The following is a 43,195-nucleotide window of genomic DNA, read 5'->3' on the forward strand; positions in this document are numbered from 1 at the left end:
AGATCAGCCGGGTACCCCAGAAGAAATAACAGTAGTGGGATACGAAAATCTGAAGGAAGTTAATGCGGAATATGGTGAAGATTGGAGCCAGGTCTTAGAACGCCTTCCGAAGCAGCTCACGCTGAAATTAAGTAACGGGGAAACGAGAGACGTGGATGTAACATGGCCGTCATACCTGAACACATATCGTCCGGGAGAAGTAAAAATATATGGAAGATATGACCTGCCGGAAGATGTAAGGGGAGATAAACCGGAAGTTTCACTCACGATTATCGTAGCAGAAAAGCCGGAGGTGCCGGAGATCATCACGGCAGTGGGATACAAAGCAATCGACTCTGTAACTGTAAAATATGGGGAAAGCCGAACTGGTATTTTAGAGGCGCTTCCAAATACGATCACATTGCTGCTGAGCAACGAGAAAAGCATTGATGTGAATGTTGAGGATTGGATGACCTCGAAAGTGAATACATGGGCAGCAGGTACATATTACGCTGAGGCACAGTACGAACTTCCGGAGAATGTTACAGGAGATAAGCCGGAAGTAAAGGCTGAGGTCATTGTAGAGGAAAAGAAAACTTCGGACATGACACTGGATCAGCAGGATTACTACTATGACGAAAATCCGGTCATTACTTTAAAAAATATGAATTTCCCGGAAAAAGTGACAGTGACATATCTCGGCGATTATTCTGATAAAGAATATACAGATGGAGTGGAGTACCGTTATGATAAGGAGAATGGAACGATTACTCTGTTTACACAGCAGATCTTAAAGAGAGACAGCGGAAGCTTATCTTCAGCTGAGAGGGTAGATCTGGAAGTAAATGCAGGAGATCATTCAAAGTATATTACAGTAAGTTATAAAGCGAGCAAATCCGTATATGCTTATCCGACTGCATATGAAGATATCGAGACTGGCGCAACAGTAAAAGCAGAAGTGATCGGTCTTGAAAAAGCAGATTATGATGCGCTGAAGCTGTATGCAGATGATCAGGAACTTACAGGAATTGAAGTGACAGAAGAGCGTGTGGATGGTGAAATGTGCACATATATCAATATTCCGTATGCTGCTGTCAAAGACCAGCTGGATGAAAATGGCTCTGTTGCCCTGACAGGAAAGGTTCCTGGAGCAAAGGCATTTACACTTACTTTATCCTACAAGCAGGAAACAGAAGCAAAAACATTAAATGCTGAAATTCCGGAGACAGACGATGGTACGAAGTATGGTTATCCGATTTATCCGTACGATGAGTACAGCAGCATAAAGATCAATATCAATGACAGTGAGCTGACCCTTGACAAGATTAAAAATGAACTTCAGATCGATATGCAGAGCGAAGGGGAAGAGCGTTTTACAGTGCCGTCACCGATCGACAAGGAGACAGATTCTTCTAAGTATGGATATTGGAGTGTGCAGAAAACAGCAGATGGTTTTAGAGTCCTTCTCCCGACAGATCAGTCAGAGGGAACGTTAAAATGGCAGATCAAGCCGGGAACAGATTATGACCGGTATGTGACAACGATCTATCTGAAACTTCCAGGGTATACAGAGACAGAACTGCATGTTGTACTGATGCCGTAAGTAGGGGAACAATAACAAAAAAGAGGGCTATTATGATAAAAAAGATAAAAGAGCTGACGTGCAAAGCACTTGTACTTTCTATGCTTGCATCTACAGTACTTCCGGGATTCTCCGGAAGTGCTTACGGTGCATACGGGGAAAAAGCTGCAGCTGATTCCGAGAAAACAGAGTATGTACTGTCAGAAATTGAAAGCCTGCTGAAGGGCAGTGCACCGTACGATATACTGATCAAGTGTACATATTCCGATGATGGTACGGGGCTTTCCAGAAAGGAAAAGGCAAACAAAGCACAGAGGGAGCTACTGGAACTACTGGAACAGAAAACAAAGGATCAGTCTGTGACGGAGTATCAATCCTATTACATTGTAAATGCGGTTCATGCGATCATCACATCGAAGGAATTGATAAAGCAGATCGCAGAACTTCCGAATGTGGAAAAGATCACACCGAACAATAAAATTGAATTGGTCGAGCCGGTCGAAGATGACGAGGAACCTGAAACGGCATCATATTCAGTTCGGAATTCAATTTTTGAACCGGATGAAAAGAACATTGAATGGGGAGTATCTATGGTCCACGCGGATAAAGTGTGGGACGATTTCCATATCAATGGAGAAGGCGTTACCGTAGGAATCATCGATACCGGTGTTAATTACAATCTTCCAGCAATTCAAAAGGCGTTTAAAGGTTATGATGAATCGACGGGAAAGATCGATAACCGCTACTATAAGGATTTTATAGACGATCTCCCGGAACCGGAGGCATCTTCTGTCAACGATCATGGAACGCATGTAGCCGGAACGATCTGCGGACGTGAAGGCGACAACCTGAACCAGATCGGTGTAGCGCCCGGGGCCAAATATATCAGTGCGAGAGCTTTGAATGATGAAGGCGGAGAAGTCGCGAATCTTCTGGAAGCAGCAGAGTGGATGCTGGAGCAAAAGCCGGACGTTATCAATAACTCCTGGGGGGGAGACAATGATGACGATGACTGGTTTTCTGAGATCACAGAAGCATGGATCGAAGAAGGAATCGTTCCGGTATTTGCTGCCGGAAACCAGTCTTCTGGAGATCCGGCACCCGGATCGATCGCAAACCCGGGAAATCTTCTGGAGGTACTTTCTGTAGGTGCTGTGGACAGAAATAAGAATCTTGGAAAGTTTTCCCTGGTGGGACCGTCGGCGTTTGATGAGACAGGAAAAATTATTAAACCGGAGATTGTAGCACCTGGTGTACAGGTCAGAAGTGTGGATGCAACAGGAAATTATGTAAGCTGGAATGGTACAAGTATGGCAACACCGCATGTGACTGGTGTAGTTGCACTTCTGAAACAGGCTGCTCCGGGACTTTCTGTCCGGGAAATCAAAAATGTGATCACGGAGACTGCAGAGCCGCTGACAGATCGGAAATATCAGGAAACACCCAATATGGGGTATGGATATGGTCTGATCAATGCATATGATGCAGTTGCACGTTTGAAGGGAAAGACGATCGGTTCTATTTCTGGAACAGTAAAGAAGCTGGGTACGGATACAGGAGCCAGCAGTGCAGAGTTCATTGGCGATGATTCTGGATATCTGGGAAGAGATGTCGAAGTGTCTGTAAAGGTAAAAGAGGATGTTTCTATTAAGAAGGCAGCCCTGTATTATCAGATTGGACAAGACGGTGATGAGATAGAAATTTCCCTGAAACTGACAGACGGAGAACAGAATGATGGAATCTATGGAGCAGTTCTGGACGCAGATATCCTGGAAGAAGGAGAATTGAATCTCAGAGCTGAGATTACGGATTATGCGGATAATATCACAAAAATCGAAAAGACGATGCAGATTCTTCCCGGCATTAAAGTTCCGTGGAAACAGGATTTTGAGGAAGATATGCAGGGATTTCTGATCGAAGGAAACTGGAAGTTATCCCATCGCGAGTCAGCAGCTGAACCGGAAATGCCGGATGATGGAAATACATATATTGGAATTGACGGCGGACAGAGTACGTTTGAAAAGCGTGTGGACAGCTATTTATATCTTCCGCCGGTTGACCTTTCTGATATGAATGAGGGGGATCCGGTATTCCTCTCAGCAGATATGTATGTGGGATTTACGGGAATCAGCCTTTCTGAGATCCAGGCATCTTATACAGGAGATGAGGATGACTGGGAAGTTGTCTATAATCTGACAAAACGACCGGATATTACGGAACGGAAATGGGAGCACAATACATATTCCCTTTCTAAATATGCTGGAAATTCCAAACCGTTATTGTTGAGATTTTATTTCTTTGGACATGATGCGGACAGTGGTGTGGGCTGGTATCTGGATAATCTGGAACTTGACACCGCTGGAAGTGAGATTCCGGAGAAAGTTACCGGACTGAAAGCTGTGGTAGATCAGAAGGGACTTTGCATAAGCTTTGTAAAAGTAGAAGAACCGGATGTAGAGAATTACCGGATCGAGCGAAGAAGCGCAGACAGCGAATTTGAAGAAGTCGCAATGCTGGACAAAGATGCAAAAGAAGAATTCATCAATAACGGAGTAGATAAAACTCACTACCGGATCCTCTGGTATGATGATACCGCAGAGGCAGGAGAAACATATTGGTATCGTGTCCAGGCTGTCGATCTTGGTGGGCAGGAAGGGCCATGGTCAGATGAGATAAAAGTGAAGGTATCATCATATGAAACATCTGTATCATATGAGTTTGATGAGAATGACGGGGGATTTACCTACGAGATCCTTTCTGGGGAAGCAGATGACTGGGAATGGAGCCATCCGGAAAGACCGGACGATGAATACATGGATTTCATTCTAAAACAGGTATGGGAAAACCTGGAAAAGAACGGCTCCGGAATGTGGGGAACCACAGCGAATGGACTCCTTTCCAAAAAGCAGGATTCCTGCCTGCTTATGCCGGAATTTGAGGTTTCTGAAGGGGATTATTTCTATTTTGATTCTCTTACCACGGAAAGTATTGTGGGTTCCAACCGCATGACGGTGGAAATCAGGGAAGCTGATACGGATGAGTGGTTTACTTTGTTTACAAGAGAAGAGGTGCAGAAAAAAGAGCAGCAGCATGAATGGCAGACACTTTCAAAGAATCTGTCAAAGTATGCAGGCAAAACTGTACAGGTAAGATTCCGCGTGTCAACAGGCACAGATCTTGTTTCTTCTTACGATCTTGGCTGGTTTATTGACAACATTTTTGTGAGCAAAGCGCGTTCAGAATTTTCAGGAAGCAAAGCGTCAAAGTTGATTGCAACAGGTGGAAATGCTGTAAGAAAATATAATACGGCAACCAGATCAAATGCAATCAGAAAAAAAACTGCTGTTTTCGGTGGACAGGAAAATATCTCTGTGCAGGGAGAAGTGACAGAAATTCCGCTGAAGGCAAAAGTGACAGTACTGGAGACAGGAAAGTATACATATGCCAGTGAGATCGATGGAACTTATCATCTGGATCATGCGGTAAATGTGGAGAAACCATATACACTGGAAGTTTCGGCATATGGGTTTGAAACTCAGAGGATCTCTGTAGATCTGAATCAGGATCCGCATCCAAATATTGACTTTGTTCTCAAAGAAGCACCAAAGGCAGTCATTAATGGTATTGTTGAGGATGAAGCAGGAAATCCGTTGGAAAACGCAAAAGTCCGCGTCCTGGAAAATGACAGTATTCCGCTCTTTGAGACGGATAAAAATGGATCCTATACCGGAAATGGTGTATATGCCGGAAACTGTACACTTCGTGTGTTTAAAACAGGCTATATTCCGCAGGAAGTGAAGGTAACCTTGACTGAAGGTGAAAATCAGGTGGATCCAGTACGCTTAAAAGAAATCGGAGACTTTGCCGAAGAAGAAGCGGATTACGGTTTTGTAGTGGAAGAAACCGAAGGAAGCTATCAAACTGTACACTTTACAAGTGGAATGAAAGGCGCAGCTGTATGGTTCCAGTCACCGCATAAAGGAGGAATTCTAAAGAGTGCTGATATTTTCCTCGTTAATAATAATTATTATGGTGGGGATCATGTGGAGATTGGGGTTCTTGGATATGATAAGCAGGGACGTTTAAGAGAACTTGCACCGTTCAGAGAATATGAAAATCTTGTTCCGAATGAATGGAATAAGATTGATCTGACAGAATATTGGATCCAGAGGGATGAACCGGTTTATATTGCAGTTCAGTATGAAAAGGAACTGGCTTCCTGCATGGGTGTATTTTATGACGTAAAAGCATCAGATAAGGCGAAAGAAAGATCGTTTGTCTATGATGGGGCTTTTACAAAGACAACGGCACTTTCTGTTCCGGGAGCTTATGCGATGAAAGCATCCTGGTATTATCCGAGGAATGCAGAGAAAAATCCAGAATCCAGTGTAGATGGAGGAAACTCTGGTGGGGATACAGGAAATGTTAAACCGACGGATGAAGAAGAGTTTGTATTTGATCCGGAAACCCAGACGATCACAGAGTACAAGGGGGAGAAAACTTCTGTTGTTGTACCAGCTGAGATTAAGGGTGTTCCGGTGAAGAGAATCGGAAATGAGGCATTTAAAGGAGACGGAAAGGATGCTGATAAGCGGCTCCGTACTGTTCGAATTTCTGAGGGAATCGAAGAAATCGGTAAGGATGCCTTTAAAAATAATAATCTTCAGAAAATCTATCTTCCGGATAGCCTGAATGTTCTGGAAGAGGGGGCATTTAAATATCAGTGGAAGACAGGTATGGATGACGATTCTTTGACAGTACGTCTGCCGGAGAACATTCATATTGTAGAGAAATCCGTATTTGAAAGTGCAGGAAGCCCGCTTAAAGTAGAAATGCCCGGAGTTCTAACAATCAGGACAGGAGCGTTTGCAGGAAATAAGTCAGTGGAAGTACAGGCGGATGTTCTGGAAGAGATTGAAGATGGAGCATTCGGAAATACCTCCAGTGTACAGTTTGAATATGCAAAGGTGTATACAGGAGAAAACTCCGTGCTTGAATCAAAAGATGGACAGTATCTGATCAATCCGGCAGTCGTGGAACTGAATATGATCAATGCTAAGGATAAGGAGGATGTCATTAAAATCGGATTAAAGTATGGAACAGAAAATCCATATGGAATGACAAGAAATTATCCGGCATCTGATTTCTATAGAATCGGGCAGACGGTCACAGTAAATGCACCTTCGTTCAGAGATAACGGAAAAGTATATGTAAGTAAAGACAAATCGCAGACGTTAACTCTGAAAGAGAAAAATACGCTTGACTTTTACTATTATCTTCTTGAAGCACAGATCAGAATGCCGGTTCTGGAAGGAGATAAGGAAACGGTTGGATTTGTACTTCCGGGTGCTGAGGTGCAGGTGACAGCAGGAGGCTACACCGGAAAAACAGTGGCAGATGAAGCAGGATACTTTTATCTGGAACTTCCGGCAATAAAAGAGGGCGATACGCTCTCCTTCACAGTCAATGGACAGGAAGCAGGAAGTACAGCCGCAGAGAAGGCCGGAAATGGTCGCTTCGTTGTAAAAGATCATGTTCTTCTTCGGTATGTCGGCGCGGATGAGAATGTAGAGATCCCGAACTCAATTGGAAACAGCGGAGCAATCACAAAGATTGGCGATTTTGCCTTTTTCGGTAAAAAAATTAATAAAGTAACTCTGCCGGATCAGGTTGAGACTGTTGGTGCCGGTGCATTTATGGGAACAGGACTTCAGGAATTTGGTTGGAATTTAAATGATATCAACAAGGCAGGTTTAAGGATCATTGAGGAGGATGCATTTAAAGATAACGAACTTTCTTCTGTGAAGTTCCCTGAATTAATGCATGCGGTGAGAACTGGTGCGTTTGAAAATAATCAGATCAAAACTCTGGAACTTGGAAAATACACTGGACATATCGGTGACCGCGCATTCAAGAACAACCAGCTGAAGAATCTTATTCTGACAGGCAAGACAGAAGAGATCGGAAAAGAAGCATTTATGAACAATCAGCTGGAAACTCTGGAATTTGCGGCGAGAGTAGCAGGAGCGGAAGAGACATTTGAACTTCCGGAATACAGCTTTGCTGGAAATCGTCTGAGTGAAATTACTCTTCCAGAACTTGTGTCAGGAGTAGAAGAGAGTGCTTTTGCAGATAATGAGGGAGGAAAAGTAACACTCAGGACAGATGTTGAAAGCATTCAGCCGACAAAGACATATGATGTTTTGAGAAGCGATGGAACAAGGCTGACATTGGATCCAGAAACAGACAAACCAGAAACAGACAAACCAGGAACAGACAAACCAGGAACAGACAAACCAGGAACAGACAAACCAGGAACAGATGATCCGGGGCCAGATAAACCAGATCCCGGAAATGGAGGCAATACTGGAGGCGGCGGACATTCCGGCAGCAGAGGAAACAGCTATTCCAGACAAAGTGCAAAATCGGCAGTTCCAGCTGGATATACCGGAGCAGTGCAGACGATACACGGATACATCCTTCCGGCAGGTGTGATGGAAGGAACGTGGCGAAAAGAAAGTGGAACACCATACTGGAACTTATTGGATCAGTTCGGTAATCAGTGTGTTGGAGGCTGGAGACTTGTATATCTGTCTGCGGCATCTGCAAATGGTCAGACAATGCCGTATGGATGGTTCTGGTTTGATGGAAATGGAAGAATGGCAACAGGCTGGATGACAGATGCGTCAGGAAATACATTTTATTTGAATACAGAACAAAATTCCTTAGAGGGCATGATGATAACTGGCTGGCAGAAAATCGGAGAAAACTGGTATTACTTTAAGACAGAGTTTGGTCCGGATATGGGAAAACTTTTGAAGAATACAGTGACTCCGGATGGCTATACAGTGACCTCTGATGGACGATGGAACGGTATGCCGGCAGTGCATTAAGTATTGAAAGACTTCGTGAGCCATAAAACTTATGGCGCGCGGAGTCTTTTTAGTATTGACAAATCCGTATGTTTACAATATAATCCTATTAACATATATGAAAGGTAGGTAATAACTCATGGCAAATATATATACATCCGCAGACCAGCTGATCGGAAAGACTCCGCTCTTAGAGCTCACACAGATTGAAAAATCCGAGGGACTTAACGCGAAGATCATTGCGAAGCTGGAATATTTCAATCCGGCCGGATCGGTAAAGGACAGGATCGCGAAGGCGATGATCGATGACGCTGAGGCGAAGGGAATCTTAAAGGCTGGTTCTACGATCATCGAGCCGACTTCCGGAAACACAGGAATCGGTCTTGCGTCGGTCGCGGCTGCCCGCGGTTACCGGATCATTATCGTTATGCCTGAGACCATGAGCGTGGAGAGACGCCAGCTTATGAAAGCCTACGGCGCGGAACTTGTGCTCACGGAGGGCGCAAAGGGAATGAAAGGCGCGATCGCAAAGGCGGAGGAGCTCGCAAAGGAGATTCCGGGAAGCTTTATTCCGGGACAGTTTGTAAACCCGGCGAATCCGGAAGTTCATGAGAGAACAACCGGACCGGAGATCTGGGAAGATACGGACGGCAAGGTTGATATTTTTGTCGCTGGTGTCGGCACCGGCGGAACCATCACCGGAACCGGAAGATATTTAAAGAAACAGAACCCGAATGTGAAGGTCGTTGCGGTGGAACCGGCAAGCTCTCCGGTATTGAGCCAGGGCAAGGCAGGATCCCACAAGATCCAGGGAATCGGGGCCGGATTTGTTCCGGATGTTCTTGACACGAAGATCTATGATGAGGTTATTGCAGTAGAGAATGATGACGCGTTCGCGGCAGGAAAGTTAGTTGGAAAGAAGGAAGGAGTCCTCGTGGGAATTTCCTCCGGTGCGGCGATATGGGCAGCAATCGAACTTGCGAAGAGACCGGAAAATGCAGGAAAGACGATCGTGGCACTGCTTCCGGATACCGGCGACAGATACCTTTCCACACCGTTATTCGCGGACTAGTACGTTAAAAAATTGTATCATGGATGAAGAAAAGACTGCAGGATTATGCGAAAAGGCGCGCGATCCCGCAGTTTTTTGCGTTGCCATGCATCTGTAAAGAGTTACCGGCGGCAGGTTCTGCAGGTGACTGAAAATAAGGAGAAATACTTTGGCACATGCCAGGCGGATATCGCTAAGAAGGTTGTGACAGGTTGAAAGCCGGAGACAGTGGGGGAGGCCGGAATGTCGTATCCGTGCGGACCAAAAGAATCATACTTGTAAAGTAAAGAAAATATAAAATAGTAATAATTACTATTATTGACTTTTGAGAAGAGATGTGGTAGAATACAGACATGAGGAAAACAACGGATGACCGTTGAAAAAAAGTACGGATAAACAGAAGAAAAGAAAGGCAGACTGAATACGGGAATGCCGAAAATAAAAATTAAGATCTGAAAGGAGACCAGTTTTATGAGCAAATACGCAGGAACAAAAACAGAGAAAAACCTTGAGGCCGCTTTCGCCGGAGAATCCCAGGCAAGAAACAAATATACCTACTTTGCATCCGTAGCAAAGAAAGAGGGATATGAGCAGATCTCCGCATTATTCTTAAAGACTGCTGACAACGAGAAAGAGCACGCAAAAATGTGGTTCAAGGAATTAGAAGGGATTGGCGATACCGCAGCAAACCTTGCGGCAGCAGCAGACGGCGAAAACTACGAGTGGACCGATATGTATGATGAGTTCGCAAAGACCGCTGATGAGGAAGGTTTCCATGCACTGGCAGCAAAATTCCGTATGGTCGGCGAGATCGAGAAACATCACGAAGAGCGTTATCGTGCTCTCCTGAAAAATGTAGAGACAGCTTCCGTATTCGAGAAGAGCGAAGTAAAGGTATGGGAGTGCCGCAACTGCGGACATATCGTGATCGGAACAAAAGCACCGCAGGTATGTCCGGTCTGCAATCACCCGCAGAGCTATTTTGAGGTTCACGCAGAGAACTATTAAAAGTACGGACCAGTTGAAAATAAAAGTCGAAAAAAAAGTGGCCTTCATCCCAGAATCGGGATGAAGACCATTTTTTTTCGTTGGGGAATTCCCATGGAATTTTTGCCTTCAAGTCAATGTCATCTTACGGTCAGCGCAGTAAATGCACAGGCTTGCTGAATAGTTACATCATTTTTATAACTTCTATTTCTGGTAAGCAGCCCGCTCTCCGCCGATATATTTGAGTCTCGTTCTCGCGCATACGACATGGGCGGAGCCGATGGACTGGATCTTCGTGCGGACCGGAACGGCAACATGGCGAAGGTGCATGCCGATCAGGGTATCGCCAATATCGATCCCAGCGTGTGCCTGGATGTATTCCACGGCGCACGGAGATTCAAAACCGTTCCATGCGGCGGTGGAGAAGGAACCGCCGGCCTTTAACTGCGGTTTTACATTCACCATCTCAAGGCCATATTTCTCAGCACATTCATCCTCGACGATCAGAGCGCGGTTTAAGTGCTCACAGCACTGGGCGGCGAGGTAGAGACCGTGTTTCTTTGTCACATGGGAAAGGGAGGTAAAGACAGCCTGTCCGACTTCGCTGCTGGAGTAGCAGCCGATTGCGTGGGCAGCGATCTCGCTGGATGAGCAGCCCACCACCAGGATCTGCCCCGGTTTCATTGCGGCGGTATTGATCAGCTCCTCGGCGATCGCTTTTGTCTGTTCATAAATTAAGTCAAGGTCCACATCGACGGATGTGGCGATATCTGTTGCGCTCATAGTATTTTCCTCTTTTTGCAGAATGCCCGGAGACTGAAAATACTCCGGGCGGCATATGGTTTCATGGTTAAACGGATCCAGCGGTGCATGCCGCTGTCATGAGGAACGTGTGAACTGGAAATTACTCGAAATGATATTTATCGAGCAGCTCATGTTTCATATCCCAAAGAGGCTTGGAGAGATCCACATGGACCTCATGCGGGTTTACGAGACGTTTTGTCTCATCCCACAAGGTATTCAGTTCCTCTTTACAGTACTTCTGGATGTCCATGACCTTCGGGGAGTGGTAAATACACTCGCCGTCCTTAAATACCTGGACCGGAAGTTCCCGCATCGTGTAGGTTCCCGGAGCGAGAAGTGTCTTTTTCCAGGTCGCGATCGGGTCAAAGAGCAACAGCGGTTCGTCCTCGTTGAAGGTCTCACCGACGAGACAGATAATGTCCGCGATGACCTTGTGGCTGTCCTTGCCATAAATGCGGTAGGTCGTCTTGTTGCCCGGGTTTGTGATCTTCTCCTCGTTCTCGGAAAGCTTGATCTTCGGGATAAATTTGCCGGTCTTCTTGTCCATGATCGCAGCGAGCTTATAAACGCCGCCGAAGGACGGGCAGTCTTTGGAGGTGATCAGGTTTGTTCCGACACCCCAGGAGTTGATGGTCGCACCCTGGTTCTTTAAGCTTGTGATCAGATTCTCATCAAGATCGTTGGAGGCGGAGATCACAGCGTCTGTGAAACCTTCTGCGTCGAGCATCTTTTTCGCTTCCTTGGAGAGGTAGGCGAGGTCGCCGCTGTCCATACGGATCCCGTAGAAGGTAAGCGGGATTCCGGCTTCGCGCATCTCCTTGAATACCTGGATCGCATGCGGGATACCGGAATTTAAGGTATCGTAAGTATCAACGAGAAGAATGCAGGCGGTCGGGTAGAGCTTTGCGTAGGTACGGAATGCGGTGAGCTCGTCCGGGAAGCTCATGATCCAGCTGTGGGCATGGGTCCCCTTTACCGGAACATCAAACATCTGGCCGCAGAGAACATTGGAGGTACCGATACAGCCGGCGATCATAGCGGCTCTCGCACCGTAGATTCCGGCATCCGGACCCTGGGCACGTCTTAAACCGAACTCCATAACTCCGTCTCCGCGGGCTGCATGGACGATCCGGGAAGTCTTTGTTGCGATCAGGCTCTGGTGGTTGATGATATTTAAGATCGCGGTCTCAACGAGCTGGGCCTGCATGATCGGAGCGATGACTTTTACGAGAGGTTCCCGCGGGAACACAACGGTTCCTTCCGGGATCGCGTAGATATCGCCCGTGAATTTGAAGTCTGCCAGATATTCCAGGAAATCTTCCCCGAAGAGTCCTGTTGTGCGGAGATAATCGATATCTTCCTTATCAAAATGTAAATTTTCAATGTATTCGACAACCTGCTCTAAGCCGGCCGCGATCGCAAATCCGTTTCCGTCCGGATTTGTGCGGTAGAATGCGTCGAAGATAACTGTCTCGTTCGCATCCTTTGCATGAAAATAACCCTGCATCATGGTCAGCTCGTAGAGATCTGTAAGCAGCGTCAGGTTTCGTTCGCTCATAATATTTCTCCTTCATGTTTCTCCGCGTCGGATACCGCGCGGAATATTGAACGCAGCGATCCGGCATAGCATCGGACAGGAACTCATACCGGATGATAGCGACAGCGTGAGCACGGTTCACCCCAAAAGAAACGCGCGGCTGTCAAACGTATTGAAGTTGATTATATCAGCTCTTGTGCGAAAAGGCAAATTTTACGTTAAAAAAGTAACGATCAATTAAAAAGAACGTAAAATATGACTAAAAACCTTAGAAAGAAAACCGAACAAAGAGAAAATATGGAAAGAATTCGCAACAGTCGGGGGATTCCCTTGACTTTTAAATACCTTATATTTATAATTGATTTGTCTGTATATCTAAGATGCAGGCGATCATAGAAAAAAGCCATGACGGAGACAGTAGGTTCACAAGCAGAAAGCCAAAGCGAGCCGGGGACGATGGAAGCCCGGTGCTTTTTCGTGAAAGGAAGATCACTCCCGAGCTGGAAGCTGAACCCCGGGTGCGGACCGTGTTCCCGGAAAGTAAGTATCCCCGGCCTTTTCCGCCGTTAACGGAAACTCATATGTCAGTATGCAGTAATAGGTGGTTAAAAGCGTTATTTCGCCCTGTTCTCATTGGAACAGGGCTTTTTTATTTCTTTATTACCAACCGACGGCACCGGAAAGGCGCCGGGCGGACCTGACATACGACACACAAAAACACGAAGAGCGCGGCAGGGGACCGTCTGCGGAGAGTGCAGAGGGAAGCCGAGGCAACGAGAAAGCCCCGCGCGAAAAAAAGAATTGGAGGAAATGTGTCATGTACGAGAAAGTATCAACAGACCTGAACTTTGTGGACAGGGAAAAAAAGGTTGAGAAATTCTGGAAAGACGAAAAAATCTTTGAAAAAAGTATCGACAGCCGCAGAAAAGGAACCCCATACGTGTTCTATGACGGACCGCCTACTGCAAACGGCAAGCCGCATATCGGACACGTACTTACCCGTGTCATCAAAGACATGATCCCGAGATACCGCACCATGAAAGGATACATGGTTCCGCGTAAAGCCGGCTGGGATACCCACGGACTTCCGGTAGAGCTTGAGGTCGAGAAGCTTCTTGGTCTCGACGGAAAAGAGCAGATCGAGCAGTACGGTGTTGAGCCGTTCATCGAGAAATGTAAAGAGAGCGTCTGGAAATACAAAGGAATGTGGGAGGATTTCTCCAGCACCGTTGGTTTCTGGGCTGATATGGATAATCCGTATGTTACCTACCATGATGACTATATCGAATCCGAATGGTGGGCATTAAAACAGATCTGGGACAAAGGACTCCTCTACAAGGGATTCAAGATCGTTCCGTACTGCCCGCGCTGCGGAACACCGCTTTCCAGCCATGAGGTTGCCCAGGGATATAAGGATGTAAAGGAAAAATCTGCCATCGCCCGCTTCAAAGTAAAAGGCGAGGACGCATATTTCCTTGCATGGACCACAACACCGTGGACTCTTCCGAGCAACGTGGCACTCTGCGTAAATCCGAAGGAGACATACGCAAAAGTAAAGGCCGCAGACGGTTATACCTACTATATGGCAGAAGCCCTGCTTGATGCCGTTCTCGGAAAGCTTGCGGATAAGGAAAACGGAACTCCGGCATATGAGGTTCTTGAGACATGCACCGGTAAGGACCTTGAGTACAAGGAATATGAGCCGTTATTTGACTGCGCAGTTAAGATCTGCGAGAAACAGCACAAGAAAGCATACTTCGTGACATGCGCGGATTATGTTACCCTGACAGACGGTACCGGCGTGGTACACATTGCACCGGCTTTTGGTGAGGACGATGCCCAGGTAGGCCGTCGTTATGATCTCCCGTTTGTACAGCTTGTAGATGCAAAGGGCGACATGACAAAGGAAACTCCGTATGCAGGCGTATTCGTGAAGAAAGCGGATCCGATGGTCTTAAAAGACTTAAAGGAAAAAGGTCTGTTATTCGAGGCACCGGCATTCGAGCACAGCTACCCGTTCTGCTGGCGCTGTGACACACCGTTGATCTACTATGCGAGAGAGTCCTGGTTCATCAAGATGACAGCGGTGAAGGATGACCTGATCCGCAACAACAATAAGATTAACTGGATTCCGGAATCCATCGGTAAAGGACGCTTCGGCGACTGGCTGGAGAACGTTCAGGACTGGGGAATCTCCAGAAACCGTTACTGGGGCACACCTCTTCCGGTATGGCAGTGTGAGTGCGGAAAGATGCACTGCATCGGCAGCCGTGAAGAATTAAAGAAGATGAGCCCGAACTATCAGGATGTTGTAAAGAAATACAGCAAAGAGATGGACGGAGACAAGGGAGAGGTTGAGCTTCACCGTCCGTTTATCGATGATGTAGTGATCACCTGCCCGGACTGCGGAAAAGAAATGCACCGTGTACCGGAGGTTATCGACTGCTGGTTCGACTCCGGTGCGATGCCGTTCGCACAGCATCACTATCCGTTTGAGAACCAGGAGCTTTTCCACAAACAGTTCCCGGCACAGTTCATCTCCGAGGCCGTTGACCAGACAAGAGGATGGTTCTACTCTCTCCTTGCCGAGTCCACGCTGCTCTTTAATGAGCCGCCGTACCAGAACGTTATCGTTCTCGGTCACGTTCAGGATGAGAACGGACAGAAGATGAGTAAGTCCAAGGGAAATGCCGTTGATCCGTTCGACGCATTAAAGACATACGGCGCTGACGCGATCCGCTGGTACTTCTACATCAACAGTGCACCGTGGCTGCCGAACCGTTTCCACGGAAAGGCCGTTATGGAAGGACAGAGAAAGTTCATGGGTACTCTCTGGAATACCTACGCATTCTTCGTTCTCTACGCAAATATCGACAACTTCGACGCAACCAAGTATACACTGGAATACGATAAACTTCCGGTCATGGACAAATGGCTGTTATCCAAGTTAAATTCTACTGTTAAGGCAGTGGATGACGACCTTGCGAACTACCGCATCCCGGAGGCTGCAAGAGCACTCCAGGAGTTCGTGGATGACATGAGCAACTGGTATGTAAGAAGAAGCCGTGAGCGTTTCTGGGCAAAGGGCATGGAGCAGGATAAGATCAATGCTTACATGACTCTCTACACAGCTCTCGTGACGATCAGTAAGGCAGCAGCTCCGATGATCCCGTTCATGACAGAGGAGATCTACCAGAACCTGGTAAGATCCATCGACAAGACGGCTCCGGAGAGCATCCACCTCTGCGACTTCCCGACCGTTGATGAGGCACATATCGATGCCGAGCTGGAAGCAAAGATGGATGAAGTATTAAAGATCGTTGTGATGGGACGTGCGGCAAGAAATACCGCAAACATCAAGAACCGTCAGCCGATCGCCAGAATGTTCGTAAAGGCACCGGAGAAGCTTCCGGAGTTCTACCAGGAGATCATCGAGGACGAGTTAAACGTGAAGTCCGTAGAGTTCACAGATGACGTCAGAAACTTCACATCCTACACCTTCAAGCCGCAGCTTAAGACCGTAGGACCGAAGTACGGCAAACAGCTCGGAAACATCAAGAAAGCTCTCGCTGAGTTAGACGGAAACGCTGCAATGGATACGTTAAACGAGAAGGGCGCTCTGACCTTCAACTTTGACGGAAACGAGATTGTTCTCACAAAGGATGATCTTCTGATCGACATGGCACAGACAGAAGGTTATGTATCTGAGGCGGACAACACCGTGACAGTTGTTCTCGACACGACTCTGACACCGGAGCTTCTCGAGGAAGGTTTCTACCGCGAGATCGTCAGCAAGATCCAGACGATGCGTAAAGAGGCCGGATTCGAGGTTATGGACCACATCTACGTTTACGTTGACAAGAATGAGAAGATCGCAGATCTGATCAAGAAGTACGCAGACGAGTTAAAGAGTGAAGTCATGGCCGACAGCATCACGCTCGGCGAGATGACTGGATATACAAAAGAGTGGAACATCAACGGTGAAGATGTTGTACTCGGTGTCGCGAAAGTGACAAAATAGACGGATGACAACAGGAAAAAGTTCCGCAGCGCGGGGATTTCATGAACAATATTTATGGACAGACCCGCAATGCGGAACCTTCCTGTAAATAAGGGGTTCACATGGACCGGATCACAGACGCGGCCTGAAGAGGCATGGCGCGGGATCCGGCCATTAAGAGAGTATAAAGGAGGACTTTAGGGGTGAGTCAGACAATTAACAAGGATGAACTGAAGAAGACCATTGTGTTCAACGTAAAGAGCATCTACCGCAAAACGATCGACGAGGCGACTCCGGCTATGGTTTACCAGGCTGTCGCACTTGCAGTCAAGGACATGATCATCGACCGTTGGATCGCGACTCATAAAGAGTACGACAAGCAGGATGCGAAGATCGTTTACTACATGTCCATGGAGTTCCTGACCGGTCGTTTCCTCGGAAACAACATCATCAGTCTCTGTGAGCAGAAGGAGATCGAGGAGGCACTCTCTGAACTGGGATTTGACCTGAATTCCATTGAGGATCAGGAACGGGATCCGGCACTCGGAAACGGCGGTCTTGGACGTCTTGCGGCATGCTTTTTGGATTCCCTTGCATCTTTAGGCTATCCGGCATATGGCTGCGGCATTCGTTATCGTTATGGAATGTTCAAACAGCAGATCCGTGACGGATATCAGATTGAGGTTCCGGATGAGTGGTTAAAGGATGGCTATCCGTTTGAGATCCGCCGCGCAGAGTACGCGACGGAGGTCAAGTTCGGCGGTTACGTTGAGACTGAGTGGGACGGAAAGAGAAATCATTTTGTACAGAAGGGCTACCAGTCTGTTATGGCAGTTCCATATGATATTCCGATCGTGGGATACGGCAACAATGTCGTAAACTCCTTGAGAATCTGGGATGCACAGCCTGTGAACACCTTCAACTTAAGCGAGTTCGACAAAGGTGACTACCAGAAAGCCGTTGAGCAGGAGAATCTGGCAAAGACCATCGTTGAAGTCCTTTATCCGAATGATAACCATTATTCCGGAAAAGAGCTTCGCTTAAAACAGCAGTATTTCTTTATTTCTGCCAGTGTTCAGCGTGCCATCAAAAAGTACAAGGAAAAGCATGACGATATCCATAAATTCTATGAGAAGGCATCCTTCCAGCTAAACGATACACATCCGACCGTTGCTGTCGCTGAGTTAATGCGTATCTTACTTGACGAGGAGAACTTAGAGTGGGATGAGGCCTGGGAGATCACCACAAAGACATGTGCCTACACGAACCACACGATCATGGCGGAAGCTCTTGAAAAATGGCCAATCGAGCTCTTCTCCCGCCTTCTTCCGCGTGTTTACCAGATCGTTGAGGAGATCAACCGCCGCTTCGTTGCCCAGATCCAGCAGAGATATCCGGGCGACAACGAGAAGATCCGCAGAATGGCGATCATTTACGACGGACAGGTCCGCATGGCTTACCTCGCGATCGTCGGCAGCTTCTCCGTAAACGGCGTTGCGAAGCTCCACACAGAGATCCTTGAGAAACAGGAGCTTCGTGATTTCTATGAGATGATGCCGGAGAAGTTCAACAACAAGACGAACGGTATCACCCAGAGACGTTTCCTTCTTCACGGAAACCCGCTCCTTGCAGACTGGGTAACCGACAAGATTGGAAACGAGTGGATCACCGACCTCTCCAATATCAAAAAACTCTCTGTCTATGTGGATGACGAGAAGTGCCAGCAGGAGTTCATGAACATCAAGTACCAGAACAAGATCCGTCTTGCGAAGTACATCAAGGAACACAACGGAATCGACGTTGACCCGCGTTCCATCTTCGATGTTCAGGTAAAACGTCTGCATGAGTACAAGAGACAGCTCATGAACATCCTTCATGTGATGTATCTCTACAACCAGTTAAAAGATAACCCGAATATGGATATCGTTCCGAGAACCTTCATCTTCGGCGCAAAGGCAGCTGCCGGATATAAGCGCGCAAAGCTGACCATCAAGCTCATCAACAATGTAGCAAACGTGATCAACAACGATAAGTCCATCGGCGGCAAGTTAAAGGTCGTATTCATTGAAGATTACCGTGTATCCAACGCAGAGCTGATCTTCTCCGCCGCTGATGTCAGCGAGCAGATCTCCACAGCAAGTAAGGAAGCGTCCGGTACCGGAAACATGAAGTTCATGTTAAACGGCGCTCTGACGATCGGAACCATGGATGGTGCGAACGTCGAGATGGCGGAGGAAGTCGGCAAGGACAACATGTTCATCTTCGGAGCGTCCGCAGATGAGATCATCAACCTTGAGAACAACGGTGGCTACAACCCGATGGATATCTTCAACAATGATCAGGATATCCGCCGCGTGCTGATGCAGCTGATCAACGGTTACTATTCTCCGCAGGATCCGGAGCTGTTCCGCGATATCTACAACTCCCTGCTCAATACCCAGAGCAGCGACCGCGCGGATACTTACTTCATCTTAAAGGATTTCCGTTCCTACGCGGAAGCTCATAAGAAGATCGACCAGGCATATCGCGATGAGAAGTGGTGGGCAAGAACCGCGATGTTAAATACGGCTTCTTCCGGCAAGTTCTCTTCCGACCGTACGATCGAGGAGTATGTAAGGGATATCTGGCATCTTGAGAAGATCAAGGTAGAGCTGTAATCCGACACTTAAAATATTACGTAACTGTTCAGTACCCTCACACCTACAGAAACCTCCCCCGGAGATTTCCTTCGGATGCATGGCAGGTTACGAGCAAAAATCCATTCCAGATCGGCTTCGCCGATGGGATTTTTGCCTTCCGTCCCATGTTTTATTACGGTCAGCGCAGCAAGTGCGCAGACCTACTGAATAGTTACAATATTACTAACATAAAAGAATCACCCGCTTCATACACTGGAAATATCACGGTGTATGAGGCGGGTATTTTTTATGAAACGATTTTTTATGCTCCTGTTCGCGATGGTCATGATCCCCTATGTGACGACTCTCGCGTGGACAGGCAGGATCCGGACGGATGTGGGGGAGAGCATTCCGACAGAGGAGTTTCTCGTGGGGATGGTGACGGCGGAGATCCCGGCGGAATATGGGATCGAGACAATGAAGGCGCAGGCCGTGCTCGCAAGGACGTATGTGTACCGGATCGTGGATCCCGGGATCGGTGGGGAAAACATGGACGATCCGGGAACAGACAGCGGCGCCGGAGCTGCGGGATGGGGAAAACGGAGCAGGACTCTGGACCGGGACCTTATGGAGGAAGAGTTGGACATCGACTGCCTGAGTGTACGGGAGATGGAGAAAAAGTGGGGAAACGAACATTTTGAGGAGTACTATGAGAAGGTCCGCAGGGCGGTCCGGGAGACGGAAGGACTTGTCGCGGAGTATGACGGGGAACTGATCGAGCCGTTCTACTGTCTCGCGTCGGCAGGAAAGACGAGAGAGCTGGCGGCGTATCCGTATCTTTCTTCTGTGGAGAGTCCGGGGGATCTGGAAACGGAAGGATTTTTATATGTCCGGACGTTCACGGAAAGCGAGTTTGCGGACAGGATCGGGCGGATCGGCGGACCGCAGCCGGCTGCGGACGGGATCGCAGAGAAGATCCAGATCATCGAGCGGGACAGTGCCGGATATGTAAAAAGGGCGCAGATCGGAAATATGGACTATACGGGAGATGAGGTCCGGGATTCCCTGGGACTTTCGTCATCATGCTTTTATTTTTCCTCCGCGGACGGAAAGATCCGGGTATCCTCGAAAGGGATCGGCAGCGGATACGGATTTTCGCAGGCTGGGGCGGACGCCATGGAGAGAGAGCAGGGGAGTGCGTTTCAGGAACTGCTGAAATATTATTTCCGGGGGATCGAAATCGTGAAGATCGCGGAGTAGAGGATCTGGCATGAATGACTCTGCTCCTTTTTTATCAGGATTGCGTGCTGCTGGCACGATGTGCTAATGATGCGCGTTTGCGCGAAGCTGAAGAATGCTGCAAACGACTGTGCCCAGTGCAGGAATGTGCCGGGGCATATGTTCTGTTGTGAGCTTTGTGCGGTCTGTCCGGCAAATGTGCAGACTTGCTGAATTATCGCAGAATTTTTTGCTTTTGTGAATAACTTTATCATCACGGGTAAAAATATAACCGAGGTGATAAACGTGAAAGAAAAAGGAAATCAGCTGTTCAGGGACAAATTTGTCCTTGTCATGCTCGTGCTCGGCCTGCTGACTATTGTTGCGGCAGCAGGAGTTGTGAGGATCCAGAAAGGGAGAGAAAATATCGAAAAGAGTCCCTATCTGGAGATCGAAGATCCGGACCATGTGATCGCGGGGGATTCCAACGCAGGCGCAGAGTCCGGAGGGGATACTTTGGCCGGGGAACTGGCGGCATCAAAAGATGAAACCAGAAACGTGGAAAATACCGGAGATGGCAGAAATGCTGCGCTTGCGGAAAATGAGGCGGGAACAGGTACGGATCCTGCTGCCGCTGCCCCGGGCATTTCTGAGGATACCGGTCTTGCGGATGCGGCAGGCGGAGCCGGGGCTGCATCGGATCGTTCCATGGCGGAAGCCGGAGCTGCCGTCACGGAGTCCCTGGTGCTCGACTTTGCCGATACGGACAAGCTCGCCTGGCCTGTAAACGGGAACATCGTTCTCGGCTACAGCATGGACACCACGACATATTTTCCGACGCTGGACCAGTATAAAGTCAACCCGGCAAATGTGATCCAGAGCGAGGTGAGCACCCCGGTATCGGCCCCTGCGGACGCCAGGATCGTCTCTGTGGGGACGAATGAGGAGATCGGAAACTATGTCGATCTCGACTTTGGAAACGGCTACACAGCCGTCTGCGGTCAGTTAAAGGAGATCCCGGTCGTGGAAAACGAGTATGTCCACCGGGGCGACCTTTTAGGCTATGTCGCGGAGCCGACGAAATACTATACGGTGGAAGGAACGAATGTGTTCTTCGAATTCTTAAAAGACGGCGTGCCGGTGGATGCGCTGGATTTTCTGGAGTGAGCGGGATGGATCACCCCGGTCAGTGTCATACCTGTGCCCACGAATCAATCCGGTTATGGATGCGCAGGGAAGAGACAGTGTGCGGCAATAAAATAAAGAGGAGTTTTGTGGAAGAGCTTTCAGGGAGAAATTTCTGAAGGCTCTTTTTCGCAGTGGAAAGATCCCATTTTTGATTTTGTGCATACCATAATATCAGAACAAAGAAAGGAGACATCCGCATATGAATTGCAGAAATTCTGATCTGCCGGATACCGCCCGGACTTCTCCCTGCGGCTGCGGCAGACTTCCATCTGATATTTCCGGCCCGGGACCTGTCGTCCGCCCGGTGTCCCGTGCCTGCTTTGACGGCAATGATCCGATATTTCCGGTAGGAATGGGCTACGTCCCGGTGCAGATGTGGGGAACCACATATCCGTTAGCCAGAGGCTTTGTCCGGGGGACGATCTTCCCGACTCTGGATCTTCCATTCGCGATGGGGAGGTGCAGAAGATGAAAGAATTCTATCGATGCAGTATGATGCCGGGAATGCCGGCAGAACCGATCCGTGATCCGCGCCTGTCTGCTCAGAATGTCGTGCCGGCGTGCGGCAGCTGTCAGGGCGGTGGAGACATGATATTTCAGGATAAAGAGGCACTGATGCGCCAGATCATGGAGGCAGGATTTGCGATGGATGATGTGGTCCTGTTCCTGGACACTCATCCGGAAAATCAGGATGCACTCCGCTATTACCAGGCTGTCCGCGACATGCGAAATCAGGCCATTGCCGCCTATGAAAGCCAGTTTGGACCATTGAGATATGCCGATGTGACATCCTCATCCTGGGACTGGGTAACTGAAAAATGGCCGTGGGAAGGAGGATGTTAAGATGTGGGTCTATGAAAAAAGACTGCAGTTTCCGGTGAATATTAAGGAGCCGAATGCGAAGATGGCACAGTTTATCATGAGCCAGTACGGTGGGCCTGACGGCGAGATGGGTGCGTCCATGCGCTATCTCTCCCAGCGCTACTCAATGCCGTATGGGGAGCAGAAAGCGGTTCTGACGGATATCGGAACGGAGGAGCTCGCCCATCTGGAGATCGTCGCGGCGATCGTTCACCAGCTCACGAGAAACTTAACAGCGGAGGAGCTGGAAGCGCAGGGATTCGGCCCGTACTATATCGACCATACCACAGGGATCTGGCCCCAGGCAGCCGGCGGCGTGCCGTTTAATGCCTGCGAATTCCAGTCGAAGGGTGATCCGATCACCGATCTGTTTGAGGACCTTGCTGCGGAACAGAAAGCCCGGAGCACCTACGACAACATCCTTCGTGTCGTGACGGATCCAGATGTCTGCGAACCGATCCGTTTCCTCAGAAAACGCGAGATCGTCCATTTCCAGCGCTTCGGCGAAGCACTCCGCGGCCTCCAGGACCGGCTCGATTCCAGAAATTTCTATGCGTTCAATCCGAGCTTCGATCCGGCACCGGTGAGGGCAGGAAATTCACGGTAGAAGAATAGAAAAAGAGATCCCGTTCCTTTTCCATAAAATTTATGGGAGGAAGGGATCTCTTTTCTCGTCAAGGGTCAGACAGGACTACATCTTGCACTGGAAGGAATCACAGTCGGTACATTCCTTTTTTGTAGGATTGAGCTCATGCGTTCCTACATGGATGCGGTCTAAGGTGCAGTAATCCACATTTTCCGCATGATGCACGCAGTTATGGATCGAGCACTGGATGCTGTCGTTCTTTTCCTGATTCATCATTTCTCACCACCTTTTTCTGGGATGGTATCAGTATAACCGGACGGCAGAAAATGATGCTGGAAGAAAATGACAGGAATTTATGCGACAGTCTGGAAAAAGCCATTTGAACCGGAATCCAATAACTTAAGCATTTCCTGTTTTCTTATAGGAACCGGAAAAATATTTCATGATATCACGTCTCGTGATAATTCCGATAAAGGATTTATTGTCATCGAGTACCGGGACAAAGTTCTGCTGCATCGCCTTGTCCAGCAGATCTTCCATTTTCGCACCGGCATTTACCGGGCTGTTGTCCTGACGGCGCTTTACTTCCATGATGGAGATCAGCTCCATATCCTTTAAACTCTGGTTCATATGGCTCTTCATGTACCAGAGCAGATCACCTTCCGTCAGCGTTCCGGCATACCGTCCTTGTTTCGTAAGGATCGGCAGGGCGGAGTAGCGGTGCGCTTCCATCAGGTCGATCGCTTCTCTCAGGTTCGCGTCAGAATAGATAAATGCCACATCACTCTTTGGTGTCAGAAAAAACAGAATATTCATGTGTCTCTCCTTTAATATCCAAGATCTTCATTGATAAATACCATTTCAACTTCCATTCCGGTACAGGGGCGTTCTAAGATCAGGATCGCGTTACAGATCCTCTCCGGACTGTTGCAGTCATAGCACTTTTGGTCATCGGACACGACGCAAGGAGTCTTCTTGTTAAAACGCGCCGCGTTCTTTGGACAGGCGATATTTCGCGCGCGATCCATTGCGGAGGACAGATCCGGCGCGATTTTATTTTTCCCGATCACATAGTATACTCGTTTCGGTCCAAATAAGCTCTCGGAAAGACGGTTTCCGGTCCCGTCGATGTTGATGATCTGTCCGGTCTCTGCAGCGGCATTTGCGCTCAGTATGTATACGGTAGATTCTTTTTTTGCCCGGATCCTTGCATCCGGTCCCTGTTCCCAGTGCCAGATCACTTCGTTGTCTTTTCCGAGGACCTCAAAGAGATTCATCACTTTTGCGGTGATGGAGCCGCCAAAGCCGACCTTCTCGCCCTTGATCTGGTTACTCAGATAAGCGGCAGCTTCCTCCTTTGTCTCGAAATATGATGTATGAAAACGATGGTTTTCAAAGTTCTTTTTTAATACTGCGTAATCCATAGGTTCTCGATGTTCCTCCTTCGGGTACAGGCGGCAGCCGCCGCCGGGTCAGTGGCGCAAAAACCGGTCCAAAAGAAGCAGCGGATCAGCTTTTTCTTGCGTAAATAGAGTCATGATACTTCACCATGACTCGTCTATTGACATTATAGCATAAATTGTAACAAAAAGAGGGAAGAAAACATGAATTATTTGTGAAAAAATTCGAAAAGAGTCATAGTATATGAAAAAAAGGTTCCTGCCTGGAGTTCTTTGGATGGGTGATTTTGATATCATATTGACATTAAAAAAATAGAATATGATGTAGGCAGCTAAGAAATGTGGTGAACTTTTCTCATGCGACGCAAAAACCCCAGAGGTGGCAGCCTCTGGGGTTTTCTTGTATTAATGAAACTATGATAGACATAAAAAAGAAGCTGTATGGAATTCCATACAGCTTCATGACCTGTCCGGGAATCGAACCCGGGTTTACGCCGTGAGAGGGCGTCGTCTTGACCGCTTGACCAACAGGCCGGAATCGAGGCGACAAGATTCGAACTTGCGACCTCTGCGTCCCGAACGCAGCGCTCTACCAAACTGAGCCACGCCTCGATGTCTTTAAGGTTTTGTGTTTTGTGCTGTTCACCAGCGACTCGTATATAATAGCATGACCTTGAAAAAAATGCAAGCGTTTTTTTGAAAAAATTTCAATTTTTTGAAAAAAAGTTTTTTCGGCGAATCTTCCGGGATCAAGAAAAACCTCACAAAGCCTTATTTTATAAGGAAAAACAGCAATCGATGGGTATGGGAATCATGCGCTGCGAGCAGGAAGAAAAATGTCCGGAAAGTTCACAGAAACCCAAAAAATCGAAAAGAAACATGAAAATTCAATTCAAAGATCGATAAGAACACTATGACCCTGACGGCAGATCCTAAATGCAAGCAATATGAAGATGCATGAATCATATTTCAGTACAGTCTGTTATACAGAACTGTATTTCAAGCGATTGACGGAATGAATAAAAAGACTGCCGCATTTCCGATCCTGCGGCAGACTTAAAAGAGGGGATTTATATTGTAAATGTTTTTAAAACAAAAGGGAGGGACCGGCAGAACGCTCTGCCGGTCAAGTATGAAAAAGTATATTTTGTTCCAGGCTTGCTGTCCTGTTACGCTTTACAGGATACTGGAAAAATGTGTCGAAATATTGTGTTTGATGTGAAAAAATTGTGAAATCGCTGTAGGATAGAATGCTCACCTGGAAGGAAGCTCCTTTTTTCGGGCATGAGTTTTCTGGAGTGGAAATTACGGAGAGAAAGAAGGCGGGGAGGATCGCGCAGATCAAGACTGATAAAATTATAACAATTTCTACTCCGAAACGGTTGCAGGAACGTTCTAATTGGTATAAAATATAGATGTTTCTGCGATGATAGTACCGATATCAAAGCGTTGGACGGAAAGCTCCGTTCCGACCGCAGAAATATGATTGCATTTATAAAGAGCGCAGGAAGCTGCCGTTTGGAGCGGGCTCCTGCAGTCACGCAATAAAGGAGAAAAAATCATGAGCAAAAAGCCAGTAGTGTTAATGATCCTCGATGGTTACGGACTGAATAAAACACATGAAGGAAATGCGGTATATGAGGCGAAGAAGCCGGTGATGGACCGCTTAATGAAGGAGTGCCCGTTTGTGGAAGGTCAGGCCAGCGGACTCGCTGTTGGACTTCCGGAGGGCCAGATGGGAAACTCTGAGGTCGGACATCTGAACATGGGCGCAGGACGCATCGTTTACCAGGAGCTGACAAGAATCACAAAATCCATTCAGGATGGAGATTTCTTCAAGAACGAAGAGTTCCTCGCAGTTGTTGAAAACTGTAAAAAGAACAATTCCGCACTGCACCTGTTCGGACTCTTATCCGACGGCGGCGTGCACAGCCATATCACTCATGTCTACGGACTCTTAGAGCTTGCAAAGAGAAACGGACTCGACAAGGTATTCGTTCACTGCTTCCTTGATGGACGTGATACACCGCCGGCATCCGGAAAGGATTTTGTTGCGGCTCTGGAAGAGAAGATGAAAGAACTCGGCGTCGGCAAGGTTGCATCTGTGATGGGACGTTATTATGCGATGGACCGTGACAACCGCTGGGATCGTGTGGAGCTTGCGTATAAGGCACTGACAGCAGGTGAGGGCAATAAGGGAACATCAGCGACGGCCCTGATTCAGGCGTCCTACGATGACGGAAAGACAGATGAGTTCGTTGTTCCGGCTGTCGTGACAGGAGAAGATGGAAATGCGATCGGAACCATTAAGGACAATGATTCCGTGATCTTCTTCAACTTCCGTCCGGACCGCGCAAGAGAGATGACCCGCGCATTCTGTGATGACGAGTTTACAGGATTTGCGAGAGCGAAGAGGATCAAGACCACCTATGTATGCTTTGTTGATTACGATGAGACGATCCCGAACAAACTTGTCGCATTCAAGAAAGAGACGATCAAGAATACTCTCGGTGAGTTCCTTGCTGCCCACGGGAAGACTCAGGCGAGAATTGCTGAGACAGAGAAATATGCCCACGTTACCTTCTTCTTCAACGGCGGCGTTGAGGAACCGAATCCGGGTGAGGACCGTATCCTCGTGAAGTCCCCGAAGGTCGCAACCTATGACCTTCAGCCGGAGATGAGCGCACCGGCCGTTTGTGAGAAGCTGACAGACGCGATCCGCTCCGGAAAATATGATGTTATCATCGTAAACTTCGCAAATCCGGATATGGTAGGCCACACAGGTGTTGAGAACGCAGCGATCAAGGCCATCGAGGCTGTCGACGAGTGCGTTGGAAAAGCAGTTGAGGCAATCAAAGAGGTTGATGGCGTGATGTTCATCTGTGCTGACCACGGAAACGCAGAGCAGCTGATCGACTACAAGACAGGAGAGCCGTGGACCGCTCACACAACAAACCCGGTTCCGTTCATTCTTGTAAACGCGGGCGAGGGCTACGGCCTCAGAGAAGGCGGCTGCCTCGCAGATATCGCTCCGACCCTGATTGAACTTATGGGAATGGAACAGCCGAAAGAGATGACTGGTAAGTCTCTGCTTGTGAGAAAGTAATAAAGGCTGGTGTGTTGTAAAACAGCGGCAGAAAATATGAAGAATGGTTCCGGCAGTGTGGACGCAGAGAGTCTGTATGCCGGGACTATTTTTTTGTGCACACTTGACATAAGGATTCCCGGCGCATTAAGATGAAGGAAATGATTTCGGACAGGACAGAAGGAGAGCAGTATGGAACAGGAAACAAGAATCGCGGTAGTGGGAATTATTGTGGAAGATAAAGAGGCTGTGGGGGAGATCAACAGAATCCTTCACGATTACAGCCCGTATATTATCGGAAGAATGGGACTTCCGTACGAGAAGAAGCAAGTGAACATCATCAGCGTCATCGTTGATGCCCCGTCTGACTGGATCAATGCGCTTTCAGGGAAGCTTGGAAAGATCAAGGGGATCAGCGCGAAGGTGATGTATTCGAAGAACGGGCAGTAGGGAGAAACTATGATCGAAAAAATCAAGATCCGCGGCGCACGGGTCCATAACTTGAAAAATATTGATGTGGACGTTCCTTTAAACAAGATCGTCGCCATCGGCGGAGTCTCTGGTTCGGGAAAATCATCCCTGGCTCTGGGTGTCCTCTACGCGGAAGGTTCCAGGCGCTACTTAGAGGCGCTCTCCACCTACACGAGACGCCGTATGACCCAGGCGGCGAAGGCACAGGTGGATGAGGCACTCTATGTCCCGGCGGCGCTGGCGCTTCACCAGAGGCCTGGGATCCCGGGGATCCGCAGTACCTTCGGAACAGGAACGGAGCTTTTAAACAGCCTGCGTCTCATGGTGTCGAGACTGGCGAGCCACCGATGTCCGAACGGACATTATATCGAACCAACCCTTCTTGTGGCGGCGGGAAAGGAACTCTCCTGTCCGAAGTGCGGGGAAAAATTCTACGCCCCGTCGGCGGAGGAACTGGCCTTCAACAGCCAAGGCGCCTGCAGGACATGCGACGGAACGGGAATCGTACGCACTGTTAACCGTGCGGCCCTGGTGCCGGATGAATCCCTTACCATCGATGAGGGCGCGGTAGCTCCGTGGAATTCCCTCATGTGGTCCCTGATGACGGACGTCTGCCGGGAGATGGGGGTGCGGACGGACGTGCCATTTAAGGATCTCACGGAGAAGGAAAAGAACATTGTATACAACGGACCGGCGGAGAAAAAGCACATCTTTTACCATGCCAAGAACAGCAATCAGGCGGGTGAGCTTGATTTTACTTATTATAATGCGGTCTACACGGTGGAGAATGCCCTGGCGAAGGTAAAAGACGAAAAGGGCATGAAGCGAGTGGAAAAGTTCTTAAAACAGGACATCTGCCCGGATTGCGGCGGTTCCAGACTCTCGGAGGCAGCGAGAGCGCCGAGGCTCCGGGGAATCTCCCTGGATGAAATGTGCCGAATGCCATTAAATGACCTCACGGAGTGGGTCCGCAGTGTGCCGTGGTCTCTTCCGAAGGAGATGCGCCCGATGGCGGAGAATATCTGCGCGTCGTTTCTAGAGGTGGCAAAGCGGTTATTAGACCTTGGGTTGGGATATCTCTCCCTGGACCGCGCCGCATCTACACTCTCCACTGGGGAACGCCAGAGAATGCAGCTCGCGAGAGCCGTGAGAAACCGCACGACGGGTGTCCTCTATGTGCTGGACGAGCCGTCTATCGGTCTTCACCCGTCGAATATCGAGGGACTCACCGGTGTCATGCATGACCTGATTGCAGACGGAAACTCCGTAGTTCTCGTGGATCATGACGTCCAGATCTTAAAGGAGTCTGACTGGATGATCGAGATGGGACCGGAAGCCGGGGCTGGCGGCGGAACCGTCATTGCGGAGGGGACCATCGGGGAGATCGAAGAATCGGGAAAGTCGGTATTGGGACCGTTCCTATCCGGAAAAGCGGATACCTGCACGAGAGTCCGGGCGAATCGGGAGAATATGTTTGAGTATGGAAAAATCCATATCTCCACCGGAAATATCCACACGGTAAAACCTTTGTCTGCGGATATCCCGAAAGGTCGGATGACCGTGGTCACAGGAGTTTCCGGTTCCGGAAAGACGACTTTCGTCTTAGAGAGTCTGATCCCGGCGTTATCCGCCATGATTCACGGCGAAAAACGTCCGGAACACGTCCATGAGATCCAGGCGGAGGGGATCCGTCAAGTGAAGCTCATCGACGCGGCACCCATCGGCACGAATGTCCGCTCCACGGTGGCGACCTATGCGAATGTCCATGATGAGCTGCGAAAGATCTTTGCGAGAACACCGGACGCGAAACGTCTTGGGTATAAGACCGGGGATTTCTCCTACAATACGGGAAAACTCCGCTGCCCTGGATGTGACGGAACAGGCGTGATCAGCCTGGATGTCCAGTTCCTGCCGGACGTGGAGATCCCGTGCCCGGACTGCCGCGGATCGAGATATTCGAAAGAGGCGGATCTTGTAAAGCACACGGATAAAAGGGGAGTTTCCCATTCCCTGCCGGAACTTATGGATATGGATATCAATACGGCGCTGGAGAATTGCAGGGATATGAAGATTGTCTCCCAGAGACTGCAGGTATTAAGGGATTTAGGACTTGGCTACTTGACTCTGGGCGAGGAGACCCCGAGCCTCTCCGGCGGCGAGGCCCAGCGACTGAAACTTGCAAGCGAGATGGGAAAAGCCCAGGAGGACACGGTCTTCGTCTTCGATGAGCCGACGATCGGTCTTCACCCGGCGGATGTCCAGGTGCTCCTCGGTGTATTCCAGACGCTGATTGAAAACGGAGCCACCGTCCTTGTCATCGAACACGACCTGGATGTGATTAAAAATGCCGACTATATCATCGACATGGGCCCTGGCGGCGGAGAACAGGGTGGCCGGATTGTTGCGTGTGGGACGCCGGAGGAGATCAAAAATGTGAAAGAAAGTGTGACGGGGAGATACCTGTAAGGTGGAGTACATATAATACAAGATATTTAGACGAAGTTACTTGTAAATAAAAATATATCCGCTATAATATACGAGCCATAAGACGTATGCTTACGAACAAAAAATGCATAGACGATCATGATCACCGCTATCTCGATCATTCCGAAAACAAGTCCAAATGCGAATATATCGGTTATTTTGTTGGAATCATCATTAGAAATAACGCCTTTCAGCTGGTTTTGGTCATCTAATAATAAGGTTAATGCTCTCTGATGCGGAAAATCTGTATCAAGATTCAATCCAAGTCTGGAGACATCATATTGATAGGAGCTGCCTTCTGTATACATTACCGTGGTTGGACTGGTTCGTACTCCTCCTTTAAAAGTCGTTGCATTATAAGCTGTCAGCAATTCATTTGTCTTCAGGTTCTGGATATGATGGCTTAATAGTACAGTGCCACAACAGATGATTATGGATATAAAGATCCAGAGAAGGCAGTGAAATATCATTTTCTTAAAGGCGTTTGTTACCTTTGCATAGGTTGCGTGATCTAAAGTTCTTTGCCCATAATCTAAAGCCGCTGCAACTTCATCAAAATTAATAGCAGTATGTAGAAATAAGCCTGCATTACTCATCAGCTATTCCTCCGTAGGATTTATTTTCGCTATCTGATACTCCAGGTTTTTGGTCTAAAATATTTTATGAATTCATTCCCTTCCGCATACAGGTAAACAGGTATTCCATAAATGCTTCCTTTGTCTCTTTTTTCTTTCGACGGCTGCAGAAAAGGCAGGAACCATTTTTTAGACGGACAGAACCATCCTCCTCCACAGAGATCACCTGCGAAAAATTGAGGAGGAGACTGCGGCCGCTCATATAAAAACGCCCGCCCTTTGGCAGCAGCGCCATTAGATCCGAAAAAGAGAGGCGCGTGGCAACGTCCCCTTTTAACGTGTGGATGATCAGGCGGTGATTCTGCGTTTCCGCGTATAAAAAATCATCCAGAAGAATCCGCTGGCAGGATGACTGTCCCTGTCCAAGGACAGCCTGAATCTCAATGTAAGCCGGTTCGGAAAGAAAGGTGCGGATCTCATTGAGGCACCAGTCCAGAGCGTCTGCATCCACCGGCTTTAAGAGATAGTCAAGCGGATGTACCCGGTATCCCTCAAGGGAATAATCCCGCTCATTGCTCACAAAGATAAGAGGGATCCGTGCGGCAACAGTTCGAAGCTTTTCGGCTGTTTCAATCCCGTTCAGACCGTTTTTTGCAAGCATAATATCCATAAATACAGCGTTGAAAAGACCGGGGCGGAAAGCCTCTAAAAATGCTTCACCGCTCTCATAGCAGGTAAAATCAGCCATTTCTCCATGCTCCTCGAAATTCTTCTGTATTAAATCGATCAGATGCTTCTGATCGAAAACGAAATCTTCCACAATAGCAATATGCATCATAATTGCAGCACTCCCTTCACCACGATGCTTCTGAACCAAATAGGTCGAGGTTTGACCATTTGCGTCGAGGTGGTTTTCAGAAAAACACGTAATTGATATACTATTAGTATAGAAGATTATGCGAAAAATGTAAATATTGCGGGAACTTGATATTTATCTCAGTCGAGAAGACTCCCGCCTCTTTCGGGTGGTGAGTAATAGCAAATTTGTCTCAGTGGGAGGAAAATGGTATGAGAAAAAAATCGAAACGAATTTTAGCAGCTGCATTGTCAGCTATATTAATATGGAATACATGTGAATGGCAGCCGCAGGCGTTGGCGGCCGGTTCGCTGCAGCGGATAGGGGCTGAAACGGAGGCAGATGATACTGCGGAAACAGCAGAAAAAGAAGCTGTATTAAAAAAATCTGCATTAAAAGCCTCTCCGTCGGATGCTTCTCCGTCGAATGCGGAAGTAAGAGATAACCGCGGCGAGTCAGGTGCAAACGGAGCACCAAACGGCACAGCAACAGGAGCAGAGACAAAAGCAGAGATAGAGGCGTTTCTGGAGCTGGATGAGTCCATTGCAGTGCAGAAGCTCTCTCTGGGTGCCAAAGAAAGCGATATCATCCTTCCGGATACTCTGGAGGTTCGGATGGAGCAGGAAACTTTAGAGGATATTCAAAAAGCAGAAGGCGAACAGCAGATAGATGCGGAAGCTGACACCGAAAAAGAAAGCTCGGAGACGGATGCAGATGAGGATATCAGCAGGATTTCCGGCGTGACCTGGAAGCTGGATATCAATGAGAGCGACTATCCGGAATTTCACGGCGGGATCTCCCCACAGGATTATTTTGAAGAATTTGACGAGGATGGAGAGCCTATCGAAACCTCCGATAAGACTTGGAATGGCTATTATGAGGCGAATCAGGACTACAACGGCTGTGCCTATGTCTACACACCGGTTCTGCCGGAGGAATATCCGGTGGGAGAGGAGGCAAAGCTTCCGGAAATCTGCGTTCTCGTAGGAGAGATGCAGCTGATGACTCTGGCAGGCGGGGAGTATGATCTGAATAATAACTATCTGAACATTAACAGCGATAACCGAAATGACTTTGATGGAAAAACCATAACCGGCAGCTATTGCCCGAGCACCCGGCCGAGTGATTATTTAAAAATCAAGGGCGGTATCACAATTGATAATGTTACGGTCAATCTGACCATTAAAGATGTAACGATCAAATCTGGTGGCGACGGTGCCAGAGGATGGGATCTGGCTGGTATTTACCTGAAAGGCAATGCCCAGCTGAATCTGACCTTAGAAGGAGACAATACACTTTTGGGGCTGGAGCATGGAGCCGGAATTGAGGTGGAAAAAGGGGCAACACTGGTTATTACGGAGAATAGTAACGGAAGCCTGAGGGCAGTGGGAGGTGCCTATGGGGCCGCCGGTATCGGAGGAAATGCCGATGCGGTCTCCTATTTCCATGGAGCTCTCGAAACAAAAGATTTCGACGGTACGAAATATGGGACAGGAACGATTATAATCAAGGGTGGAACCATTGCAGCTGAAGGTGGAGTTTATTGGGTTTCCGGAGTGACGGATTATCAAGGAGGAGCCGGAATCGGAACCGGTACCTATGGAATCGGCGGAACCATTAAAATACTGGGTGGAAGGATAACCGCAACAGGAGGAAAGAATACAGGAGCCGGAATCGGAGGCGGAACTGGTGGAGGTGTAGACACGATCGTGATCGACGGGGCGAATGGCGAAGCTCCCGATATAACCGTATCTTCTTATAATAGTGCGTGGGGATATCTGGGAGCAGCCATCGGCAGCGGATGGAATGGAGTGAGTGATTTAAAATTATCCTGTGGTGAGATCCAGATATTAAGTGGATCTGTGAAGGTAAAGGGCGGAAATATTGGTTATGGAGTGTTAAGGGATGTTAATGGAAATAGCATGAAAGGCGGCAGTGTCACTATTTCCGAGAAGGTGCAGCTGGAGCTGCCGCTTGAAAGCAAGATTGCTCCCCGGGGAGAATGCACCTACGGGAAAAAAACATTCCGGATCACCGCTTATGATAACCAGCTATCAGGTGGAACCTATCAGGCTGACATATCCCTGTATCGGGAGAATGATACAGAAAGAACAAACCCGGTTTATCAGACAAAGGCAGAAATGACCGTCTCCGGATTCATGGGAACGATACCGGATATAACCCAGTGGATAGGCCATTCCGGAAATATGCAGATGGTTGTAGAGCTGACGCCTTCCGGTGGTGGGACAGGTAAGACGATGGAGGGAAGGGTTGCTTTAAACAAAGGAATGGATGAAACCATCTCCGTCACACTTGGAAAAACCGCCTACCAGAAGACAATGGATCTGACCATCCATGATGGCCGTTTGAGGGATGGTAAGAAATATACACTGACAGCTCAAATCGGGGAAGAAGCAAGCGAAGGCGGCACTGCACCGGATGTAGTAACCTATTCATCTCAAAAAGCTTCCGGTTATCAGATAAAGACTGGTAATGTCAGCTGGTATACGCCTCTGTTCGGAGAGGTTCCGGTATCGGTTCAGGTACAGGAAGAAGGAGGGGAAGGAGAAAATACGAATAGCTTTACAGTAACAGGAACCCTCACGATGAAGTCAGAGGAGGAAACGAAGCTTTCTCTCACCATCGGAGAACCCCTGTATCCTGTCCGGTTCCACTTCTATTCATCAAAGGTGCAGGCGGCAGAGAATGTATCCCTGACGGCCGGCCGGCTGGCTGGAGCCTTAGAAGCTCCGGTGGAATTAAAGCAGAACGAAGGCCAGTTTGCCTTTGACGGGAAGCTTACAATCGATGCAGAAGCAGGCAATCATGCATATGCTCTGGCATATCTTCCGGCCGGAAATTACCAGTTTGTGATAAATACAGGCATCACAGAATTAGGCAGCTCCGGTGGAAGCTTTACCCTGAACAGCGAAACGGTAAAGGCTGAGGCTGCCGGAACGGATATTACTGTATTAAATGCGGCAGAGGCGCTGGCGGGAGAACTGGATCTTTCCCTTGGAGATATATCTTTTTCCGGGGCAGATGGTCAGCTGACCATTTTATATTCTAAAAGAGATGATTCCGGCCAGGTGGTTACAGCAAGGCTAATAGGCCAGTCCTACGAGAAATGCTATCGGATCACTTCATCTAAGCTGGTAGAGAATCATCTTCTCTCTGTGGATACACCAGCTTCCGAGGAATTAAAGCTCGTATTAAAGAACCTTACGATTACACCGGCAAAGGCTATCGCACCGATTCAGATAAACGGAAAGTCCCAGGTGACCACCTATCTGGAAGGGGAAAACAAGATTTCGATTAATATATCAGGGAAATCTTCATCTTCACCTGCCGGCATCAGCGTGGCGAAGGATGCAAAGCTTACGATTGACAAGGAACCGGAACAGCCGGGCTCCATAGAGGTGATCAATAACACAAAGGTAAGCAAGACGGGTGCAGCAATTGGAGGAAATGTAGAACAGGATGCAGGAATCATTCACATCCAGGGTGGAACTGTAATTGCAAAAATGACGTATTACAATTCTAGGGGAGCTGCCATCGGTGCTTCGGAAGGAAAAAGTGTAAAAGAAATACGGATTAGCGGAGGAACAGTAACTGCAGAAGCAACATCGTATGGTGCCGGAATCGGAACAGGAGGTGCTTCCAGCAATAATAGAACCGGTAAAATCGTGATAGAAGGCGGAACGGTGAATGCAAGCTCGTGGAATGGTGCCGGAATTGGAAGCGGTTATGGATATGCCCCTGGAAACTCAGCGATAACTGCTGAGATTGAGATTCATGGCGGAATGATTACAGCCTATTCTGAACAGGGAGCCTGCATCGGAAGTGGTTCGAATAGTTCGTCGAAGGTGCTGATTGACGGTGGTACTATATGCTTAGGTAATAAGAATTCAAATCAGAGAAAAGCTGCTCATATTGGAATGGGACAAAGTAATAATACACAGGCACAAACCGATGTGGAGATTTCGGGTGGAACGATCTGTTTGATAGGGGCGGATGGATATATACCGCGACCGATCATTTATGGCTGGGAACAGGTAGATGGAACATGGCAGAAGAATACACCAAAAGATGGGAACGGTAACCCGGTTTATTATACCACAGCGGATCTGACCGGTATCTATGAGAATAACGTACTGGTTGAAAAAGCAGATATTGAAGGAAGCTCCTACGGCTTTAAGGATGTCCGGACAGATTCCAGCGGAAAGCTCTATATGTACCTTCCGGCTTTGGAGGCAGTGAAAGCCTCCTTTGGCGGTGTGAAATTTACCGGAAAGGTTGAGGCAGGCAAGGATGAGAATGTATTAGAGCGTGAACAGACCACCATTGATTATCAAAAGGAAGTCCTGAAAAATACGGCTCTGTATGATCTTGAATATGCGGAATCTCAGGATGCCACAACCTGGACAAGAATCTCGGCAGGCGGCGCGTCTCTGACGCAAATTCTGGATAATCAGCCGGAGAATGTGACCGAGATTCCTCTGTATGTGCGCAAGGCAGCCGCAGGTTCCGCAGTGGCAGGCGAAGTAACCGAGATAAAGATTCCGGTAAGACCGAAAAAACCGGATCCGATAACAGATGTAACGAAAGGCAGCTACACTATCAAGGTAAATGGACAGCTCGATTCCAGTTACGAGTACGGAATTTCAAAATCCGTGGATGGTGAGCTTCAGTGGCAGTCGGAGAAAACGTTTAGGTCGCCGCAACCGGCTCACACGTATTACGTAACCCTTCGTGTGAAAGCAACAGACAACAGTTTTGCATCGAAGCCGGCTGAACGCTTATCGGTGACAACACCGGATGCATTACTGATCGACGGTCCCGCCGGCAAAGTATCCTTTGAAACGAAGGGAACCTATGGACAGACACTTGATCAGATTTCGGTACAACTGGCAGAAGGATTTCAGGTTGTTAATTATAGTAGATCACCGGTTTCTGGAACATGGAGCTTCAGTAAGGATCAGAAAGGAACGCTCGCTTCATCCATTTATCCGGAGGTAAAGGGAACAACTGCATATCAAGTAGAATTTATACCGACTGAGACATCAGAAGGGCAGTATGGAGAAACTTTGACCCAAAGTGTGACTCCGGAGATATCTCCGAAAGAGTTGACCGCAGTTATTACGACGCCTATTGAAAAAGACTATGACAGAAGTACCGGTATCGCATTAGAGGCGACGGTGGAGATAGAAATTCCGGGTCAGAGCTCGGGTCAGAGCTATACCATCAGCGGCCTGAAAGGAAGCTTTGAAGATGCCAATGCCGGAACCGGTAAGACGGTAACCATTGATTCCTCAGAGGCAAGGGTTGAGACGGGTGAGAGTGCAGTGAATCTGCAGAATTACCTTATCACATATCCAGCTCAGACCGGAACCATCCGTCCGATACAGGGTTCGATTTCAATCGATCCGGAAGCATGGAGTGGAGAAAAAACCTATGGAGATGACAGCTTTTCCTTGATGGGTGTGAATGTAGTGGGAGATGGAGCTCTGAAGTATGAAAGCTCCAATGAAAATGTTCTTACCGTGGACGAACAGGGTCAGGTGACCATCAAAGGTACTGGTGCCGCTGATGTAAGCATCACCATGGCAAAGGGAACGAATTACCTTGGTACAAGCACACCGGCAAAGGGAACGATCACCATTGAAAAAGGAACACTCACCCTTGCCTTAACGGCTGTGAACCGGAGTACCGGAGCGCAGCAGCCGGAAGGGATTCTCGGAACCTACGAGGATGATTTTGATATCATTGCAAGTATTCAGGGAGCGTATGGTGACAAGCTGCAGGGTAAGATCCGCTTCTATGATAATGGAAATCAGGTTCCGGATACGATCCCTGTAGGGGAAGCTGGAACTGCGGTTCTCAACCTGACGAAGCCGGGAGTCGCATCCGTAGGAACGCACCGGATGACAGCCGAGTTTGATTTTGACACTCATCAGGAGTGGGCGGCCAAATACAACACGCCTGCTCTGGCTGCATTTACATTTACGATCGGAAAGGTGGCTGCACCGCAGATCACCTGGCCGACGGCAGCGTCGGTGAAGGCGGGAAGTACTCTGAGTGACTCTGCCTTATCAGGAGGAAGCACCGAATACGGAAGCTTTGCCTGGAAGAATCCGGCTCAGACGGCACAGGCGGGCACCCATAGCTACGAGGTGGTATTTACACCGAATGAATGGGCATCCGCTCGTTATGAGATCGCAGCGATGACCGGTACGGCAGAAGTGACAGCAACGGAAGAAAAGCCGGACGAAACGGAAAAGCCGGGTGAAACGGAAAAGCCGGGTGAAACGGAAAAGCCAGGTGAAACGGAAAATCCGGGCGAAACAGGCAAGCCGAACGAATCGAAAAGAACGGATGATTCCGATGATTCGGATGAGCCGGAAAGACCGAGTCGCAACAACCAGTCCTCCGGACAGGATAAAACCTCCGGCAGCGGTGCAGTCAGCCACGATTCAGTCAAAGGAACGATCGACAGTATAACAGGAATTATCACAGGAGAAACAAACAGCTTTGTCAATGACGGAAAGAGCCATTGGATGATGGATGAGCATGGCTGGTGGTTACGCTTTGCAGATAATACCTATCCGAAGGGAAGCGTGCGTGATTCCGGTAGTGTTTCGCATTGCTGGGAGCAGATCAACGGAAAATGGTGGGCCTTTGATGAAACGGGTTATGCTAAGACAGGCTGGTTAAGAGATGAGGATTACGGCGGCTGGTTCTATATGGATCTGGAACACGGCATGCAGACCGGCTGGGTGCTTCTCGATGGAGCATGGTACTATTTTAACCCGAATTCCGATGGAAAGAGAGGGATTATGTACGCCGGACAAAGGACACCGGACGGATACTATGTAGATAAAAACGGTGTCTGGGACGGAAGAAGCAAGCAGTAAAGCGAGCTTCAAGCCGAACCTCCGTGAGACTTGGCGCGTGATTCTGGTCAGCGAAGCTGACATGCTTCTATCAGAATCACTGCGCATCTTCGCGGAGAGATGCTCTTGCACTAAGTATAGAATAATCCGGAATGGATCCGCAGGCTTTGGGAATCCTTCCGGATTTCTATTTATTTTTTTTTGTGCCAAAAAACAACAATTCGTGTGTATTTGCTTGACATGTCGCGCGGATTATTAAATAATGAAAGCAGAGCAATAGGCTGACTTTATGAGCGTACATTAAAGTGAAAAGGAATCAGAAAGGGGCGTTGTGGTAATGAAAAATACACGAAAAGCAGCTGCGGTCTGGCTGGCCATGTCGTTGGCAATATCGACAGCTTTTGGGAATACAGCATGGGGAGAGATCCGGCCGGATACAGAGAATAACCGGTGTGTCCATGTGCATACGGCAGAGTGCTACAAAGATGCAGACAAAACAGCAACTCCATCCCAGATCGGAAAGGAACCTACGGAATGTACCCACATTTGCAGCGTAGAAAGTGGCTGTATACGGGATACAGAGAAGGAAAATAATGAGAATGCCGACACGTTGGATGCTGTTGCTTCCAATACAGGCGAGGATGATTCTAAGAAAGAGCAAGCAGGAGAAAAAGCCGCAGACCGGAAGGATTCTTCTGGTAATGCAGATGAAAATAAAAACTTAAACGATGTGCCTGCTCAGAACGAGGCAGCACTTTCTGTCAGCACGCCATCCAATGCGAAAGATACCACAGCCACAGGTGGAACCGTCACACAGGTTTCACAGACGAAGATCCTGTCATGGTCATGGTTTGATCCGGAGGAAAATCTGCTTGATGGCAGACTGGAGCTCACCGGAATCACTGAGGAAGCTCAGCCATCCTTTACAGAGATCATCGAGTATTTACCATCGGCCATTATTGCCCGGGTAGAAGAAGGCAAAGACGGCGAAAACGTTGAAGATGGGGAAGAAAAGAATCTGCCAATCACCAACTGGAGCTGCCCGGAGTATGTGCAGGACGAAGAAGGCCGCTGGCCACTGGAAGGCACCTATGAGTTTAAGGCAGAACTGGAAGAGGGATATGAGCTGGCAGAGGGCGTGGATGCGCTGGTGGTGGAAGTGTCTGTGGTGGGAGACCAGACGGCGGTGATTGATGATGGATGGGATGTTTTACGTGTAAGCCCGGCTTCAGGAGAGGACTCCATAACACTTAAGTTTAATGGGACAGATTTTTGGAGTTATAATAATGGTTTTAATAATATAAAGAATCGGACAAATATAACGGTTGACTCTTTGGGACAAGGAAATGATGGTCAGTATAAATTTCGGTTAACATTAAATGATACTTCAGCAAGTAATATTACTATAGCTAGTGGAGACTGGGAAATCGTGTTAAATGGTAATAATCAGCTGGATGGGAAAGGAAAGTCTTGTGGTGGAATAGGACTTTACATTACTGGCTGGGGAACCCACGCAACAATTGTTGCAGGAACTGGAGATGCATCTCTAACTGCTAATGGCAATCAAACATCAGGTAGTGGTGATGGATCCTGCGGGATAAAGGTTGAAGCAAATTTAACAGTACAAAGTGGAAATGTTGTAGCGGTTATGAAAGCTACGGGTAAATTTAATGATGCGTCTGGAGCGATTTGTGTAACTGGAAATGGAACCTTAAATATTAATGGAGGGTCAGTTACTGCAAAAGGAAATGGAAAGTATGGTTTATATGCAACTGGAACAATTAATATGTCTGAAGGCAACTTTGAGATTACTGGAGAAAATAAGATAGCAGTGGACCATGAGCCAAATTCTAATTTTACACTTGCAGGTGGCACAATTAACATCACCTCCCCGACTGGTCATACGGGACTTAGTACAAAAGGCAACCTGACGATTAAAGGTGGGAGCATGAAAGTAAATATTCTTGAAATAGTGAATAATACTACAATGACAGTAGAAGGAGGAAGATTAGAGACTGGAGGAATAAAGATTGGAGATAATGGTAAGCTGATAAATAGAGGAGAGCTTATTGCAAATGGTAATTTTGAAGGAAATGGAACAATTGTAAATACTGGTACAATTAGTGGAAGTGGAAATGTGCCGGAAGGAAACAGAACAGATCCTGGTAAGATCACATTCACCCATCCTGCGGAGGTTCCATATAATGATGGATTGGTATTGAATGTCAAGGCTTGTGCGAATATTAAAAAGCCAGAGAATGCAGGTGCGTTGACATATGAAATTCTTAATGAAAGCACAGGAAAAGGAACTATTGATACGAATGGTCTTTTGACGGTTAAAAAGATAGGTACGTTTGTAATTCAGGTTACAACAGAAGGGACAGGAGTCTATACACCTGCAAAGCCGGTTACGATAACATTGAAGGTTACTCCGGGAACATTTCCTACTGGGTGGGACTTGAAGGTGGAAGCTGCTAAGGGTGTATATAATGGTGCAAAAGGATATCCAGCAGCTACAATCACAACAACTAATATACCAGCTGATGCGAAGTATGAATATCAACTGGCTGCAACACAGGATAGCAAGCAATTGTCAAACCAGTGGTTGTCAGAATGCCCTAAGATTATAAATGTAACGTTTGATCAGTATGTATTTGTAAAGGTAATAACGGATAATTACGAGTCGAAAGTATTTCGTTCCAAAGATCCAATAAATATTGAAAGACGTGAGTTTACGAAGGACAATGTGGCTGTAACGGTCAATCCACAAACGGTCGTTTATAATGGAAAAGTCAGAAATTCGGAAATAAAAGTAGAAGCGTTTGAAAATTGGTCAGATTCTTCTGGAAATAAAGTTGACAGCGCGGATTATACAATATTGGGTTGGACAGATAGGGATGGAAATCCAGTTAAAGAGTTAAAGGATGCTGGAACATATATCGTTCGACTGATGGGAGCTAAAAGAAATTACTGGGAAGGTGTGATGGACGCTTCATTTACAATCGAAAAGTGCAAATTAAAATCACAAATGACAGGAGGCCCGGTAGATAAAGTCTACGATGGGACTACGGATATTACAGAGGAACAGGGTGTGTTCGTTGAACTTTGGAATGATTCTGGTGTGCCTGATCTCCAGGATATTCATGCGGACCAGGTCCAATATGCATATCGGAGCGCAGATGTTGGAGAACACTATATAGATGCGACAATCATCACGTTAGCGGGTGATAAAGTGAATAATTATGAGCTGATAAACGAGACTTCATCACTGAAGGGCGTTATCAAGCCACGTGATTTCGCGTCCATGACGGTATCCGCAGCGCCGCTCACCTACAACGGCACCGAGCAGCAGCCGAAGATCAATGCTTCTGTGGAAACCGGACTTGAAAATGTTAGCCCGGATGCGGTATTTACCTATTCTATGGATGGTGTGGATTATCAGAGTGAGATCCCAAGCTTTACAGAGGCGGGAACGTATCTGGTATATGTGAAAGCGTCCATGGCGAATTTCAATGACGCAGTCAAAACCGTTGCGGTGACGGTGACTCCGAAAGAAAGTTCATCCGGCGGTAATTCCGGAAATAATTCCGGCAATAACACGTCCGGAGGCAGCGGCTCCAATAGCGGAAGCTCCGGAAGTGGCAGCTCCAGTTCAGACGGGGACAGCTCCGATTATGATGATCCGAACGAAAGTAGTGTTAAAGTAACCCCGAATCCGTCCAACAAGGTTACAAAGGACAGTCAGAAGGGCTACAGAAATGTGGAACAGGGCATCATCACCGGCACAGCCAATCAGACCGTGAACGATGGCTACAGCCATTGGATGAAGGACGCCAAAGGCTGGTGGCTTCGCTTTAGTGACGGTACATGGCCAATGGCCGACCGCACCGGCGCATATCATTGGGAGAAGATCAACGGAAAATGGTGGGCCTTTGATGAAATGGGTTATGCTAAAACAGGCTGGTTAAGGGATGAGAATTACGGCGGCTGGTTCTATATGGATCCGGAACACGGCATGCAGACCGGTTGGATGCTTCTCAATGGAGTCTGGTACTATTTTAACCCGATTTCCGATGGAAAGAGAGGGATTATGTACGCCGGACAAAGGACACCGGACGGATACTATGTAGATAAAAACGGTGTCTGGG

General features: G+C 48.0%; 22 protein-coding genes, 2 tRNA genes and 1 pseudogene. 16 read left to right on the forward strand and 9 right to left on the reverse strand.

Annotation, left to right across the window (positions count from 1 at the left end; genetic code table 11):
* From GPK90_RS13920 to rbr, 4 genes are all read left to right on the forward strand, one after another.
* Positions 1-1,582: Ig-like domain-containing protein (locus GPK90_RS13920; protein ID WP_215703254.1), on the forward strand; the 1,582-nt coding region annotated here is incomplete at its 5' end.
* Between the two features lie 32 nt (positions 1,583-1,614).
* The gene (locus GPK90_RS13925) at positions 1,615-8,454 is read left to right on the forward strand and encodes a S8 family serine peptidase (RefSeq protein ID WP_215703255.1); all 6,840 of its coding nucleotides are present in this window, start codon (positions 1,615-1,617) and stop codon (positions 8,452-8,454) included.
* A 118-nt stretch (positions 8,455-8,572) separates the two neighbouring features.
* A complete protein-coding gene (gene cysK / locus GPK90_RS13930; RefSeq protein ID WP_215703256.1) occupies positions 8,573-9,505 on the forward strand; it encodes a cysteine synthase A in 933 nt (310 codons plus the stop codon).
* A gap of 450 nt (positions 9,506-9,955) precedes the next feature.
* Positions 9,956-10,492 carry a rubrerythrin gene (gene rbr, locus GPK90_RS13935; protein ID WP_118298609.1) on the forward strand — a complete coding sequence of 179 codons (537 nt, stop codon included), beginning with the start codon at positions 9,956-9,958 and terminating at the stop codon, positions 10,490-10,492.
* Positions 10,493-10,675: 183 nt separating this feature from the next.
* Here rbr and GPK90_RS13940 read toward each other — a convergent pair whose 3' ends face one another.
* Positions 10,676-11,254 carry a TIGR01440 family protein gene (locus GPK90_RS13940; protein ID WP_215703257.1) on the reverse strand — a complete coding sequence of 193 codons (579 nt, stop codon included), beginning with the start codon at positions 11,252-11,254 and terminating at the stop codon, positions 10,676-10,678.
* A gap of 121 nt (positions 11,255-11,375) precedes the next feature.
* The gene (locus GPK90_RS13945; protein ID WP_215703258.1) at positions 11,376-12,833 is read right to left on the reverse strand and encodes a nicotinate phosphoribosyltransferase; all 1,458 of its coding nucleotides are present in this window, start codon (positions 12,831-12,833) and stop codon (positions 11,376-11,378) included.
* A gap of 796 nt (positions 12,834-13,629) precedes the next feature.
* Between GPK90_RS13945 and ileS the strand changes: the two genes are divergently transcribed.
* The 7 genes from ileS to GPK90_RS13980 all read left to right on the forward strand — a co-directional run bounded on the left by ileS (position 13,630) and on the right by GPK90_RS13980 (position 23,304).
* The gene (ileS, locus tag GPK90_RS13950) at positions 13,630-16,833 is read left to right on the forward strand and encodes an isoleucine--tRNA ligase (protein WP_215703259.1); all 3,204 of its coding nucleotides are present in this window, start codon (positions 13,630-13,632) and stop codon (positions 16,831-16,833) included.
* A 182-nt stretch (positions 16,834-17,015) separates the two neighbouring features.
* Complete coding sequence (locus GPK90_RS13955; RefSeq protein ID WP_215703260.1) at positions 17,016-19,469, forward strand: glycogen/starch/alpha-glucan phosphorylase; 2,454 nt, start codon at positions 17,016-17,018, stop codon at positions 19,467-19,469.
* Between the two features lie 270 nt (positions 19,470-19,739).
* Positions 19,740-20,690: a SpoIID/LytB domain-containing protein gene (locus GPK90_RS13960; RefSeq protein ID WP_182426771.1), complete on the forward strand. Its 951-nt coding sequence runs from the start codon at positions 19,740-19,742 to the stop codon at positions 20,688-20,690.
* A gap of 264 nt (positions 20,691-20,954) precedes the next feature.
* Positions 20,955-21,815: a peptidoglycan DD-metalloendopeptidase family protein gene (locus GPK90_RS13965; protein WP_118530554.1), complete on the forward strand. Its 861-nt coding sequence runs from the start codon at positions 20,955-20,957 to the stop codon at positions 21,813-21,815.
* Positions 21,816-22,035: 220 nt separating this feature from the next.
* A complete protein-coding gene (locus GPK90_RS13970) occupies positions 22,036-22,308 on the forward strand; it encodes a spore coat associated protein CotJA (protein WP_118514883.1) in 273 nt (90 codons plus the stop codon).
* Complete coding sequence (locus tag GPK90_RS13975; RefSeq protein WP_243106552.1) at positions 22,305-22,679, forward strand: spore coat protein CotJB; 375 nt, start codon at positions 22,305-22,307, stop codon at positions 22,677-22,679. Before GPK90_RS13970 ends, GPK90_RS13975 begins: the two co-directional genes overlap by 4 nt.
* 1 nt (position 22,680) lies before the next feature.
* Positions 22,681-23,304 (forward strand): manganese catalase family protein, encoded by a 624-nt coding sequence (locus GPK90_RS13980; RefSeq protein ID WP_215703261.1) that lies wholly within the window; start codon positions 22,681-22,683, stop codon positions 23,302-23,304.
* Between the two features lie 84 nt (positions 23,305-23,388).
* Here GPK90_RS13980 and GPK90_RS13985 read toward each other — a convergent pair whose 3' ends face one another.
* The 5 genes from GPK90_RS13985 to GPK90_RS14005 form a co-directional block, all read right to left on the reverse strand.
* On the reverse strand, positions 23,389-23,559 hold the full coding sequence (locus GPK90_RS13985; RefSeq protein ID WP_021903995.1) for a DUF1540 domain-containing protein: 171 nt from the start codon (positions 23,557-23,559) through the stop codon (positions 23,389-23,391).
* 123 nt (positions 23,560-23,682) lie between these two features.
* Positions 23,683-24,099: a CBS domain-containing protein gene (locus GPK90_RS13990; protein WP_118530560.1), complete on the reverse strand. Its 417-nt coding sequence runs from the start codon at positions 24,097-24,099 to the stop codon at positions 23,683-23,685.
* Positions 24,100-24,110: 11 nt separating this feature from the next.
* Positions 24,111-24,707: a lactate utilization protein gene (locus tag GPK90_RS13995; protein WP_215703262.1), complete on the reverse strand. Its 597-nt coding sequence runs from the start codon at positions 24,705-24,707 to the stop codon at positions 24,111-24,113.
* A 438-nt stretch (positions 24,708-25,145) separates the two neighbouring features.
* Positions 25,146-25,217, reverse strand: a tRNA-Glu gene (locus GPK90_RS14000).
* 4 nt (positions 25,218-25,221) lie between these two features.
* A tRNA-Pro gene (locus GPK90_RS14005) sits at positions 25,222-25,295 on the reverse strand.
* Positions 25,296-26,244: 949 nt separating this feature from the next.
* Between GPK90_RS14005 and gpmI the strand changes: the two genes are divergently transcribed.
* The 3 genes from gpmI (at position 26,245) to GPK90_RS14020 (ending at position 30,705) form a co-directional block, all read left to right on the forward strand.
* Positions 26,245-27,789 (forward strand): 2,3-bisphosphoglycerate-independent phosphoglycerate mutase, encoded by a 1,545-nt coding sequence (gene gpmI, locus GPK90_RS14010; RefSeq protein ID WP_215703263.1) that lies wholly within the window; start codon positions 26,245-26,247, stop codon positions 27,787-27,789.
* Between the two features lie 171 nt (positions 27,790-27,960).
* Complete coding sequence (locus GPK90_RS14015; RefSeq protein WP_118599001.1) at positions 27,961-28,218, forward strand: TM1266 family iron-only hydrogenase system putative regulator; 258 nt, start codon at positions 27,961-27,963, stop codon at positions 28,216-28,218.
* A 9-nt stretch (positions 28,219-28,227) separates the two neighbouring features.
* Positions 28,228-30,705: an excinuclease ABC subunit UvrA gene (locus tag GPK90_RS14020; RefSeq protein ID WP_215703264.1), complete on the forward strand. Its 2,478-nt coding sequence runs from the start codon at positions 28,228-28,230 to the stop codon at positions 30,703-30,705.
* A gap of 26 nt (positions 30,706-30,731) precedes the next feature.
* Here the strand turns inward: GPK90_RS14020 and GPK90_RS14025 are convergent, their stop codons facing one another.
* Positions 30,732-31,319: a hypothetical protein gene (locus GPK90_RS14025; protein ID WP_215703265.1), complete on the reverse strand. Its 588-nt coding sequence runs from the start codon at positions 31,317-31,319 to the stop codon at positions 30,732-30,734.
* Positions 31,320-31,383: 64 nt separating this feature from the next.
* A complete protein-coding gene (locus tag GPK90_RS14030; protein WP_215703266.1) occupies positions 31,384-32,136 on the reverse strand; it encodes a LytR/AlgR family response regulator transcription factor in 753 nt (250 codons plus the stop codon).
* A 230-nt stretch (positions 32,137-32,366) separates the two neighbouring features.
* On the opposite strand from GPK90_RS14030, the gene GPK90_RS14035 reads away from it, so the two are divergent.
* Entirely contained in the window at positions 32,367-39,068 is a 6,702-nt protein-coding gene (locus GPK90_RS14035) for a YDG domain-containing protein (protein WP_215703267.1), read from the forward strand.
* 316 nt (positions 39,069-39,384) lie between these two features.
* Positions 39,385-43,195: pseudogene (locus GPK90_RS14040) on the forward strand (hypothetical protein); the annotation flags it as partial.

The organism is Clostridium sp. MCC344 (assembly GCF_018785365.1).
GTDB lineage: Bacteria > Bacillota > Clostridia > Lachnospirales > Lachnospiraceae > Pilosibacter.

Coding starts and splice junctions, on each gene's coding strand:
- GPK90_RS13925 (WP_215703255.1), top strand. CDS start 1,615: ATGATAAAAAAGATAAAAGAGCTGACGTGCAAAGCACTTGTACTTTCT.
- GPK90_RS13995 (WP_215703262.1), bottom strand. CDS start 24,707: ATGGATTACGCAGTATTAAAAAAGAACTTTGAAAACCATCGTTTTCAT.
- GPK90_RS14030 (WP_215703266.1), bottom strand. CDS start 32,136: ATGATGCATATTGCTATTGTGGAAGATTTCGTTTTCGATCAGAAGCAT.
- GPK90_RS14025 (WP_215703265.1), bottom strand. CDS start 31,319: ATGAGTAATGCAGGCTTATTTCTACATACTGCTATTAATTTTGATGAA.
- rbr (WP_118298609.1), top strand. CDS start 9,956: ATGAGCAAATACGCAGGAACAAAAACAGAGAAAAACCTTGAGGCCGCT.
- GPK90_RS13940 (WP_215703257.1), bottom strand. CDS start 11,254: ATGAGCGCAACAGATATCGCCACATCCGTCGATGTGGACCTTGACTTA.
- ileS (WP_215703259.1), top strand. CDS start 13,630: ATGTACGAGAAAGTATCAACAGACCTGAACTTTGTGGACAGGGAAAAA.
- GPK90_RS13945 (WP_215703258.1), bottom strand. CDS start 12,833: ATGAGCGAACGAAACCTGACGCTGCTTACAGATCTCTACGAGCTGACC.
- GPK90_RS13990 (WP_118530560.1), bottom strand. CDS start 24,099: ATGAATATTCTGTTTTTTCTGACACCAAAGAGTGATGTGGCATTTATC.
- gpmI (WP_215703263.1), top strand. CDS start 26,245: ATGAGCAAAAAGCCAGTAGTGTTAATGATCCTCGATGGTTACGGACTG.
- cysK (WP_215703256.1), top strand. CDS start 8,573: ATGGCAAATATATATACATCCGCAGACCAGCTGATCGGAAAGACTCCG.
- GPK90_RS13960 (WP_182426771.1), top strand. CDS start 19,740: ATGAAACGATTTTTTATGCTCCTGTTCGCGATGGTCATGATCCCCTAT.
- GPK90_RS13985 (WP_021903995.1), bottom strand. CDS start 23,559: ATGATGAATCAGGAAAAGAACGACAGCATCCAGTGCTCGATCCATAAC.
- GPK90_RS14015 (WP_118599001.1), top strand. CDS start 27,961: ATGGAACAGGAAACAAGAATCGCGGTAGTGGGAATTATTGTGGAAGAT.
- GPK90_RS13980 (WP_215703261.1), top strand. CDS start 22,681: ATGTGGGTCTATGAAAAAAGACTGCAGTTTCCGGTGAATATTAAGGAG.
- GPK90_RS14020 (WP_215703264.1), top strand. CDS start 28,228: ATGATCGAAAAAATCAAGATCCGCGGCGCACGGGTCCATAACTTGAAA.
- GPK90_RS13970 (WP_118514883.1), top strand. CDS start 22,036: ATGAATTGCAGAAATTCTGATCTGCCGGATACCGCCCGGACTTCTCCC.
- GPK90_RS14035 (WP_215703267.1), top strand. CDS start 32,367: ATGAGAAAAAAATCGAAACGAATTTTAGCAGCTGCATTGTCAGCTATA.
- GPK90_RS13975 (WP_243106552.1), top strand. CDS start 22,305: ATGAAAGAATTCTATCGATGCAGTATGATGCCGGGAATGCCGGCAGAA.